51 protein-coding genes (1 of these 51 cut by a window edge) are annotated in these 57,454 nt (G+C 59.5%); 25 read left to right on the forward strand and 26 right to left on the reverse strand.

Annotated features, from left to right (window positions below):
- Positions 1-463: 463 nt before the first annotated feature.
- Positions 464-1,537: an acyltransferase family protein gene (locus tag B4056_RS14495; RefSeq protein ID WP_094110893.1), complete on the forward strand. Its 1,074-nt coding sequence runs from the start codon at positions 464-466 to the stop codon at positions 1,535-1,537.
- A 119-nt stretch (positions 1,538-1,656) separates the two neighbouring features.
- On the opposite strand, the gene B4056_RS14500 is transcribed toward B4056_RS14495, so the two are convergent.
- The 5 genes from B4056_RS14500 to B4056_RS14520 form a co-directional block, all read right to left on the reverse strand.
- Positions 1,657-2,517 carry a DeoR/GlpR family DNA-binding transcription regulator gene (locus B4056_RS14500; RefSeq protein ID WP_094110894.1) on the reverse strand — a complete coding sequence of 287 codons (861 nt, stop codon included), beginning with the start codon at positions 2,515-2,517 and terminating at the stop codon, positions 1,657-1,659.
- A 120-nt stretch (positions 2,518-2,637) separates the two neighbouring features.
- Positions 2,638-3,582 carry a D-ribose ABC transporter substrate-binding protein gene (locus B4056_RS14505; RefSeq protein ID WP_071668919.1) on the reverse strand — a complete coding sequence of 315 codons (945 nt, stop codon included), beginning with the start codon at positions 3,580-3,582 and terminating at the stop codon, positions 2,638-2,640.
- 70 nt (positions 3,583-3,652) lie between these two features.
- Positions 3,653-4,708 (reverse strand): ABC transporter permease, encoded by a 1,056-nt coding sequence (locus tag B4056_RS14510; RefSeq protein WP_071668920.1) that lies wholly within the window; start codon positions 4,706-4,708, stop codon positions 3,653-3,655.
- A gap of 22 nt (positions 4,709-4,730) precedes the next feature.
- Positions 4,731-6,269, reverse strand: coding sequence for a sugar ABC transporter ATP-binding protein (locus tag B4056_RS14515; protein WP_094110895.1), 1,539 nt, complete (start codon positions 6,267-6,269; stop codon positions 4,731-4,733).
- Positions 6,266-6,916: a DUF2291 family protein gene (locus B4056_RS14520; protein WP_288655111.1), complete on the reverse strand. Its 651-nt coding sequence runs from the start codon at positions 6,914-6,916 to the stop codon at positions 6,266-6,268. The genes B4056_RS14515 and B4056_RS14520 overlap by 4 nt, the downstream gene beginning before the upstream one ends.
- A gap of 422 nt (positions 6,917-7,338) precedes the next feature.
- Here B4056_RS14520 and B4056_RS14525 point away from each other — a divergent pair, with 422 nt between their 5' ends.
- From B4056_RS14525 to B4056_RS14540, 4 genes are read left to right on the forward strand one after another with little or no spacing between them, the layout of a single operon-like run.
- Positions 7,339-8,907, forward strand: a complete 1,569-nt coding sequence (locus tag B4056_RS14525) for an FGGY-family carbohydrate kinase (RefSeq protein WP_071668820.1) — start codon at positions 7,339-7,341, stop codon at positions 8,905-8,907.
- Positions 8,900-10,438: a glycerol-3-phosphate dehydrogenase gene (locus B4056_RS14530; RefSeq protein WP_113655207.1), complete on the forward strand. Its 1,539-nt coding sequence runs from the start codon at positions 8,900-8,902 to the stop codon at positions 10,436-10,438. The genes B4056_RS14525 and B4056_RS14530 overlap by 8 nt, the downstream gene beginning before the upstream one ends.
- A gap of 1 nt (position 10,439) precedes the next feature.
- Positions 10,440-11,402, forward strand: coding sequence for a sugar phosphate isomerase/epimerase family protein (locus B4056_RS14535; protein WP_039384364.1), 963 nt, complete (start codon positions 10,440-10,442; stop codon positions 11,400-11,402).
- 49 nt (positions 11,403-11,451) lie between these two features.
- Positions 11,452-12,402 carry a sugar-binding transcriptional regulator gene (locus tag B4056_RS14540; protein WP_104085349.1) on the forward strand — a complete coding sequence of 317 codons (951 nt, stop codon included), beginning with the start codon at positions 11,452-11,454 and terminating at the stop codon, positions 12,400-12,402.
- A gap of 39 nt (positions 12,403-12,441) precedes the next feature.
- Here the strand turns inward: B4056_RS14540 and B4056_RS14545 are convergent, their stop codons facing one another.
- From B4056_RS14545 to ampC, 4 genes are all read right to left on the reverse strand, one after another.
- Positions 12,442-13,182, reverse strand: a complete 741-nt coding sequence (locus B4056_RS14545; protein ID WP_094110899.1) for a DNA-binding transcriptional regulator YciT — start codon at positions 13,180-13,182, stop codon at positions 12,442-12,444.
- Positions 13,183-13,194: 12 nt separating this feature from the next.
- Complete coding sequence (locus tag B4056_RS14550; RefSeq protein WP_376780628.1) at positions 13,195-14,400, reverse strand: YbiU family protein; 1,206 nt, start codon at positions 14,398-14,400, stop codon at positions 13,195-13,197.
- A 315-nt stretch (positions 14,401-14,715) separates the two neighbouring features.
- Positions 14,716-15,162 carry a GNAT family N-acetyltransferase gene (locus B4056_RS14555; RefSeq protein WP_288655119.1) on the reverse strand — a complete coding sequence of 149 codons (447 nt, stop codon included), beginning with the start codon at positions 15,160-15,162 and terminating at the stop codon, positions 14,716-14,718.
- Positions 15,163-15,171: 9 nt separating this feature from the next.
- Complete coding sequence (gene ampC / locus B4056_RS14560; RefSeq protein WP_094110901.1) at positions 15,172-16,287, reverse strand: class C beta-lactamase; 1,116 nt, start codon at positions 16,285-16,287, stop codon at positions 15,172-15,174.
- 181 nt (positions 16,288-16,468) lie between these two features.
- On the opposite strand from ampC, the gene B4056_RS14565 reads away from it, so the two are divergent.
- The 3 genes from B4056_RS14565 to B4056_RS14575 are packed head-to-tail and all read left to right on the forward strand — an operon-like array spanning position 16,469 to position 20,585.
- Positions 16,469-18,220, forward strand: a complete 1,752-nt coding sequence (locus tag B4056_RS14565) for a glycerol-3-phosphate dehydrogenase/oxidase (protein ID WP_039384369.1) — start codon at positions 16,469-16,471, stop codon at positions 18,218-18,220.
- Positions 18,204-19,049, forward strand: coding sequence for a class I fructose-bisphosphate aldolase (locus tag B4056_RS14570; RefSeq protein ID WP_094110903.1), 846 nt, complete (start codon positions 18,204-18,206; stop codon positions 19,047-19,049). The genes B4056_RS14565 and B4056_RS14570 overlap by 17 nt, the downstream gene beginning before the upstream one ends.
- Positions 19,050-19,100: 51 nt before the next feature.
- Complete coding sequence (locus B4056_RS14575; protein ID WP_039384372.1) at positions 19,101-20,585, forward strand: FGGY-family carbohydrate kinase; 1,485 nt, start codon at positions 19,101-19,103, stop codon at positions 20,583-20,585.
- Positions 20,586-20,588: 3 nt separating this feature from the next.
- On the opposite strand, the gene B4056_RS14580 is transcribed toward B4056_RS14575, so the two are convergent.
- Positions 20,589-20,828, reverse strand: a complete 240-nt coding sequence (locus B4056_RS14580; RefSeq protein WP_039384375.1) for a hypothetical protein — start codon at positions 20,826-20,828, stop codon at positions 20,589-20,591.
- Positions 20,829-21,060: 232 nt separating this feature from the next.
- Here B4056_RS14580 and hpxO point away from each other — a divergent pair, with 232 nt between their 5' ends.
- A complete protein-coding gene (hpxO, locus tag B4056_RS14585) occupies positions 21,061-22,218 on the forward strand; it encodes an FAD-dependent urate hydroxylase HpxO (protein WP_094110904.1) in 1,158 nt (385 codons plus the stop codon).
- An 18-nt stretch (positions 22,219-22,236) separates the two neighbouring features.
- Here the strand turns inward: hpxO and dcp are convergent, their stop codons facing one another.
- Positions 22,237-24,288: a peptidyl-dipeptidase Dcp gene (gene dcp, locus B4056_RS14590; RefSeq protein WP_288655121.1), complete on the reverse strand. Its 2,052-nt coding sequence runs from the start codon at positions 24,286-24,288 to the stop codon at positions 22,237-22,239.
- 50 nt (positions 24,289-24,338) lie between these two features.
- Complete coding sequence (gene guaD, locus B4056_RS14595) at positions 24,339-25,697, reverse strand: guanine deaminase (RefSeq protein WP_113655203.1); 1,359 nt, start codon at positions 25,695-25,697, stop codon at positions 24,339-24,341.
- A 314-nt stretch (positions 25,698-26,011) separates the two neighbouring features.
- Between guaD and ydfG the strand changes: the two genes are divergently transcribed.
- Positions 26,012-26,761, forward strand: a complete 750-nt coding sequence (ydfG, locus tag B4056_RS14600; RefSeq protein WP_039384381.1) for a bifunctional NADP-dependent 3-hydroxy acid dehydrogenase/3-hydroxypropionate dehydrogenase YdfG — start codon at positions 26,012-26,014, stop codon at positions 26,759-26,761.
- Between the two features lie 41 nt (positions 26,762-26,802).
- Here the strand turns inward: ydfG and B4056_RS14605 are convergent, their stop codons facing one another.
- Positions 26,803-27,129 (reverse strand): YnfA family protein, encoded by a 327-nt coding sequence (locus tag B4056_RS14605; protein WP_039385939.1) that lies wholly within the window; start codon positions 27,127-27,129, stop codon positions 26,803-26,805.
- 130 nt (positions 27,130-27,259) lie between these two features.
- On the opposite strand from B4056_RS14605, the gene B4056_RS14610 reads away from it, so the two are divergent.
- Both B4056_RS14610 and B4056_RS14615 read left to right on the forward strand, forming a co-directional pair.
- The gene (locus B4056_RS14610) at positions 27,260-27,595 is read left to right on the forward strand and encodes a DUF1283 family protein (protein WP_039384383.1); all 336 of its coding nucleotides are present in this window, start codon (positions 27,260-27,262) and stop codon (positions 27,593-27,595) included.
- A gap of 51 nt (positions 27,596-27,646) precedes the next feature.
- Positions 27,647-27,943, forward strand: a complete 297-nt coding sequence (locus B4056_RS14615; RefSeq protein WP_150034391.1) for a DUF1161 domain-containing protein — start codon at positions 27,647-27,649, stop codon at positions 27,941-27,943.
- Positions 27,944-27,984: 41 nt separating this feature from the next.
- Here B4056_RS14615 and B4056_RS14620 read toward each other — a convergent pair whose 3' ends face one another.
- The gene (locus B4056_RS14620; RefSeq protein WP_104084981.1) at positions 27,985-29,445 is read right to left on the reverse strand and encodes an MDR family MFS transporter; all 1,461 of its coding nucleotides are present in this window, start codon (positions 29,443-29,445) and stop codon (positions 27,985-27,987) included.
- A gap of 358 nt (positions 29,446-29,803) precedes the next feature.
- Between B4056_RS14620 and B4056_RS14625 the strand changes: the two genes are divergently transcribed.
- The 4 genes from B4056_RS14625 to osmV are packed head-to-tail and all read left to right on the forward strand — an operon-like array spanning position 29,804 to position 33,258.
- Positions 29,804-30,520, forward strand: coding sequence for an ABC transporter permease (locus tag B4056_RS14625; protein ID WP_071668829.1), 717 nt, complete (start codon positions 29,804-29,806; stop codon positions 30,518-30,520).
- A gap of 18 nt (positions 30,521-30,538) precedes the next feature.
- Positions 30,539-31,465 (forward strand): glycine betaine ABC transporter substrate-binding protein, encoded by a 927-nt coding sequence (locus B4056_RS14630; RefSeq protein ID WP_094110908.1) that lies wholly within the window; start codon positions 30,539-30,541, stop codon positions 31,463-31,465.
- Positions 31,466-31,474: 9 nt separating this feature from the next.
- Positions 31,475-32,122: an osmoprotectant ABC transporter permease OsmW gene (osmW, locus tag B4056_RS14635; protein WP_039384394.1), complete on the forward strand. Its 648-nt coding sequence runs from the start codon at positions 31,475-31,477 to the stop codon at positions 32,120-32,122.
- Positions 32,122-33,258, forward strand: a complete 1,137-nt coding sequence (osmV, locus tag B4056_RS14640) for an osmoprotectant ABC transporter ATP-binding protein OsmV (protein ID WP_113655202.1) — start codon at positions 32,122-32,124, stop codon at positions 33,256-33,258. Before osmW ends, osmV begins: the two co-directional genes overlap by 1 nt.
- Positions 33,259-33,328: 70 nt before the next feature.
- Here osmV and bioD read toward each other — a convergent pair whose 3' ends face one another.
- From bioD to B4056_RS14655, 3 genes are all read right to left on the reverse strand, one after another.
- A complete protein-coding gene (gene bioD / locus B4056_RS14645; protein ID WP_288655128.1) occupies positions 33,329-34,033 on the reverse strand; it encodes a dethiobiotin synthase in 705 nt (234 codons plus the stop codon).
- 108 nt (positions 34,034-34,141) lie between these two features.
- Positions 34,142-35,359, reverse strand: a complete 1,218-nt coding sequence (gene mlc, locus B4056_RS14650; protein WP_094110910.1) for a sugar metabolism global transcriptional regulator Mlc — start codon at positions 35,357-35,359, stop codon at positions 34,142-34,144.
- 135 nt (positions 35,360-35,494) lie between these two features.
- Positions 35,495-36,391 (reverse strand): LysR family transcriptional regulator, encoded by an 897-nt coding sequence (locus B4056_RS14655; protein ID WP_039384400.1) that lies wholly within the window; start codon positions 36,389-36,391, stop codon positions 35,495-35,497.
- A gap of 128 nt (positions 36,392-36,519) precedes the next feature.
- On the opposite strand from B4056_RS14655, the gene B4056_RS14660 reads away from it, so the two are divergent.
- The 5 genes from B4056_RS14660 (at position 36,520) to B4056_RS14680 (ending at position 40,107) form a co-directional block, all read left to right on the forward strand.
- Positions 36,520-37,725, forward strand: coding sequence for an MFS transporter (locus B4056_RS14660; protein WP_223811754.1), 1,206 nt, complete (start codon positions 36,520-36,522; stop codon positions 37,723-37,725).
- A gap of 147 nt (positions 37,726-37,872) precedes the next feature.
- Positions 37,873-38,124 carry a hypothetical protein gene (locus B4056_RS14665; RefSeq protein ID WP_288655130.1) on the forward strand — a complete coding sequence of 84 codons (252 nt, stop codon included), beginning with the start codon at positions 37,873-37,875 and terminating at the stop codon, positions 38,122-38,124.
- A gap of 243 nt (positions 38,125-38,367) precedes the next feature.
- Positions 38,368-39,552, forward strand: coding sequence for a sugar transporter (locus B4056_RS14670; protein ID WP_288655132.1), 1,185 nt, complete (start codon positions 38,368-38,370; stop codon positions 39,550-39,552).
- Positions 39,553-39,673: 121 nt separating this feature from the next.
- Positions 39,674-39,997, forward strand: a complete 324-nt coding sequence (locus tag B4056_RS14675; protein ID WP_150034387.1) for a hypothetical protein — start codon at positions 39,674-39,676, stop codon at positions 39,995-39,997.
- Between the two features lie 11 nt (positions 39,998-40,008).
- Entirely contained in the window at positions 40,009-40,107 is a 99-nt protein-coding gene (locus B4056_RS14680; RefSeq protein WP_139239671.1) for a YoaK family small membrane protein, read from the forward strand.
- A 39-nt stretch (positions 40,108-40,146) separates the two neighbouring features.
- Here the strand turns inward: B4056_RS14680 and B4056_RS14685 are convergent, their stop codons facing one another.
- Positions 40,147-41,421, reverse strand: coding sequence for an MFS transporter (locus B4056_RS14685; protein WP_104084987.1), 1,275 nt, complete (start codon positions 41,419-41,421; stop codon positions 40,147-40,149).
- The gene (locus B4056_RS14690) at positions 41,418-42,839 is read right to left on the reverse strand and encodes a M20 family metallopeptidase (RefSeq protein WP_104084988.1); all 1,422 of its coding nucleotides are present in this window, start codon (positions 42,837-42,839) and stop codon (positions 41,418-41,420) included. Before B4056_RS14690 ends, B4056_RS14685 begins: the two co-directional genes overlap by 4 nt.
- Positions 42,840-42,984: 145 nt before the next feature.
- Between B4056_RS14690 and B4056_RS14695 the strand changes: the two genes are divergently transcribed.
- The gene (locus tag B4056_RS14695; protein WP_071668836.1) at positions 42,985-43,899 is read left to right on the forward strand and encodes a LysR family transcriptional regulator; all 915 of its coding nucleotides are present in this window, start codon (positions 42,985-42,987) and stop codon (positions 43,897-43,899) included.
- Here the strand turns inward: B4056_RS14695 and B4056_RS14700 are convergent.
- Positions 43,889-45,475 (reverse strand): ABC transporter substrate-binding protein, encoded by a 1,587-nt coding sequence (locus B4056_RS14700; protein WP_288655463.1) that lies wholly within the window; start codon positions 45,473-45,475, stop codon positions 43,889-43,891. The genes B4056_RS14695 and B4056_RS14700 overlap by 11 nt on opposite strands.
- Before the next feature lie 124 nt (positions 45,476-45,599).
- Here B4056_RS14700 and pepT point away from each other — a divergent pair, with 124 nt between their 5' ends.
- Positions 45,600-46,832, forward strand: coding sequence for a peptidase T (gene pepT / locus B4056_RS14705; protein ID WP_094110915.1), 1,233 nt, complete (start codon positions 45,600-45,602; stop codon positions 46,830-46,832).
- A gap of 32 nt (positions 46,833-46,864) precedes the next feature.
- Here the strand turns inward: pepT and B4056_RS14710 are convergent, their stop codons facing one another.
- Together B4056_RS14710 and B4056_RS14715 are read right to left on the reverse strand one after the other, a co-directional pair.
- Positions 46,865-47,650, reverse strand: a complete 786-nt coding sequence (locus B4056_RS14710; RefSeq protein ID WP_039384421.1) for a transporter substrate-binding domain-containing protein — start codon at positions 47,648-47,650, stop codon at positions 46,865-46,867.
- 13 nt (positions 47,651-47,663) lie between these two features.
- Positions 47,664-48,830 (reverse strand): methionine aminotransferase, encoded by a 1,167-nt coding sequence (locus B4056_RS14715; protein WP_094110916.1) that lies wholly within the window; start codon positions 48,828-48,830, stop codon positions 47,664-47,666.
- 128 nt (positions 48,831-48,958) lie between these two features.
- Between B4056_RS14715 and B4056_RS14720 the strand changes: the two genes are divergently transcribed.
- Positions 48,959-49,801: a LysR substrate-binding domain-containing protein gene (locus B4056_RS14720; protein WP_288655139.1), complete on the forward strand. Its 843-nt coding sequence runs from the start codon at positions 48,959-48,961 to the stop codon at positions 49,799-49,801.
- On the opposite strand, the gene B4056_RS14725 is transcribed toward B4056_RS14720, so the two are convergent.
- The 4 genes from B4056_RS14725 to B4056_RS14740 form a co-directional block, all read right to left on the reverse strand.
- On the reverse strand, positions 49,798-51,468 hold the full coding sequence (locus tag B4056_RS14725) for a methyl-accepting chemotaxis protein (protein ID WP_039384427.1): 1,671 nt from the start codon (positions 51,466-51,468) through the stop codon (positions 49,798-49,800). The genes B4056_RS14720 and B4056_RS14725 overlap by 4 nt on opposite strands.
- A gap of 158 nt (positions 51,469-51,626) precedes the next feature.
- Positions 51,627-53,150, reverse strand: a complete 1,524-nt coding sequence (locus B4056_RS14730; protein ID WP_288655142.1) for a carboxylesterase/lipase family protein — start codon at positions 53,148-53,150, stop codon at positions 51,627-51,629.
- 363 nt (positions 53,151-53,513) lie between these two features.
- Positions 53,514-54,857 carry a 2-oxoadipate dioxygenase/decarboxylase HglS gene (gene hglS / locus B4056_RS14735; protein ID WP_094110919.1) on the reverse strand — a complete coding sequence of 448 codons (1,344 nt, stop codon included), beginning with the start codon at positions 54,855-54,857 and terminating at the stop codon, positions 53,514-53,516.
- 88 nt (positions 54,858-54,945) lie between these two features.
- Entirely contained in the window at positions 54,946-56,280 is a 1,335-nt protein-coding gene (locus B4056_RS14740) for an MFS transporter (RefSeq protein WP_094110920.1), read from the reverse strand.
- Positions 56,281-56,600: 320 nt separating this feature from the next.
- Here B4056_RS14740 and B4056_RS14745 point away from each other — a divergent pair, with 320 nt between their 5' ends.
- Positions 56,601-57,454, forward strand: partial view of a LysR substrate-binding domain-containing protein gene (locus tag B4056_RS14745; RefSeq protein WP_071668841.1) — the 5' portion only. Its footprint extends 67 nt past the window's final position; the window shows 854 of its 921 coding nt (coding positions 1-854); it begins with the start codon at positions 56,601-56,603; the stop codon falls past the right edge of the window.

A 57,454-nucleotide genomic window follows, 5' to 3' on the forward strand; every position in this document is an offset into this window, starting at 1 on the left:
GCGATCCGGATCCGACAACCGGCGGGCCTGGGCGCCATTAATGGCGCCCCTACAAAACCGTATGCGTCCCGGATCCGACAACCGCGCGGGCCTGGGCGCCATTAATGGCGCCCCTACGGGATAACAATGCCAACCGTAGGGGACGCATTTATGCGTCCCTGGCGTATTTATGCGCCCGCGGTGATGTCCGGGCGCCATTAATGGCGCCCCTACGGGGTTTTATGGGCGTGCGTTGAATGATGACGTGTTATCCGGGCGCTCCGGCGAATTTTGTAGGGGGCGCATTAATGCGCTCCTGGTGAACATGCGCCCGCCCCCTGGTAAAAGAACATGCGCCCGACCCCGGCTCACGCATAAATCCGGCGACCGCCCGGCGGGATTCAATTAGCATGTATTCATGCGTCATCTTTTATCGTGGTACTTTCTGACAAAGTACCTCGGAATCGGCCACAGGATGTGTTAAATGAAGATCCTTTCTGTTCAGTATCTGCGCGGGCTGGCCGCGCTGCTGGTTGTTGTTGCGCATAACGCGTTACTGTTACCGGATGGTATGGCGGCGCATATTCCGGGCGCGCTGGGCGTCGATATCTTCTTTATCATCAGCGGCTTTATCATGACCTTTATTACGGTACACTCCGCTGAACGTCCGCTGCCTTTTCTGATTAAGCGTTTCTTTCGCATCTGGCCGGTGTTTTTTCTGGTCTGGCTGGCGGCCTGGACGCTGGTGTATAACGAACGCGGATTCCAGCAGATGGGCTGCGTGCTCTACTTTTGTCTGCAGGATTACAGCAGCACCGGACCGGTGTTTGGTTACAGCGCGCTGGGGCCGCCGTGGACGCTGACTTATGAAGTGCTGTTCTATACGCTGTTCACGCTGGCGATGTGTATCAGCTATCGTCAGCGCAGTCTGGTTTGCAGCCTGATGTTTATCGTTGCCTCCGTCGGCTTTCAGCTGGCCTATAACGGCAGCGTCACCCTCTCCTCTCAGGCGTCTCCGGACCTGGTGGTAAACGCCTGGTGGCAGGCGTGGATCAAACTCAGCAGCAATACCATCGTATTTGAGTTTATTACCGGCATGCTGCTGGCCGAACTGGTCGTCAGCGGCAACATGCCGGCGCTGCGCACCCGCGGACAACGCATTGTCTGGTTAGCGCTCGCCGCCGCCGCGGGTATCGCATTATTGACAGGCCCGCAGCCATTTGGCCTGCACGGCGGCTACTGGCTGGCCGCCATTATCATGGCCTGCGTCATTCTGCTTAGTGACGAACGACAGTCAGCGCCGCAGCCGGTGCTGAATTTCCTCGGCAACATCTCTTACTCCCTCTATCTGGTGCACTATCCGCTGCGCCGCGTGCTGCTCAACCAGCTGCCGGCTGACGCCAGCGCAGGCACAAAGCTGCTGGTCTTTGCGCTGTCGGTAAGCGGCAGTATCGCGCTGGCTGCGCTGCTGTTTCGCTATGTCGAACGCTACGCTATCCGCGCGGGGAAAAAGCTGGCCGATAGCTGTTATAGCTGGTTCTCCGTGCAAAAAAGCTGACCGAACAGCCGTGCCAGGCAGCTGAGGATACCTCCCCGCCGGGTGCTGTCCTGCTGATTGCGTCTGGCTGGAGGCGCTGGCCGATGAGGTAGGTCTGTTATTATGTTAAATAGCCCGGTTTACTCCGGGCTGCCAGCGGCGCGCTTGATCGGTGCAACCACCACGTTGACCCCGTTATCCTGCATGCGACGCAGCAGCGGCAGCGGCGTGCCCTGATTCACAATCACCACATCAAACTCGCGCAAATCGGCAAAGCGATGCAGCGCGCGCCGGCCAAACTTGGTGTGATCCATCAGCAGAATACGCTTCTGTGCCGACTCAAACATGGCGCGCTTGGTCTCTACCGTCTCTGCTGACTGATGAAACACCGCGTCATCCACAATGGCGGACATGCTGACAAAAAAGATATCCGCGCGCAGCGAGGCGATCTCTTCGCGCGTCATGCGCCCCATAAACGCGTTACACCAGGGGTGATACTGCCCGCCCAGCCCCATCAGGGTAATATCCCGCCCGTTACGCAGCTCGTTCATCAGGGTCAGCGAGTTGGTGATCACCGTCAGCGGCGCTTTCGCGTAAAGCTGCCGCACCAGCTGAAATACCGTGGTGGAATCATCCAGAAACAGCGCCTGCCCTGGCTCCAGATAGCTGGCTGCAACTTCGGCAATCGCCTGCTTCTCCTCCAGCTGGCGCGTAGCGCGATAGATATCGCTCGATTCCACCAGGCTGGTTGAGGTAGCCGATACGACCCCGCGCGACTTATGCAGCAGGCCGCGCTCGACCATTTCATCAATATCACGGTGTGCGGTCATCAGACTGATACCAAACCGCGCGGTCAGATCTTCGATTCGTACGGCGCCCTCGGCCATGACCGCTTCCGCGAGCAGCTGGCGGCGCGCCTGCTGGCGTGCCTGGCGACTGTCGCCGGGCAGCGTATCCGCCGTGAAAACACCAGGCAGCGTGTCGTGTGGGTTATGCGCCATATAGATTCCGGAGAGGAGTAAAATGCAGGATTAGTTTTAATTACAGCGCGTTATACCCATTAATGCAAATAACCGATCGCCTGCACCCCGGCCAGCTGCGGCCAGCCGGGGATGCTGCGGTTACTGTTTAAGCACAAACGGTGAAATGAAGTTGCCGGCGTTCTCTTTGGTGATCAGCACGCAGTCAAACAGCTGTTTTTCAGCCGGTGCGCCGGTTTTTCCGGTTTTCAGGAAAGTATCTGCCTGCTCAATCGCTTTCTGTGCAAACAGCGCTACCGGCTGCATAACGGTATAGGCCAGCGTGCCGGCTTTCACCGCATCGACCGCGTCCGGCGTGCCGTCAAAGCCCCCGACCTTGATCTGCCCCAGTTTGCCGGCCTGTTTCAGAGCCGCAATAGCGCCCAGCGCCATCTCATCGTTACCGCTGATCACGCCTTTGATATCCGGATTCGCCTGAAGCAGCGACTGCATCTTGTTAAAGCCCTGCGTGCGATCCCAGTTCGCCACTTCCTGACCCGCCTTTTTCAGATCGGGATATTGCGACAGCACGGTATCAAAGCCGTTGGCGCGGGTTGCCGCATTATTATCCGAGGGCGGTCCTACCAGCTCAACATAGTTACCGCTGTCGCCCACCTGCTTCACCCACTCCATGGCACCAGCGGCGGCGCCCTGCGCGTTGTTTGAAACCAGCTGCGCTTTCGCCAGCCCGCTCTGATTCAGCTCTGCGTTAATGACAAACACCGGAATATTGGCGGCAATCGCTTTTTTCACCGAGCCGATGGAGCCGTCAGCGTTGGCCGGATCGAGGATGATCGCTTTAGACTTATTGGTGATGGCGGTATCGATCAGCTGGCTTTCCGCGTTGGTATCGCCTTTATGGGCACTGACTTTGGCGCTGTAGCCAAGTTTTTCAGCCGCCTTCTGCGCGACCTGGCCCTCCGTCAGCCAGTAAGGGTTAGAGGGATCGTTGACGATAATAGTCATCAGACCTTTATCGGCCCAGCCTGGTGCAGCAAAGGTGCTGATGGCGACGGTAGCGGCAAGCATAAGACGTTTGGTAAACATAGTGACTCCGTTATTATCAGGGTACAGGTTTTTTTTACGGATAAACGCGCACCGCAGCGGCGCGCGCAATTCAGCGGCTGCGTCGCCCGTACTGCAGCGTATTCAGTAACACGGCCAGTACAATCACGGCCCCGGTAAACACCGTCTGCCAGTAGGCAGAAACGCCGATAATCACCAGACCATCAGAGAGAAAGCCAATCACGAATGCTCCCAGTAGCGTGCCGCGCACGTTACCGCGCCCGCCGGTCAGCGCCGCCCCGCCAATGACCACGGCCGCAATCGCCGTCAGCTCGTAGGTGGTACCCGCCGTCGGGCCGGCAGAGGTGAGCTGCGAAGAGAGCACCAGCCCCGCCATCGCGGCACAGATACCTGACAGCACATATACGCTAATCTTCACGCGTTTCACCGGCACGCCGGAGAGATCGGCGGCACGCTCATTGCCGCCTGACGCATAGAGCCAGCGGCCAAACGCGGTACGGCTCAGCAGAAAACCGCACGCCAGCGCCACCGCGCCGAGTACCAGCACGCCAACCGGAATGTTGAACAGCCGGTTAAACCCAAGCCAGTCAAAGCCGGTGTTGCCCAGGGATTCACTGCCGGAAAGCTTGTTATAGGTCAGACCGTTAGTCATCAGGAGCGCAATGCCGCGCGCCACATACATAGTGCCAAGCGTGGCCACGAAGGCGGGTACGCGGCAGATGGCAATCAGTACGCCGTTCACCAGCCCTACCAGCGCGCCCACGACCAGCGTCAGGATCGCCACGGCCCACACCGGCAGATAGAGCACTACGCCGAGCGCCTCAAGGCTGATGCCCTGCATCATAAAGCCCGCCATTACGCCAGCCAGTCCCAGCGTGGAGCCGACGGAGAGATCGATGCCGCCATTCAGGATCACCAGCAGCATACCGATAGCGGGCAGGCCGAATATCGCCACGTGTGACGCCATCGTCAGGAAGTTAGCTCCGCTAAAATAGTTAGGCGACAGAAACGAAAACGTCGCGATAATTACCAGCAGCGCAATAAAGGCGCGTCCCTCCAGCAGCAGGCGAGCCAGGTTAAGCTGTTTTGTAGTGCGGGAGGCATTCGCCGCGGGCGAGGTGGCCAGCGTTTGCGTTTGATCGGTCATACTTTTCACTCCGTTTTTCATGTTATGCCACCAGTGCTTCACCCGACGCCGCCATGATGCGCTCTTTACTCACGCTGGCGTCGAAAATGGCGGAGATACGTCCTTTGCTCATCACCACGATGCGGTGAGCGATGCTAAGACATTCACCAACCTCGGAGGTGGTATAAACCACCGCCAGCCCCTGCTTCGCACTCTCTGCCAGCAGGCGAAACACTTCTGCTTTGGCACCGATATCGATGCCGCGGCTTGGCTCATCGAGCAGCAGCACGTTGGGCCGCGTCGCCAGCATCTTGCCAATCACAACTTTCTGCTGATTACCGCCCGAGAGCGAGCCGATTGCCGCGTCACCGCCTGCGGTTTTCACCGTGACGTTGCGAATGGTATCGCTTACCAGCTGCTTCTCACGGCGGGCGGAGAGCATCAGTCCCCGGACAAACTCACCGATGCTGGCCAGCGACAGGTTCTCCCCTACGCTCATGGTCTGTACCAGTCCGTCGCGCTGCCGATCTTCCGGCACCAGCGCCAGCCCGATAGCGATACGCTGCGCCAGAGATAAGCGGCTAATCTCCGTCTCCTGCAGCCGGATATCGCCGCTGCTCTGCGCGATACGTCCGGCAATGCACTCCAGCAGCTCCGTGCGCCCTGCTCCCATCAGGCCATAAATACAGACTATCTCGCCCGCCTTTATGGTCAGCGACAGGTTGTCTACCAGCCGGATGCCGGTTTTACTCTTCACCGTCAGGTTCTCAACCGTCAGCGCGGGCGGGCCAAAGGCGTAACCCTGCGGCGGCGAGCCGAGATCGAAATGCTCCCCCACCATGTTGCGCACGATCCACTCAAGATCGATATCGCTGCGCTGCGCCCAGGCGGTCATCACGCCGTCGCGCAGCACAACGGCGCGGTCGGTGATCTCCAGCGCCTCCTCCAGATGATGGGAGATATAAACGATGGCGACGCCCTGGCTGGTGAGATCGCGGATCACCTGAAACAGCACCCGGACTTCGGCGGCGCTCAGAGCCGAGGTCGGTTCATCCATGATCAGGATCTGCGAATTTACCGACAGCGCCCGGGCAATCTCCACAATCTGCTGCTGGCCGAGACGCAGGTTCTCGACCGGCGTCAGCGGATCGATATCCTCTTCGAGCGCCGCCATCAGGTGCCGGGTCAGCCGTGCCTCTTCGTCGTAGTCAACGCCGGTAGCCCCCATGATTTCGCGTCCCATGAAGATGTTGTCACGGACATTCATATTGGGCGCGAGATTCAGCTCCTGATGAATAATGGAGATACCGCAGCCGCGCGCCTCGGTGGCGGAGTGAAATAGCTTACTTTCGCCATTGAGCAAAATTTCCCCGGATGTTGGCGTAATCACGCCGGATAAAATCTTCATTAAGGTCGACTTGCCGGCGCCGTTTTCACCAAACAGCGTGGTGACTTCGCCGCGGCGTATCTCAAAGTTCACGCCTTTTAGCGCATGCGTTGAGCCATACACCTTGCTGACGTTACGCGCCTGCAGCACCACTTCACCTTTTAACAGCGCCGGATTAACAGGAAAGGGTTTCATTTAACCTCCACGCTGACCGGTGTGATCAGCCAGTTACCGGCATTAAGGAGGCGAAACACCCCGATGACCTCCACGGTCTTGCCCGGCAGCGCGTTGCGGTCAAGCTTCTCCAGAACGCTTTTTTTCATGGCGCGGTTCAGCGCTGCCCCGGCGTTCTGATACTCAATCTGGTTGGTAAAATCGCCGAACTGAATAGTGCCGCTGGCGTCGCGCAGATCGGTACCGCTCAGGGCCGGCCCGGTCTGCAGGCGTACTTTCAGGCTCTCCGGCACGCCGGCGACCTGCAGCGGAAAAATCCCCTTCTCGCCCGGCTGCACTACGCCCTCCAGCCTGACCGGGATCACCGGCAGCGGCGAGCCGACACCATACTGCGTGGCGGCGGCCTGCTGGTTCGCCTGCAGCGCTGCGGCCAGCGTTTGCGCCGCAACGGCGCGAAGCTCCACGCTCTGCTTCACCTCAGGAAAGTGCTGTTCCGCCCAGCTGTCTGGTGAAAAGCCCTGCTGCGTCTGCCCGGCGGCGTCGGTTCTGACAACGTGGGTATCCAGGGCAATGCCGGCTATGACGGCACAGCTCAGCACGGCGGTCAGCAGCAGGCGACGCCTGCGCTGCCGGTCAAGCTGGTGTGCGAGCACTGAAACATCAGACATAACGACACCTCATCGGGTTAACAGCCCGGAATTAACGCAGGCTGTGTTATATATGTGATAACTAATGTGATGAGAATTGTGCTGATGTGACTAAAATGTCAACAGCCCGGCGGCGATTTTTTCAGGAGAGCGATCTGGATCGCTGTTTGAACCGCAACCGCTGATAAAGGTTTAAATTCCCTTATGTCAGGGATGCTGGCGAGGATAAGTTGTCTGGAGGTGACTCAGTCGGGCGGTGATTTCGTGATCCTGCTCGCTAAGTGAGATGAAATATTTTACCTGTATTGAAATTTAATACGAAAGATATGTTATCTAAGTGAGAAAAGAAGTATCACTAGCAGCAGCATAATAATCACACGCCGTTAACACGGCATACGGCGGGATCGCAGGCAGCCCGCAGCACATACCAGGTGGAGGTGTCGGTGGAGAGTGGCGATATCATTGTGGGCCTGGATTCAGGTACCTCGGTGGTCAAGGCGGTAGCCTTTGATTTGACCGGCAAACAGCTGGCCTGCGCGTCGGTACGTAACCGCTATTATCGCGCAGCAGGTGGCGCAGCGCAGCAGTCGATGTCACAAACCTGGCAGGATGCGGCCAGCGCCCTGCGTCAGCTCGGCGACCATATCGACAACCTGGCCGCCCGCGTAGTGGCGTTAGCCGTGACGGCTCAGGGGGACGGCAGCTGGCTGGTGGATGCGGAAGATCGGCCAGTGGGTGACGCCTGGATCTGGCTTGATGCCCGGGCGGCCCCCACGGTGGCCACGCTGAATCAGCACCCGCTGGCGCAGGCGCGCTTTAGCGCAACCGGCACCGGACTCAATACCTGCCAGCAGGGGGCGCAGCTGGCACACATGGACAGGCACTTTCCTGAACTGCTGGCAAAGGCTGACGTCGCGCTGCACTGCAAAGACTGGCTCTATCTTAACCTGACCGGCGTACGCGCCACCGACCCGTCTGAGGCGAGTTTTACCTTTGGCAACTTTCGTCACGCCGGCTATGACGACACCGTGATTGACGCGCTGGGGCTGACGCACCGGCGTCATCTGCTGCCGGAGATTGTCGAGGGCACAGAGACCACGCATCCCCTGACCCGCGAGGCGGCAGCGCTGACGGGCCTGCGGGCCGGGACCCCGGTAGTGCTGGGCTATGTGGATATGGCGATGACGGCGCTGGGCGCGGGCGTCCACACCGGCGAGGCCAATACCGCCTGTTCGATTGTGGGTTCAACCGGCGTCCATCTGCGCAGCGTTACTGTTGATGATGTCTGGCTCAATCCGGCGCAGACCGGCTACGTGATCCCGCTGCCGTGGCCCGGTTATGTCACGCAGGTTCAGACCAATATGGCCTCGACGCTGAATCTGGACTGGCTGCTGAATGTCGCCGGAGACCTGCTGCAGAGCTTTGGCTGCGAAACCGATCACGCCCGGCTGGTGGCGCAGATTGATAGCTGGCTGACGCACACCACACCCGGCACGCTGCTGTTTCATCCCTATATTTCACTGGCGGGCGAACGCGGTCCCTTCGTGAATGCCAGCGCGCGTGCCGGTTTTACCGGCCTGCACTATCAGCACACTTTTGGAGACCTGGTGCGCGGCGTGGTAGAGGGAATTGGTATGGCGGCGCGCGACTGCTACCAGGCGATGGGTCAGGATCGGCCCGGCGAGATCCGTCTGACCGGCGGTGCGGTGCGTTCAGCACCGCTGCGGCAGATCCTCGCGGCGGCTATCGGTGCCCCGGTGCGTATCAGTCAGCGTGAAGAAGCGGGCGCGGCCGGCGCGGCAATGATGGCCGCGGTTGCAGTGGGCGCGTTCTCTTCTATGGCCGCGTGTGCCGAAACCTGGGTCCGCCCGCTGCTTGACGCGCCGGAAACGCCGCAGCCCGATCTGATGCAGCGCTACGACGCGCTGTTTCCTCATTATCAGCAGATCCGCAGCGATCTGCCGGCCTGCTGGCAGGCGCTGAATACCTGTAACGGAGTCAATCATGAGTGACACTATGCTGGATCTGTTTGTTATTGGCGGCGGCATTAACGGCGCCGGTATCGCCCGCGATGCCGCCGGTCGCGGCCTGTCGGTGGCGATGTGTGAAAAAGACGATCTGGCGCAGGGCACCTCCTCCCGCTCCGGGAAGCTGGTGCACGGCGGCCTGCGCTACCTGGAGTATTATGAGTTCCGGCTGGTGCGCGAAGCGCTGATTGAGCGGGAAGTGCTGCTGAATGCCGCCCCGCATATTATCTGGCCGATGCGCTTTGTGCTGCCGCACAGCCCCTCCGATCGCCCTGCCTGGCTGGTACGGCTCGGCCTCTTCTTCTATGACCATCTGGGCGGCCGTAAGAAACTGCCCGGCACCCGCACACTGGATCTGACGCGCGATCCCGAAGGCGCCCCGCTGCTCGACAGCTATAAAAAAGGGTTTGAGTACTCCGACTGCTGGGTCGATGACGCGCGGCTGGTGGTGCTGAACGCGCTGGATGCCGCTGAGCGTGGCGCAACCATTCTGCCGCGCACACGCTGCGTTGCCGCACAGCGCCTGGCCGGCAAGTGGCAGATAACCCTTGAAGATGTCAGCAGCGGCGAGCGCCGCACGCTGTTTGCGCGGGCAATCGTCAATGCGGCGGGGCCCTGGGTGCTGGACATTGTCAGCGACGTGACGCAGAGCCACAGCCAGCGCCGGGTGCGTCTGGTGAAAGGCTCACACCTTATCGTGCCTAAATTCTGGGAGGGTCAGCAGGCGTATCTGGTGCAGAACACCGATAAGCGCGTGATTTTTATCAATCCTTATGAAGGCGATAAAGCGCTGATTGGCACGACGGATATTCCGTGGGAAGGCAAAGCGGAAGCGGTGACCGCCGACGATACGGAACAACAGTATCTGTTAGACGTCGTTAACCGCTACTTCAAAGTTAAGCTGCGCCCGGCTGACGTTATTACCCGCTTCTCCGGCGTGCGTCCGCTGTTTGACGACGGCAAAGGCAATCCCTCCGCGGTGACGCGCGACTATGTGTTTGACCTCGATAACCAGCAGGATGCGCCGCTGCTGCACGTCTTCGGCGGGAAAATCACTACATTCCGCAAGCTGGCAGAGCACGCCCTGCAGAAGCTAGCCCCCTTCTTTCCGCAGATGGGCGCTGACTGGACGCGCGCGGCCACCCTGCCGGGAGGCGATATGGCTGACGCCGACTTTGAAACCTTCCTTGAGCAGTGCAAAGCGCGCTGGCCGTGGCTGCCGCAGCCGCTGCGTAAACACTACGCCCGCCTGTATGGGACGCGCATCGCGCAGCTGCTGGCAGACGCAACGGCGCTGAGCGATCTGGGGCGTCATTTTGGCGGGCTGCTGTATGAGGCCGAAGCACGCTATCTGGCTGACCACGAGTGGGCGCAGCAGGCGGAGGATATTTTGTGGCGGCGCACCAAGCATCAGCTGCACCTTACCCCGGCGCAGCGCGACGCGTTCATCACCTGGTTTGAAGCGGCTTCCGCGCGCGTGATCCCGCTGCGAGCCCGTGCAGGACAGGAGAACTGATATGGCCCTTACCCTTTCGCTTAATACGAATCCGCTGGTCAACCGCTTTGCCGATCCGCACGACTTAATTATCACGGTGGCGGAACAGATCCGCATTCGCGACCTGCAGCTGACCCATGAATTTATCAATCCGGGCTGGCCTGCCGCGACAATCACCGCCATGACGCGTCGTATGCAGCAGGCGCTGAACGCCACCGGCGTGCGCGTCACCTCCGGTATGACCGGCCCCTACGGGCGACTGAACCACTTTGGTCATCCCGATGCTGCGGTGCGCCGCTACTATATTGACTGGTTTAAAACCTTTGCGGATATCACCGCTGAACTGGGCGGTGTGGCTATCGGCTCGCAATTTGCCATTTTTACGCAGCGCGACTTCCGGGACGCAGAGCGCCGCGAAACGCTTATCGATATCGCCACTGACTGCTGGCAGGAGGTCGCTGAACATGCGCGCGCGGCGGGGCTGAAATATCTTTTCTGGGAGCCGATGAGTGTGGCGCGCGAGTTTGGCGAAACCATTCCCGCCGCGCTGGCCCTGCAGCAGCGCCTGAGCCAGCGCGATTTTGCCCTGCCGATGTGGATGATGGCGGATATTGATCACGGTGATGTGACCTCGGCCGATCCGCAGGATTACGATCCTTACGCCTGGGCCGAAGCGGTGCCGCGCTGCTCACCGATCATTCATATCAAGCAGAGCATGATGGATAAAGGCGGGCATCGTCCGTTTACAATGCAGTACAATGACGGCGGCCGTATTCAGCCGCAGCCGCTGCTGGAGGCGCTGGCGCGTGGTGGCGCGCAGGATAATGAAATCTGCCTGGAGCTGAGTTTCAAAGAGCGCGAGCCCACCGACAGTCGCGCCGTGGCGGAGATCGCAGAGAGCGTCGCTTTCTGGGCCAGCCATATTGAAACCGGCGTGGCGGACCTGCATCTGGCGACGCACCGGCCCGCCGGAGCGCACAGCTAAACACGCGGGCCGGAGCCCGCGTCGTCTTCTACTCTGAATGGACAAAGACATGAAATCCGCACCTGCTTCTGCCGATCGTGATGACTCTCTGGCGCTGCGTGCGGCCTGGCTGCACTATGTAGGCGGTCTGACTCAGGCTGAAGTCGCTAAACGACTGGGGTTGCCTTCGGTAAAAACGCACCGCCTGATTGCGCGCATGGTGGCGGAAGGCGCAGTAAAAATCACCATTGATGGCGATATTCTCGACTGCGTGGCGCTGGAGGATAAGCTGCGTCAGCACTTTGGCCTGCGGTTTTGTCAGGTTGCGCCCGATCTGGGTGAGACCGGGCTGCCGGTGCGGGCGCTGGGGATGGCTGGCGCGGACTATCTGCGCCAGCTGCTGCTCGGCGCGCCCGCGATTACGCTCGGGCTGGGGCATGGCCGTACCCTCTCCGCGGCGATCCATCAGCTGGCGCGCCTTGAGGCTCCCCAGGCGCGCTTTGTGTCGCTGCTGGGCTGCCTGACGCGCAACTATGCGCTCAACCCGCATGATGTTATGCACCGCATCGCCGCCAAAACCGGCGCGCAGGCTTACATGATGCCGGTGCCGTTCTTTGCGAACACTGAAGAAGATCGCGATGTTCTGCTGGCGCAGCGCGGCGTCAGCGAGATTTTTGATATGGCCGCGCGCAGTGAGGTCAAGCTGGTCGGTATCGGGACGGTAGAGCCGGCGGCTCAGCTGGTTGAAGCCGGCATGCTCGAAGAGGCGGAGATCAACGCTCTCTCTGCAGCCGGCGCGGTGGGAGAATTGCTGGGCCACTTTTTTGCCGCCGACGGCACGCTGATCCACAACTCACTGACGGCGCGGACACTTTCCGTGCCGCTCAGCCAGAACCGCAGTGAGATTGTGGCGCTGACGGGTGGCCTGAGTAAAGTGGCGGCTATTCGTGCCGTGCTGAGCAGCGGTCAGCTCTCCGGGCTGATCACCGATGAGGTCACGGCGCAGGCGCTGCTGATATAACGCTGACCGGTCAGTAAAATAGCGCTCTGCACCGGCAGGTTAAATCTGCGTGACCTCCGTTCCCTGCGCCGTCAGCAGCGCCTGAGCGGCCGGATCAAGCTCGCTGTCGGTAATCAGCTGCCTGAACGGCTGATGCGGCGCCAGCGCATAAGGGTGGATCTGACCAAATTTAGAGGAGTCGGTCAGCGCAATAGTGTGCGCAGGCTTTTCCAGCAGCGCATGAACCACATCGCAGCGCAGCATGTTGCGCCCGGTAAAGCCGGTGGCGCGATCCCAGCCATCAATGCCGATAAAGACTTTATGAAAGCTGAGCTGCTGAATACAGAGCCGGGTCAGCGGACCGACCACCGACTCACTGCTTTTCTGAAACAGACCGCCGAGAATAATGACGTCGCCGCCCTTTTCACGCAGCAGGCCGGCAATATAGTGGCTTACTGTGACCAGCGTAACGTCATGCCGCTCGCTCAGCGTCTGTGCCAGCAGCGCATTGGTGCTGCCCCCCTCAATAAATACGGTTTCCCCTGCATTCACCAGAGAGGCGGCATAATCGGCCAGCCGTTTTTTTACGGCAAGGCGGGTTTGCATCCGGGCGCTGACGTCGTCACCGCCCGCAGCAACGGCGGAGCCATGCACCCGACGCAACAGCCCCTCTTTTTCCAGCTGGTTAAGATCCTGGCGCATCGTGACTTCAGAGACGCCGGTGGTCAGCGCCAGCTCGCTGACGCTGACGCTGCCGCGCGCGCTGAGCAGCTCGATAATTGACTGATGACGTGCGTTCATAGTGTCCTGCAGTTAGTCAGTAAGGCCCAGCGCCTGACGGCCGCGGGCGTTCAGATGCTGGGGCGTAAAGCGATCCTGCCAGTTAACCTCATAATCTTCACGCGGGAAATCACCGGGTGAAACACCCTCTGTCAGCGCCTGCGCCACCTGATGCGCGTAAGCGCGATTTTTGTCGCACATCGGCGCGGCCGGAATATACATCACATTACCCCAGCCCTGCTGATCTTCTACCGGCGCGACAGAATGTATCACATCGCAATGCCACCATACGGAATCGCCCGCTTCCAGCGCCGGAATGGAGCAGAGTCCGGCAATCAGTTCAGGATGCCAGCGCTCCGATACCGGCAGGACTTTACCCGGCTCAACCCCGCATAGCTCCTCTTCCGGTACATCGCTGAGCAGAGGACGCAGCAGCAGTAACGCCATTGCCTGCGGCACCGGCACAACGTGCAGCAAACCCTGATCCGGCTGCATATCAGAGAGCGCCGTCCAGCCCTGAAACGTACGGAATACCGAACATTTTGTGGTAGTACCGGACTGGTATTCATTTACCTCTGTGCGGTATGCCGCATCCCACGGGTCGTACTGTGCAAAGCGGTTATTAAAGATATGTCTGAATACCTGCTGATAAGCCGGCAGCAGCCAGCGCTCCAGCGCACCGGAATCGGTATGCGCACCGAGCCCTTTAGAGGTTGTGCCGGGCAGCCGCCGGCGGATGCGGTCGGGATAGATAATGCTGACATCAGGGTCAAACCAGCGTTTACCCTGAGAATCAAACCGCCACAGGTGATTGAGGAATCGCTGGGTGGCAGCCATCGCCTCACTCTGCCGCGCGGCCATTTGCGCCTGACTCCAGTAAATCGGATAGATTTCCGGCCGCGACGCCGCAAGATTGCCAAAGAAATCATCTCCCGGTCCCCGGTAGCCGGTCATAAAATCGTTATCGTCCAGATAACGCATCATCGATGCATCCCATCCCAGCGCGCATTCGCGGCTGAAATTACCTTTTACCACAACACAGCCGCGCCGCCGGATATGTGCTTTCTGCGCCTCACTGATTTCACCTGCGGCTATCGCCTGCCAGCTCAGCTGGGGCCAGGCGGAACCAGACTGCGCCTCTTCATTTCTGGCCGCGGCAAGCTCCGTCACCACGCTCTCCCGCACCTGCTTATACAGCGCCTCCACATCTCCGATCTGCTGGCGCAGCTGCTGCTTCATCTGACGAATGCTTTTTCTGAAATCGTCGGGCTGCTGCTCTGAAGAGAATAAAGTGGTCACAGAAATCACCTCTCGCTCTGGTTTCAAATGAAAGTTAACTGAATTTCATTCATAACACGCAGCTGGCGTATGGCAAGCCGGCTGTGGCGGAAAGCCGGACGCGGTCACAGCTGGCAGGAGGTTTCATTTGAAAGTGTGAGGTAACAAAAAGCTTAGTTCCTGCGGGCTGCCCTGCCCGCGGCTTATTTCTTCTGGCAAGCGCGTTTCGCAGAGGAGGTTAACCATGTTAATAAAAAACAATAATGTTTGTTGTAACTACTGAGGTGCTACCAGATAACGATACTGAATAAATTCCGTTTTCGTTGCCAGCCGGTCGTACAGCGCCCGTGCTGCGACGTTGCCCTCCTGCGTGTTCCAGTAGACCCGTGAACAGCCGCGCGCTCTGGCCTGCTCATAGACGGCCAGTATCAGCGCCTCACCCGCACCGTTACCGCGCGCCGCTTCTGCGACAAACAGGTCCTGCAGATAACAGTAGTCACCGCGCGTCCAGGTGGAGCGATGCGTCAGAAAATGCACCAGCCCCACCATGCTGCCACCCTGCTCCAGCACCAGACAATACATCGGTTCCGCACGGGAGAGCATGCGCCGGAACGTTTCGCCGGTCGTCACCTCATCAATCTCTGTCTGATAAAACTGCTGGTAGCCCTGCCATAACCGCAGCCAGGCCACATAATCCTCAGCCCGCAATGCCCGTATATTCATCGTCTCTCCTCACTTTGCCAGCGCACGGATAATCTCATCTGCAGCAATAACGCGATCGTCATTGGGTATCCATTTGTTGGCCAGCATAATCAGCCCCACCCTTTGGGAAGGGATAAACACCGCATAGGCAGAAAAGCCATTGGTTGAGCCGGTTTTGTTATACCAGGCGCGCAGCGGCACCGGCGCAGAAGGAGAAACCGGCGTGGCCCGCATACCGTTAAGTATGATTTTGCTGCTGTTCCCCGCCACCAGCTGCTGCTGAGTAACAGGCAGCGGGTAGTACTCCCACATCATCGCCTGCGTAAATGCCGCCGTGCGAAAATAGCCCTGATGGGTGGCAGCCACCGCCTGCCGCCAGGCAGGTACCACGTTAACCTCTCCCATCTGAATGCCGATCCAGCGAATCAGATCTTCTGACGTTGATTTCAGCCCATACGCTTCTGCATCCAGCGGCCCGGGCGTCACGCGTACCGGCCGGTTCTGTTTATCGTAGCCCTGCGCGTAATACGGCATGGCGCGCGGCGGCACCTGAAGAAAAGTACGATGCATTCCCATCGCCGGCAGCAGCATCGACTCCATTGCGCGCATAAATGACATATTCAGGCTCTTCGCCGCGATCATGCCGAGCATACCAATACCGAGGTTTGAATAGACGCGCTCTGTTCCCGGCTCTGCCTCAGGCTGCCACGCCTTATACCATTGCATCAGCTGCGCGCTATCCGTGACCTCCTCCGGCACAAACAGCGGCATGCCGCTGGTATGCGTCGCCAGGTTCAGCAGCGTAACGCGATCGAGCGCGCTGCCCTGCAGTGCAGGCAGCCACTGGCTGGCGCTGTCGCGAAGCTGCATTTTATGCTGCTGTACGGCGTAGCTGGCGAGCGTGGCGGTGAAGGTTTTGCTCAGCGAGCCGATCTCAAACAGCGTGCGGGAGGTGACCGGTTCTCCGCGATCGGTTGAAGTGACACCGTAACTATAAAAGGTCGTCTGGCCCTTGTTCAGCACGGCAACCGCCATGCCGGGGATCGCAAAGCGCGCCATCAGCGGCTCAATAATCTCATCCGGTGCCCGGGCAGCAGCAGAACTGGCGATAAACAGCAAAAATGTAGCCATAACGCGGCGTCGCATGAATAATCCTTATTCCTCAGAACCAAAAGCGGTGCGCATAGTATATCCGCCCCCGGCCCACCCCACATGCCCATTCGTGGTGTAAGTGAACAGAGTCACATCCTGAGTAAGCGGGTTTGCCGTTTTGGCTGCGCACTCCTATACCTTTGACGGATAAGCCTTCACCGTCAGGGAGCGTGCTATGGCTACTGTGTTAACCCGTAATGAGCGTCTCGACAGGCTGCGCCAGCGTCAGATTACACCGGTCCTGATTGCCGGAGGCGGCATAAACGGCATCAGTACCTTTCGCGAACTGGCCCTTCAGGGCATCCCGGCTATTCTGGTGGAGCGCGATGACTGGTGTCAGGCGGCAAGTGGTGCCCTGTCGCGCATGATCCATGGCGGCCTGCGCTATCTTGAAACCGGTGAGTTTGGTCTGGTTAAAGAGTCTGTGATCGAGCGCGACCGGCTGCTGAAAAACGCGTCGCACTATGTTTTCCCGCTGCGGACGACAGTGCCGGTGGAAACCTTCGGCGGCGGCATGGTCAACGCCACGCGACGGTTTCTGCGCCTCAGTGACAAACCTGCCCGGCGCGGTGCGCTGCTGATCAAAACCGGCCTCAGCCTGTATGACCTCTATACGCGCCAGTATGGCTCCATGCCTAAACATCAGGTACGAAGCGAGGCGGCAACCCGCGATCGCTGGCCGGGCTTTGCGCCGTGGGTGAAATATAGCGCCAGCTACTATGATGCGTGGATCAGCGCCCCTGAACGGCTGGGGCTTGAGCTGGTGGAGGATGCGGAGCGCGCCTGCAGCGACGCGCTGGCGCTGAATTATATGCAGTTAATCAGCAGCGACGGTGAGAGCGTCACGCTGAAAGATACGCTGAGCGGAGAGCAGTTTCGCCTGCAGCCACACGTGCTGGTCAATGCCGGCGGCGCGTGGATTGATCGGCTTAACCAGCAGATCGCGCCCAAAAGCGCCCGGCAGAAGCTGATTGGCGGGACCAAAGGGTCACATCTGATCCTCGATCATCCGGAGCTGCTGCGCATGCTCGATGGTGAAATGGTCTACTTCGAGAATCAGGAGGGGCGCGTCTGCATCCTCTATCCGTGGGGAGGTAAAGTCCTGGCCGGCTCAACGGATATCCGCGTTGACGATCCCGATAACGTGGTCTGCGAGGCAGCCGAGAAAGCGTATATTCTTGAGTCACTGCGCTTTGTCTTTCCTGAGGTGGTGGTGCCGGAGTCCGCCGTGGTCTACACCTTTTGCGGCGTACGTCCGCTGCCTGCCAGTGATGCAAAGCTGAGCGGTCAGATATCACGTAACCACTCGCTGGTGATGTTGCCGCCCGATCCCACCCGCGCCTGGAGCACGCTCTGTCTGGTAGGTGGTAAGTGGACCACTTTTCGCCGCTTCGGTGAAGAGGCGGCCGATCGCGTTCTGCGGCTGCTGGGCGAAAAGCGCCATGTTTCCACCACTGATTTAGCGATTGGCGGCGGGCGCGACTTCCCTGCTCCGGCGGCCCAGCCCGCCTGGATCGCCCAGCTGGCGCAGCAGCATGCGCTGCCGCTGCCGCGCGTCACGCAGCTGGTAAAACGTTACGGCAGCCGCGCCTTACCGCTGCTGTCGCTGCTGCGCGATGACGACCGTCCGCTGCATCACCACGCCGATTACAGCGCCACGGAACTGCGCTATCTGACAGAGCATGAGCAGGTGTGCCAGCTGGAAGATCTGCTGGTGCGCCGCACGTCGCTGGCGATCGGCGGCGAGCTGACCCCGCCGCTCATTCAGGAGATCTCGCTGCTGATGGCGCAGACGCTGGGCTGGAGCGAGCGGCAGCGGGTACAGCAGCTGCAGCGCTGCTGCGCGTCGCTGGCGCGTTTTCACGGCCTGCATGGCCTCTACCCTACGGTGATGCAGCAGGAGGCACAGCATGTCAGCGAGCAGTAAGGCACGCATGAAGCGGTTATTCCGTCACGGCCGCTGTCTGGACGTAGCGGTCGATCACGGTATTGCCAATGAACCCGATTTTCTGCAGGGGCTTGAGAATATTGACGCGGTGATGCAGAACCTGATTGCCGCGCAGCCCGATGCGATTCAGCTCAATTACGGACAGGCAGATCTGCTGCAGTGCGCGGAAGGAGTGAAACCCGCTCTGGTGCTGCGCACCGACGTCGGCAACGCCTATAACGCCGTGCGCCATCGCGAGATGTGGGCAGTGCTGCATAATCCCGATGAGCCGATTCTGGCGGCGCTGCAGCTGGATGCGGCCGCCGTGGTGGTGAATCTTTATCTTATCCCCGATGAACCCGCGATTTTTCGCATGTGCATCGAAAATATTGGCCGGCTGCGCCATGCGTGCGACCGCTACGGCATGCCGCTGATGATTGAGCCGCTGGTGATGGCACCCGCCGGTCAGGGGGCCGCCTACGGTTCACTGGGCGATGCAGAGCAGATTGTTCCGCTGGTGCGGCTGGCGCGCGAACTGGGCGCCGATATTATCAAAGCGGATCCAACCGACAACCCGGCTGATTTTCATCGCGTGGTAGAGGCGGCGCGCTGTCCGACGCTGGTGCGCGGTGGGGGTAAAGGCGAGATCGGTGCGGTACTGCACAAAAGCGCGCTGCTGATGGCGCAGGGCGCCAGCGGCATGGTGTATGGGCGCAATGTTTATCAGCACGCCTCTCCAGCACGGGTCGTCGCCGCCCTGATGGCCATTATTCATCAGGGTGTTAGCGGCGAGGATGCGCTGGCCCTTTATCAGCAGGCTGACGCCTGACCTGGCGCACGTTCTGTGCGCGCTCTCCTCTGCGGTTTTACGGAGCCGGATATGAAAATCCTGGGTATTGATGCCGGTAATACGATGATCAAGGCGGTGCTGTTTGATCTCAGCGGGACGATACTGGCCGTAGCTGAGCATAGCGGCGAAACGCTGCAGCCGCAGGAGGGCTACGCCGAGCGTTCGATAGCCGCCATCCGGCACGGTACTGAACAGGCGATCCGTCACTGCCTGCTGCAGGCGGGCACGGACGCACAGGATATCATTGCAGTGGGCGCCGCCGGACACGGCAATGGCCTCTATACGCTGGACCGGGCGCTGCAGCCGCAGCTTGGCATTCAGTCGATCGATCGGCGGGCGGACGATATTGTCGCTGCGCTGGAGCAGGCTGAAAAACAGCACGCCATTTATACCCTCTCCCGCCAGACGCCGTGGGCAGCCTCCACGCCGGTGCTGCTGAGCTGGGTTAAACAGCACCAGCCTCAGATATGGCAGCAGATCGGTGCGGTACTGAGCGCTAAAGATGTTATCGTCCATTTTCTCAGCGACGCGCTCAGCAGCGACTATTCAGATGCGGCGGGTGCCGGGCTGATTGACTATCGCGTTCGCGATTACAGCAGTGAACTTCTGGCACTCTATGACATTGAGGAGGCAGCAGCCTGGCTGCCGCCGCTGCGTGAATCGAGCGCTGTCAGCGGTTATGTTACCGCGCTGGCGGCGGCACGCACCGGTTTGCCGGCGGGTATACCGGTGGTGGCGGGTCTGTTTGATGTGGTGGCCAGCGCAGCGGGATCGGGGGTCGTCAGCTGCGGTGACGCCTCAATCGTAGCAGGTACGTGGAGTATCAATCAGGTTGTGGTGGATAAACCTGACTATCTTCGCCCGGTTTCCATGAGTTCAATGATAGAGCGGGATCGCTTTATGGCGATTGAGGCCAGCGCAACCTCGGCGGCCAACCTCAACTGGTTTCTGCGGGAATTTGACGACCGGCGCGGAGGAAAAGGCGCGGTGCAGAGCAGTGAGTGCGTGGCGCAGATCCGTCAGGATCCGCATCTGCCGTTTTATCACCCCTACCTCTACTCCGGCCGCAAACCGGAACCGGCCCGCGCCGGCTTTTACGGGCTGGGCGGCTGGCATACCCGTGCAGATATGCTGTTTGCCCTGTTTGAGGGCGTGACCTTTGCTCACCGGGCGCATATTGACCGGCTGCACGCTGCCGGCCTCCCTTTTACCCGCGCAACGCTCTCAGGCGGCGCCGCGCGCAGCGTCATCTGGCCGCAGATGTTTGCCGACGTTCTGAATATCCCGGTGCGGGTGGCAGAGTGTACGGAAACCGGCGCGCTGGGCGCCGCGCTCTGTGCAGGCGTTGGCGTGGGCGTGTGGCGGGATCTGACGGATGCGGTGCAGCATGCGGTGCGTCTGCAGCCGGAAGAGCGGCAGCCACGGCCGGAGTGGGTCAGCTTCCACGACGCGCGCTATCACCAGTTTAAAAAACTGGAGCTGGCGATGCGCGACATCTGGCGCGAGACCCGCTGATACTCAGCGACACTGGCTGGTGCAGTTCTGTACACAGATTTGCGCCAGCGAGCCACATCCGCCGCCGCTATCATTTTTGCACTGTGACTGCTGTACGTAGCAGTTTTGCTGACAGGCCGACAGATCGCATTTTGACGCGATCGGGGTAAACATAGCAGACGGCGATTTGGGCGACGGCTGCCAGCTGCTCTGCGCCATCGCGTTTACGCTGCACGCCATCATTAACGCAATTATCCACTTCATGATTAATCCTCCGCTCTGAAGCTTTAAGTATGCGCAAAATCTGGTCAGAATGCCGCATGAAACAAAAGATTCATGCGCATAGATTTGCACTATAAAAGTGCGAACGCACTGCAACAATCGTTTCATCATTATGTCTCTTTTATAAAAAACCATAGTTATCAACACGCTGTCTGTTGGCGCGCATCTGGTACAGAAGTTGCAGTATCCCCCTGTCTGAGCACAGGAGAGCATGATGAAAGTGATTGTTATTGGCGCCGGTATCGGCGGAATGAGTGCTGCTATCGCCCTGGAACGGGCGGGCTTTGAGACGGAAGTCTATGAGGCTGTTGCGGAGATGAAGCCGGTTGGCGCAGCCATTTCCGTCTGGCCTAACGGCGTGAAATGCCTGAATGCCCTCGGTCTGAAACAGCCGCTGCGCGCGCTGAGCGGCAATATGGCCTGGATGGCTTATCACGATGCGCGAAGCGGTGCCCCCCTGACCCGCTTCAGCCTGGATCCGCTGGTGCAGCGCACCGGTGAATATCCTGCGCCGGTATCACGCGCCGGGCTGCAGGCGATGCTGCTTGATACATATGACCGGACGCGCGTTCGTTTTGGCAGGCGCGTCACGCATGCTGAACAAACCTCGCAGGGCGTTACCGCTTTCTTTGCCGACGGCAGCGAAGCCACAGGCGACCTGCTGATCGCTGCGGACGGCACGCACTCTGTACTGCGCGAGGCGGTTCTGGGCGAGCGCGTGGCGCGTCGCTATGCGGGCTATGTAAACTGGAACGGGCTGATTAACGTGGACGAAGCGATAGCACCCGCCGATCAGTGGACCACTTTTGTCGGCGACGGCAAACGCGTGTCGCTGATGCCGGTTGCCGGCAACCGCTTCTACTTCTTCTTTGATGTGCCGCTACCTGCCGGCCTCGCTCAGGATCGCACCACGCTGCGCGCCGATCTCAGCGGCTATTTCGCCGGCTGGGCCGAACCGGTGCAGCGGCTGATAGCGCAGCTCGATCCGCTCACCACTAACCGGGTCGAAATACACGATACCGAACCCCTTACCCGCTTTGTGCGCGGACGCGTGGCGCTGCTGGGCGATGCAGCCCATAGCACCACCCCCGATATTGGTCAGGGCGGCTGCGCGGCAATGGAAGATGCCGTGGTGCTGGCACAAACGCTGGCGACACATTCGCTGGGGGTGGAAGATGCGCTGCTGCGCTATCAGGCGCGCCGGCTGGACCGTACCCGCGACCTGGTGCTGAAGGCACGCAAGCGCTGCGACGTGACGCACGGTAAAGAGCCCGCGCTGACGGCAGCCTGGTATGAAGAGCTAAAAACCGAAAACGGCGAGCGGGTGCTAGCTGGCATGTGCGACACAATCTGCGGTGGCCCGATGGGATAGCGCGCCACCGCTTCTGCCCTACTCTGCGCTTAATCCGCGATGGCGCAGCATCGGCTCTGGCGCTGGCGCTTTACCGCGCCAGCTCAGCCAGACGTGCTGCAGATCGCTGCTGTTTCCGCGTGACAAGACCAGATCCCGGAAGCGCTGCCCGTTCTCCCGCGTCAGGCCACCCTGTTCAGTGAACGCCTGATAACCATCGTCAGCCAGCATCTGCGTCCAGATATAGGCGTAGTAGCCTGCCGCATATCCTCCTCCCCAGATGTGACGAAAATAGCTGGAGCGATAGCGCGGCGGCACCGCTGCCAGCGCAATGTTTTCTGCCTGCAGCGCCTGCCGTTCAAAATGTTCCACATCCTGTGGCTTATCGTGCGCGGAGAGGGAGTGCCACTGCAGATCCAGCAGCGCCGCGGCCAGCAGTTCGGTCATGTCATAACCTTTATTAAAGGTAGCGGCCTGTACCATTTTTTCGCGCAGCGCAGCGGGCATCGGCTCCCCGGTTTCCCAGTGGCGCGCATAGCTGGCGAACACCGCCTCATGACTGGCCCAGTGTTCGTTAATCTGCGACGGAAACTCCACAAAATCGCGCGGCGTGGCCGTACCGGAGAGGCTGGCGTAGCGCTGGCTGGCAAACAGGCCGTGCAGCGCATGACCAAATTCGTGGAACAGCGTGATAACATCATCCCAGCTCAGCAGCGCCGGCTGGCCAGGCTGCGGTTTGGTATAGTTGCAGACGTTGTAGATCACCGGTTTCTGATCCAGCAGCGCAGACTGGTCAACAAAGTTGCCCATCCATGCCCCGCCGCTTTTATTATCACGAGCGAAAAAGTCGGTATAAAACAGCGCCAGCGGCGTCTCATCGGCGTCGAAAATCTCATAGACGCACACATCCGGATGATAGACCGGCAGATCGTGGCGCTGGCTGAACCGAATACCGTAAAGCTGCGTGGCGGCCCAGAACGCGCCGCGCTCCAGCACGCTATCCAGCGCGAACCAGGGGCGAATAGCGTCTTCATCAAAGTCATATTTCGCCTGGCGCACCTGCTCTGCGTAAAAATTCCAGTCCCAGGCGCGCAGGTCAAATCTCTGCTGCTGCTCAGCCATCAGCTGTTCTATTTCTGCGGCCTCGCGCCCGGCGCGCTGGCAGGCTGCCGGCACAATATTGCGCATAAAGTCCAGCGCGGCCTCCGGCGTTTTCGCCATCTGATCCTGCAGGTTCCACGCCGCATAGCTGCTATAGCCCAGCAGCGCCGCCTGCTCCGCCCGCAGCTGCGCCATACGCGAAACCAGCGGCCGCGTATCGTTAACATCGTTACGCTCACAGCGCTTCAGCGCCTGCTCAAACAGCGCTTCCCGCGTGGCGCGGATGGTTAACCGGCTCAGCGCTGGCTGCTGCGTGGTGTTTTGCAGCGGGATCAGCCACTGATTATCCAGACCACGTGCGGCCGCAGCGGCACGCGCCTGCTCCAGCGCTGCATCGTCGAGTCCCGCCAGCGCCTCCGGGCTGCTGACGGTATAAGCGGCTGACTGCGTCGCCGCCAGCAGACGGTTACCAAAGCGGGTGCTGAGGCCTGCCAGCTCCTGATTGATGTCGCGCAGCCGCTGTTTTTCATCATCACTCAGGCTGGCTCCGGCCAGCTGAAACGCCTGCCGGGTAACCTCCGTCAGCCGCACCGCCTCTGCGTCCGGGCAGGCGATGCTGCGCTGCTGCCAGACCGCCTCCAGCCGGGCGAAGAGCGCGCTATTGAGGTAGATCTCATCGTGCAGCGCCGCCAGGGCGGGCGTAATGATCTCTTCCACCTCCTGCAGGCGTGGCGACGTATTCGCTGCCGTCATGGCTGAAAAGACCTGCCACACCCGGCTCAGTAAGAGGCCGCTGCGCTCCAGCGCTTCAAACGTATTAGCAAAGTCCGGTGGCGCAGGGTTTGCGATAATCGCGGCGACTTCGCGGCGCTTCTCTTCGATGCCTGCTTCCAGCGCCGGCAGAAAATCGTCTTCGCTTATCTGATCGAACGGCGGCGCCTGATACGGCAGCGTGCTGGCGCTAAAAAAGGGATTGGCGGCTCGGTTCATTATCGCTCCTGATAATCAGCAACGCCGCAATAGCCTGCGGCAGAGAGCCTTTATCCTGGCACGCCGGTGTGCGGGCAACAACCCGGCGTGCTGCCCGCCCTCTCTTTTTGCCACACCGGCTGGCCATTTACCCAGGTCTGCGCAATGTTGCGATCGTCACCCAGCGTCATCAGAACAAACAGCTGCTCGAAGATATCTTTACTGTTGCCATGACGCAGCTGCTGCAGCGGCGATACGGCCGGATCCAGCACCACAAAATCCGCCTCTTTGCCGGGCGTAAAGCTGCCAATTTTATCGTCGAGATCCAGCGCCTGCGCCCCGCCCAGCGTGGCGCGATAAAGCGCTTCGCAGGCGGTCAGCTTATAGTGCTGCAGTTGCCCGACTTTATACGCCTCGCCCAGCGTCTGCAGCAGGTTGAAGGTGGTACCAGCGCCAACGTCGGTGCCGATCCCCATGCGCACGTTCTCCTGCCAGCAGCGTTTGAGATCAAACAGCCCGCTGCCAAGAAACAGATTTGAAGTAGGGCAAAATGCGATGGCTGAACCGGTGTCGTGCAGGCACTGCCACTCATGGTCCTGCAGATGCAGGCAGTGGGCAAATACGCTGCGTGCGCCGGTGAGCTGATAGTGGTGATAGACATCGAGATAGCCGTTGCGCTCGGGAAAAAGCTCTCTGACCCACGCCACCTCCTGCGGATTTTCACTCAGGTGCGTGTGCAGCCAGGTATCGGGAAACTCTCTCCGCAGCTGACGCACCCGTTCCAGCAGCTGTGGCGAAGAGGTCGGCGCAAAGCGTGGCGTCAGCGCATAGCCAATACGGCCGCGCCGGTGCCAGCGTTCTATCAGCGCCCGCGTCTGCTGATAGCTCGTTTCGGGGGTTTCAGTCAGGTAGTCCGGCGCGTTGCGGTCCATCATCACTTTACCGGCAATGAGCCGCATGCTGAGCCGCTCCGCCGCGCTGAAGAGCGCGTCAACCGACTGCGGATGCACCGTGCCAAACACCAGCGCGGTAGTGGTACCGTTAGCCAGCAGCTGCTGCAGGAAAAAATCGGACATCTTTGCCGCATGGGTTGCACAGTGATACTGCTGCTCAACCGGAAAGGTATAGTTATTCAGCCAGGTCAGCAGCTGTTCGCCAAACGCGCCCATCATTTCCGTCTGCGGATAGTGAATATGGGTATCGATAAACCCCGGCACAATCAGCTTGCCGCGCAGGTCCGTGACCCGCCGGCTATCCACCCGTGGCGCCGCGCTGCTCCAGCTCTCCAGGCTGACAATTTTTCCTGCACGCAGCGTGAGCAGACCATCAGCGAGATAGCGTGCGGCGTCACTCAGCGCCTCAGGCTGATCTACCGTGCGGGTAAAATCAAAAAAACTGGCGCGCAGCAGCGTCTCGTTGTCAGCATTCATAACTCATCCTCTCAGTAAGATAAAATGAGAGTGCAAAAGTCGTGCCAGTTCAGGGTTATTTACCTGCTAAATCATAAGGTTAGACTAAAAGAGAGGCAACCGGATGCGCAAACGATTACGTGCATCTGCACCGGCGTTAAGATCTGCTGGCGACCGCTCACGCTGCACCATGATGCATCAGCGCGGTGCACGCCTGCACCCTGTTAACGCATGCCGGCGACAGAGAGTTTGCCAGCCGCTTTTTTTCAGCAGGCGAAGAATGATGGTGATATGGTTAAACGCGGACTACCTGAAAACAGTTAAGGAACAGTGAGATGATTATTTTTGTTACCGGTGCTACTGCGGGGTTTGGTGAAAGTATTACCCGTCGCTTCATTGCCACAGGCCATAAAGTGATCGCCAGCGGGCGGCGCGCCGAACGGCTGCAGGCGCTGAAGGATGAGCTGGGTGAAAACCTCTATACCGTTCAGCTCGATGTGCGTAATCGTGCCGTTATCGAGGAGGTCATCGCTGCGCTGCCGGCAGAGTGGCGCAACATTGATGTACTGGTCAACAACGCCGGCCTGGCGCTGGGCACTGAGCCAGCCCATAAAGCCAGCGTCGATGACTGGGAGAATATGATCGACACCAATACCAAAGGCCTGGTTTTCATGACCCGGGCGCTGCTGCCTGCCATGGTAGAGCGCAACGTCGGGCATATCGTCAATATCGGTTCCATTGCCGGCAGCTGGCCCTATGCGGGCGGCAACGTCTATGGCGCAACCAAAGCGTTTGTGCGCCAGTTCAGCCTGAATCTGCGTACCGATCTCCACGGCACCGCGCTGCGCGTGACCGATATCGAGCCGGGTCTGGTAGGCGGAACGGAATTTTCCAACGTGCGCTTTAAAGGCGATGACGATCGCGCCGGCGCGGTGTATGAAGGTACAACGGCGCTGACGGCAGAGGATGTTACCGAGGCCGTTTACTGGGTAACCACGCTGCCAGCGCACGTCAATATCAACACGCTGGAGATTATGCCGGTCAGCCAGACCACCGCCGGTCTGAAAGTGCATAAAGACGCGTAATCGTGTGTGACAACGTCACCTGATAGCACCGGGTGACGCTGTTACGCTTTTCCCCAGCCGGTGACAATAATCAGCATCCCGCACAGCGCTATCAGCGCGCCCGCCCAGTCCCATGCGCTCAGCCGTACCCCATCCACCACGCGCAGCCAGATCAGCGCCGTAAACACATAGACACCACCATACGCCGCGTAAACCCGCCCGCTCGCCGCCGGATGCAGCGTGAGCAGCCAGACAAATAGCGCCAGACTCGCCGCAGCCGGCAACAGCAGCCAGGCGCTCATCCCTTTACGCAGCCAGAGCCAGGGCAAGAAACAGCCCGCAATCTCTGCGACAGCCGTAATGAAAAATAATAGTGCGGTCTTGATCAGCATAACTCTGCTCTCTGTTCCCTCAACGCGCTGCACACCGCTGGTGAGCAGCAAAAGCAGGATGATATACTAGCCGCTGTTACGGCAACAGCCTCGCACGGCTGACCGGGTCTGACTAAAGGACAACATCATGAAAAACTATGCTTCCGTTCTGTTTACGGCGCTGCTGACGGCCAGCGTGCTGCTGAGCGCTCCCTTTGCCGCTGCCCGTACCGATCGCCTGATCGTGGAAGATGGCAATAGCGCGGCCAGCAATGAAGCCGCCCGCCAGAGTAAAGAGCAGTGGAACGATACGCGTAATCTGCGCAGCAAGATTAATACCCGGACAGAGAAAGAGTTCGACAAAGCGGACCGCGCGTTTGATACCCGCGACGCCTGCGACAAGAGCTATAACGTCAACGCTTACTGGGAAGAGAATACCCTGCGCTGCCTCGATCGCCGCACCGGTCGTCCGGTCGCGCCGTAACGCGGCGCTGCTGCTATAGTGTTCAGAGAGACAGTCAACAAGGAGTTTGCGATGAAAAAGGGTTCTCTGGTACTGCTGCTGGGTGTGATGACGCTGCCGCTGATGGCTCAGGCCTCCTGCGACAGCGTTCGCGCCGATATCAGTAAAAAAATTGTCAGTAATGGCGTGGCGGAGTCAGATTTTACGCTGGATATCGTGCCAAACGATCAGGCCGATCAGGCGGACGGTCAGGTGGTCGGCCACTGTGAAAATGATACGCAAAAAATTGTTTATAAAAAGAATATGCGGGACGCAGAGGGCAGCGCCCCCGACAGCGCCGGCAGCTCTCAGGATATGTCAGCGCAGTAACCTGCAACCGGGGCAGCCGCCGCTGCCCCGCTTCTTATCTTCTATTCCATCTCCGGTCGCTGACGCGGCATCAGCCAGGCGATCCACACCGTCAGCAGCGCGATCAGCAAGGCCACGATAAATACCCAGTGCAGCGATGCGGCAATCTGGGTCGTCCAGAGCTGCAGTTCTGCAACCGGCAGCGCCTCCCGGCTTTCCGGCGACATGATTTTTTGCATCGGATCCTCCGCCTGCGGCAGTCGCTGCGCCAGATTGATGTTTAAAACCGCCCCCATTAGTGCGGTGCCCAGCGCTGAACCCAGCATCCGGCTGAACATAATAGAGGCGGTACAGATACCGCGGATCTCATACTGCGCATGGTTCTGCACGGAAACCAGAAACGTGGTGCTGGTCATGCCCATGCCGGTGCCGATAACAAAGGCCGTAAAGCCCGCCTGCAGCACGGAACTTTCCGCGTGGAGCAGCAGCAGCAGCGCGCTGCCGGCGATCAGTAACAGTGCGCCAAGCTGAGCGGTGAAGCGATAAGAGGTCACGAGCATCAGGCGACCGCTGAGCGTACTGGCAATCGGCCAGCCAATTGACATCATCGCCAGCGCGCTGCCCGCCTGCAGCGGCGTACCGCCGGTGATCCCCTGGATCCAGGTGGGCAGAAACGCGCTGATGCCCATCATGGTGGCGCCGATAATCAGATTACCGGCGTTGCCTGCCACAATCAGACGGCTGCGCCACAGCGCAAGCGGGAAAAGCGGTGCCGCCGTCTGCTGTTCGTGCCGTTTGAGACGCCAGCCTGCCACGCCTGCCAGCAGCAGAAACGGCAGCAGCCAGTAGCCGAGCGCTTCCGCCTGCAGCAGCGCCACCAGCAGCGCAGTGACGCTGATCATCAGCCAGCAGCTGCCGGTAATATTCAGCGCACCCGCTGCGGAGACCGGGCGGGCGGGCAGGAAACGCGCCAGCAGCAGCATAGAGATCAGCCCTATCGGCACGTTGACCCAAAAGATCACCGCCCAGCTAAAGTGCTGCACCAGCCACGCACCGCTAAGCGGTCCGATAATTGCCGCCACGCCCCAGACGCTGGAGAGCCAGCCCTGAACGGTGGCGCGTTCACGCGGGGAGTAGATATCCGCCACAATGGTAGTGGTCAGCGGCATAATGGCACCCGCTCCCAGCCCCTGAAAGGCGCGAAACAGAATGAGCCATGTCATGGTATGAGCAAAGCCGCACAGCACTGAGCCAAACAAAAACAGCGATACCCCGACAAAAAAGAGCCGCTTACGTCCCCATATATCGGCTAAACGGCCATAAAGCGGCACGCTCACCGCCTGCGTCAGGAGATAAATAGAAAATACCCAGCCAAACTGCGCGAAGCCGCCCAGATCGGCAATGATCGTAGGCATCGCCGTCGCCACAATCGTCACCTCAATTGCGGCCATAAACATAGCCAGCATACAGGCAAACAAAATCCATGGACGATGGCTGCGCAAAACTTCAGCGTGCTCTGACATAACGCTCCTTATCCCGTTTTACTCTCTCTTATCCCGCCACACAGCCCGTGCTTATGTGACAGGGTAACCTTTTTCGATGAATTTTTTTTATTGTCATACCATCCCGCACCCGGTGCGGGCTGCAGGCGGTTTTGACCCCTCACTGTCAGCTGTTTTTTGCGTTAAATGCTGGCGTTGCCGATCAGAGATTGCTATAGACTTTTAGCCGTCAGGTTAATTATCTGTGAATTTATGCCGAATTAACGCAGGCAACCCGCACCTTAACCATAAAATTTTGCTATCGAACGCGGCCTCTTATCCTGCCGCTCAGCAGAGCAATCATAGCTGATAGTTCTGTTTATTCAGGGAGAAAACGGTTATGCCTCACGCATCGCTGATCCGGCGCACCGGATTGGCTCTTCTCACTCTTACGCTACTCGTTGCGCTTCTGATCTGGGGCATTGGTCCGGATACGCTGCGCGCCCGCCAGACCGATCTGATCTATCTTGGCCAGCAGCATCTCTGGCTGGTTTTCTGGTCCATGCTCTGCGCCCTGCTGGTGGGGATCCCTGCCGGGATTGTGCTGAGCCGTCCTTTTGCGCGACGTCAGGCTGAATATGTTATGCAGATCTTCAACGTCGGCAATACCCTCCCGCCTCTGGCCGTGCTGGCGCTGGCTATGGTCGTGGTGGGCATCGGTGAGCGACCGGCGCTGATTGCGCTGTTTCTTGCTTCGCTGCTGCCCATTGTGCGCAATACCTATGCCGGCCTGTGCGCGGTTCCACCTGCGCTGACCGAGGCGGCTAAAGGCATTGGCATGACCCGCCTGCAGCGGCTGCGCCAGGTTGAGCTGCCGGACGCGCTGCCGGTGATATTAGCTGGCGTGCGCATCGCCACCGCAATTAACGTCGGCACCGCGCCGCTGGCCTTTTTGATAGGCGCCAGCAGCTATGGCGAGCTGATTTTCCCCGGGATCTATCTGAACGATTTCCCGACGCTGATTCTGGGTGCGGCCGCTACCGCGCTGATTGCCCTGATCCTGGACATGCTGCTGGCCGCGCTGGGCCGCATTCTTTCGCCACACGCTGCAACTTAACTCATGGAGCACGTTTTGATGACCCCCACCAGGCTGTTTTTCAACCGGCTGCGCGGCGCTGTGCTGGCCCTGAGCGCTGCGCTACTGCTTAATCAGTCAGCGCTGGCGGCTGCGCCCATTACGCTCTCAACCAAAAGCTTTACTGAACAGCATATTTTGTCTGCCCTGTCCGTTTTATGGCTGCAGAAAAACGGGTTTACGATCGTCCCTAAGACCAATATTGCAACCACCATCAGCCGTAATGCCATGATCAACAAACAGATCGATATGACATGGGAATATACCGGCACCTCGCTCATTATTTTTAACCACATCAGTAAGCCTATGTCTCCTGAACAGGCGTGGGAAACAGTAAAAAAGCTGGATGCGAAACTGGGCCTGGTCTGGCTTGAACCGGCACCGATGAACAACACTTACGCTTTCGCCATGCAGCGACGTCGCGCAGAGCAGGAGGGTATCACCACCCTGTCGCAGCTGGTCAGCAAAATGGAGCAGGTGCGCGCCAGCGATCCGGAGCATAACTGGCGGCTGGGACTCGACCTGGAGTTTGCTGGTCGCTCCGATGGCCTGAAGCCGCTGCAAAAAGTTTATCAACTACCGCTCGATCGCCCGCAAATCCGTCAGATGGATCCCGGCCTGGTCTATAACGCGGTCCGTGACGGGTTTGTGGACGCCGGCCTGATCTATACCACCGATGGCCGTGTCAAAGGCTTTGACCTGCTGGTATTGAAAGATGATAAGCACTTCTTCCCCAGTTACAACGTCACGCCAGTGGTACGTAAAGAGGTGCTCGCTGCACATCCGGGCCTGGAGAAAGCGCTGAATCAGCTGTCAGCATTGATTACTGATGACGCTATTTCAGAAATGAACAAGCGGGTGGATATCGATCATCAGTCACCCGCTCAGGTTGCACGCGATTTCCTCCAGACCCGCAACATGCTGTAAGGAGACACCATGGATACCCTCTATTACATCACTGATAACTGGCAGATGCTGCTCGGCCTGACCTGGCAGCACACCTGGCTGGTGCTGGTGGCGGTTGGTTTTGCCATCCTGGCTGGCGTACCGCTGGGCATTTTAATTGTCCGCTTTAAGTGGCTGGCGACACCGGTGCTGGGCGTCGCCACTATTGTACTGACTATCCCCACCATTGCGCTGTTCGGGCTGATGATCCCGTTGTTTTCGCAGATCGGCCAGGGCATCGGCGCCCTGCCCGCCATCACGGCAGTGTTTCTCTATTCGCTGCTGCCTATTGTGCGGAACACCCATACGGCGCTGGAAAACCTGCCCTCCGGACTGCGCGAAGCGGGACGCGGCATCGGTATGACTTTCTGGCAGCGGCTGCGCTGGGTAGAGATCCCGATGGCGCTGCCGGTGATTTTCGGCGGCATCCGCACGGCGGTGGTGATGAACGTCGGCGTTATGGCGATCGCCGCCGTTATCGGTGCAGGCGGTCTCGGACTGCAGCTGCTGGATGGCATCGGCGGTAGCGATGTACGCATGCTTATTGCCGGCGCGCTGATGATATGTCTGCTGGCTATCTTTCTTGACTGGCTGCTGCACCGGCTGCAGCTGGCACTGACCCCGAGGGGGATTCGCTAATGATTAAACTGGAAAACCTGACGAAAACCTTTACCCAGAAGAGCGGCGCAGCCTTCAATGCGGTTGATAACGTCAGCCTGGAGGTACCGGCAGGCGAAATGTGCGTGCTGCTCGGCCCTTCCGGCTGCGGCAAAACCACCACGCTGAAGATGATTAACCGGCTGATACCGGCCAGCGGCGGCCGGATTTATATCAACGGAGAGGATACCAGCGGCCAGGATACGGTAACGCTGCGCCGCAATATCGGCTATGTGATCCAGCAGATTGGCCTGTTTCCGAACATGACGATTGAGGAGAATATTACGGTGGTGCCGCGTATGCTGGGCTGGGATAAAAAGCGCTGCCGCGAACGGGCTACGGAGCTGATGAGCATGGTGGCGCTGGACCCGACTAAATTTTTGCATCGCTATCCGCGTGAAATGTCCGGTGGTCAGCAGCAGCGTATTGGCGTTATCCGCGCCCTGGCCGCCGATCCACCGGTATTGCTGATGGATGAGCCGTTTGGCGCCGTCGATCCGATAAACCGCGAAGTAATCCAGAACGAGTTTCTGGAGATGCAGCGACAGCTGAAAAAAACGGTCATGCTGGTCAGCCACGATATTGATGAAGCGCTGAAGCTCGGCGATCGCATTGCGGTGTTTGGTCAGGGAAAAATTGTGCAGTGCGCCAGCCCGGATGAGCTGCTGGCAAAACCTGCTAATGACTTTGTCGGATCCTTCGTTGGTCAGGATCGCACCCTTAAGCGCCTGCTGCTGGTACAGGCGGGCGACGTCACTGACCAGCAGCCCACCATTACCGTACGCCGCAGCACGCCGCTTACAGAGGCCTTTGCCACCATGGATGACAACGATATGCGTTCCGTTACGGTTGTCGATGAGGATGGCAGGCCGCTCGGATTTGTGAAGCGGCGCGAAGCGCGCGGCGCTGCCGGCCAGTGCGGAGAGCTGCTGCACCACTTTCGCGTCACCGGTAAAGCTGAAGAGAACCTGCGCGTGGTGCTGTCAAAGCTGTATGAGCACAATACCGTCTGGATGCCGATTGTCGATGAAGATGGGCGCTACAGCGGCGAAATTTCGCAGGATTACATTGCGGATTATCTCAGTTCTGGCCGGACCCGCCGCCGTCTGAACCCCTGAACGCTGCGTGCGCCGGAAGCGGCGCACGCGTGGCTCGTTAATCGTGTTCTGACAGGCTGACAGCTGCGGGTCAGCCGGCTGCGGGTTGTGCCCTGGTAAAGGAAAACGCCGGCCCGGTTAACGCCTCCGGATCGATATAGCGCGTGAGATCGCGCTGCTCAGCGCGCGGCAGATAAGGCAGCTCTCCCAGCAGCGGCGCGGCAAGCCGGTCGCGCAGCACGCTGACAATATCCGCATAGTGAGCCAGGCCCGGATTGATGCGGTTTGCGACCCAGCCTGCCAGCGTCAGGCCATCGTGCGCAATCGCCTCCGCTGTCAGCAGCGCATGATTAATACACCCCGTTTTTATCCCCACGACCAGCACGATCGGCAGCTGCTGCTGCTGTACCCAGCTGGCGAGCGGCTGCCGATCGTTTATCAGGCTGCGCCAGCCGCCTGTGCCCTCCACGATCACATATCCCGCCTGCGCCTGCAGATCGGCCAGATGACGATCCAGCAGCGCGTAATCGATATGCTGCCGTGCCCCCGGTCCGGACGCGTCATCGGTCAGAATAACCGGATTAACCGCCGGATAGCTGAGCGTCAGCCCTGACGCCTGCTGCAGCAGTTCTGCATCGCGGTTGCGTAATCCTTCCGGCGTGGCGCGCGCCTCTTTTGCCACAGGTTTAAAACCTGCGGCGCAGATGTTTGCCTGTGCCAGCAATTGCAGCAGCGCGCATGCAACCACTGTTTTTCCTGCTCCGGTATCGGTACCTGTGACAAATAGCGTTTTCACCTGTTCCACTCCTTCCAGTAAGCAGCATGGATAGCCTGCGAAGAAGGCAGTGTAGGTAATTGACGCCGCCGGATGCTTGCGTTAGCGCAAACTTAAGGTGGGCTGTAGTTATCCCTGCAGCAGTTTAATCAGCAGATGACCGTTATAGAGGGCATCTTTGATCAGCGCTGCCGCCCCCAGCGTACCGGGATCGCTCATTAACGCAGGCACCAGCTCCAGATCGCGGCTGTAAGCGGGCAGCGCCTGCTGCCGGATAGTGCTGTTTATGGCGGGGAAAAGTACGTCTGCCGCCTGATTGAGTGGCGAACCGATAAGAATTTTTTGCGGGTTGAAAATATTCACCATCATCGCCAGCATACGCCCGACGTGATGCCCCACGCCGGCAATCGCATCGTGCGCCAGCCGGTCACCCTGCTGCGCAGCGCGGCAGAGGTTTTCCAGCGTCAGCGGCTGCTGATGCAGCGGGCTGTCAGGCTGTAGCGCCAGCCGCTGCTGCGCCAGCTGCAGCAGACTGGAAGTGCTGGCCACGGTCTCCAGGCAGCCGTGATTACCGCAATAGCACTGCTGGCCCCAGGGATCGATCTGGGTATGCCCTATCTCCACCAGCGCACGGCCGCTTTTATGCAGCAGCTGACCGCCACTGATGACCCCTGCGCCTACGGTCTCATCAATAACAATCTGAATAACATCCTGCGCGCCGCGCGATGCGCCAGACTGCGCCTCTGCCAGCGTCCACGCTGAGATGTCATGCTGCACAAACACCGGCAGGCCGGAACGCTGCGCCAGCGTTTCGCCCAGCGGCATATCCTCTACATCATAGCCCGGCATGCGATGAACCACGCCGGAGGCGGCGTTGATAAGCCCCGGGGTGGTGATAGCGATAGCTGTCAGACGCTCCAGCCGCTGCTGATGCCGGATAAAGAACGCATCCACCAGCGTCTGCAGCGTCTGCAGCAGCGGCACGTCAGACGTCACGGGCAGCGGCAGTCGATCCTCTTCCAGTGCGCGGCTGCTTAAATCGCGCAGCGTCAGCGTGATTGCGCCGGGCTGAATACGTATCGCCAGATAGTGCCACGCCAGGGTATCGAGCACGAGACCAATCGCCGGACGACCGCGGCTGCCCGGCTCCTGAAACTCCGTTTCCTGCACCAGATGCGCATCCAGCATTTCGCGTACAATTTTAGTAATGCTGGCGGGTGCCAGCTGCGCCCGCCTGGAGAGTTCAATACGTGATATCGGCCCATGCTGGTCAATCAGACGGTAGACTACGCCTGCGTTAGTCTGTTTGATGTGGTCAATATGACCAGGCTGACTCTCCCGATTCACACCCTGCTCCCGGATATTTTCGCGCTTCTAAATAAACATTCGCTATGGTGAGGCACTTTGCCGGAGAGCGTTAACTATTTGGCTGGAAATGTGACTGGTCGCACAGATTGTTCGGCTCCGTCTGCCCTGATTGCGTCAGATTTCAGCGTTTTCCAGCATCAGCGCCTGCATGTTGCGCATCTGGGCGGTGGGTTCCCGCAGCGCTGACCAGACCAGCCACACTTCCGAGCGCGCATCGCTCTCCTCCAGCGGGATCCAGATCAGATCGGCGAGCCGCGCCCGGGCAAACGCAGCGGGCAATACCGAGATCCCCAGCCCGGTCGCTACCAGTCCCAGAATCGTCATCGCCTCACCCGCCTCCTGCGTGATAACCGGGCTGACGTGATAGCGATGCAGCAGGGCCAGAATGTCACCGTAGAGCGCCGTACCGCTCTGCGCGTCAAAGAAGATAAACGGCTCCCCGGTCAGGGCGCGAACGGAGAGGCTGCGGTGCTGCGCCAGCGGATGATCGCGGTGCATCACCGCATATAACGGCTCCCGCAGCAGCAGCTGGTAATGCAGATCTGCCGGCAGCGGCGTATTGCGCATCACACCCAGATCGAGCTGGCCATCAAGCAGCGGCGTCAGCTGCTGGCGGGTGTTGTGCTCCTGCATATGAATATGCACTTCCGGCCAGCGCTGGCGAAAACGAAACAGCGCATCGGAAACCAGTCCGGTAAACGGGGCTGATGAGGTAAAACCGATGCGCAGTTCGCCCTGCTGCCCCTGATGAATGCGTGCCGCCCGGTCAGCGCTCTGGTTTACCTGCAGCAGAATAGCGCGCGCATCCTGCAGAAAAGCGGCACCGGCCGGCGTCAGCTGTACGCTGCGATTGGTGCGCACCAGCAGTCGGGCCTGAATGCTCTGCTCCAGCTGCTGGATCTGCTGGCTGAGCGGCGGCTGAGAAATATTGAGGCGCCGCGCCGCGCGGCCAAAATGCAGCTCCTCAGCGACAGCAATGAAATAGCGCAGGTGACGCAGCTCGATAGCCATATTTTTAACATATCAGTTGAGAGGATTAATATATTGTACATCTCATTAACGCCTTTCTACAGTAAATCACTCTCTCTCAATAAGGATATCCTGTGAGCCGCCTTACCTCGCTGATATGGCGTAACCCTATCGACGTCACTGCTGACGCCACCCCGTCCCGCATCGGGCGCGACTCACCGCAGTTCCTGCCGGTGACGCTGGCGCTGTTTTCTGCCGGCCTTGCCACTTTTGCTCTGCTCTACTGCGTCCAGCCTATTCTGCCGGTGCTGTCGCAGCAGTTTGGCATTACGCCGGCGCAAAGCAGCATCTCGCTCTCGCTCTCTACCGGATTGATGGCGCTGGGGCTGCTGTTTACCGGTCCGCTTTCAGACGCTATTGGCCGTAAGCCGGTGATGGTAACGGCGCTGATGCTGGGGGCGCTGTGTACGCTGCTGTCGGCGATGATGCAGAGCTGGCACGCCATTCTGCTGATGCGGGCGCTGATCGGCCTGTCGCTCAGCGGCGTGGCCGCCGTTGGCATGACCTATCTGAGCGAAGAGATGCATCCCCGGGTGGTGGCTTTTTCGATGGGACTCTATATCAGCGGTAACTCCATTGGCGGCATGAGCGGCCGTCTGCTCACCGGGGTGATCACCGATCTCTTTTCCTGGCGAATCGCCATTGGCGTCACCGGCTGCTGCTCGCTGGCGGCGGCGCTGATGTTCTGGAAAATCCTGCCCGCATCGCGTCACTTCCGCCCCGCCTCGCTCCGCCCGCGCCATCTGCTGATCAACTTCCGCCTGCACTGGCGCGACGGCGGGCTGCCGCTGCTGTTTGCCGAAGCCTTTCTGCTGATGGGCGCGTTTGTCACCCTGTTTAACTATATTGGTTACCGGCTGATGAGTGCGCCGTGGACTCTCAGCCAGGCGGTAGTAGGATTACTGTCGCTGGTCTATCTCACCGGCTCATGGAGTTCGCCAAAAGCAGGAGCCCTGACCGGCCGCTTTGGGCGCGCGCCGGTGATGCTGAGCGCTATCGCTATTATGCTGGCAGGACTGCTGCTGACGCTGGCACCCACCCTGTGGCTGATCGTTCCCGGCATGCTGCTCTTTACCGCCGGTTTTTTTGCCGCTCACGCCGTTGCCAGCGGTTGGGTGGGAACCCGCGCCCGGCGCGCCCGAGGCCAGGCCTCTTCACTCTATCTGTTCAGCTACTATGCCGGATCCAGCCTGGCCGGTACGGCGGGCGGCCTGTTCTGGCATAGTTACGGCTGGCCGGGCGTCACGTTATTTATTACGCTGCTGCTGCTGCTGGCACTGCTCACCGGTTTTCTGCTGCTGCGCCGCCGCCTCTGACCCGCGCTTATGGCCAGGCGGAGCGCCCCGGCTCCGCTTCTGCCACCTTTCTCCAGGTCCACCTGAAACAAAACTGCAATTCATCGTTATAATCTTTTCTATTCCAATAATAGTCAGACGTTTTTTTTTACAGCAATGAGGTGGTTAATGGCGCTTTTTTACTATGTTGATAAACATGCCGGGTATAACAATAATCATGTGGTGCACGCAAAAGGCTGCCCGTTCCTGCCTGCCGACCCTGCGCGGCGCTTTCTTGGCACTTTTTATGCGCCGAACGCGGCGATCCAGCAGGCGCGTAAATTCTATCCGGGCGCCATGGGCTGTGAGCACTGCTGCCCGGTGGGTGTAAAAAAAAAACTGACCCCCTGCAATAGCGTGGCCCTGAAACATATGGTGTGACTCTGATAATTCTGGTCTGAAGTCACACTGTTATAAATAAGGGTTACGTCGCCACTCTGTCAGCCCTGAATTCCGCGCTTTTCCCCGCCAGCGGCTGATGCCGGTAATAAACAGAGGAATAAAAAAGCCTTAGCAGGTTTCCATCTGCCGGTTCATCAGCCACAATAGAGATAATTTGTGACGCAGATCACCTTTGAGGCGTCTCTGCTCCCGTTAACCTGCTGTCTGACTAATTTGAACTTCATGCAAACATCTACCGTTTCCCGTAAAACAGCCTGGCTACGCGTTGTCCTGCTGGCCATTGCGGCGTTTGTCTTTAATACCACTGAATTTGTGCCGGTCGGCCTGCTTTCTGATATTGCAGCAAGCTTTACGATGAAAACGGCAGATGTGGGGATCATGCTCACCATTTATGCCTGGGTGGTGGCGCTGCTGTCGCTGCCGCTGATGCTGCTGACGCGCAACGTTGAGCGGCGTCTGCTGCTGGCGGTGCTGTTTATTCTCTTTACCGGCAGCCACGTGCTCTCAGCGTTTGCCTGGGACTTCCGCTCTCTGGTGGTGTCCCGTGTCGGGATTGCGCTGTCACACGCCGTGTTCTGGTCGATTACTGCCTCGCTGGCTATTCGCGTGGCACCGGCAGGTAAAAAAACGCAGGCGCTGAGTATGCTTGCCACCGGAACCGCACTGGCAATGGTTCTGGGGGTGCCTATCGGGCGCGTAATCGGGCAGTATCTCGGCTGGCGCACCACGTTTGGCATGATTGGCCTCTCGGCGCTGGTGCTGATGATCCTGCTGGTGCGTGTGTTACCGCGTCTGCCCAGCGAGCATACCGGCTCACTCAGCAGCGTGCCGATGCTGTTCCGCCGTCCGGCGCTGGTGACGATGTATCTGCTGGTGACGCTGGTGGTCACGGCGCACTACACCGCTTATAGCTATATTGAACCCTTTATGCAGGTGGTAGCGAACGCGGATGCCAATTTTACCACCCTGCTGCTGCTGCTGTTCGGCTCTGCGGGCATTCTCGGCAGTATTCTGTTCAGTACGCTGGGTAACCGCTTCCCGTCTGCGATGTTAATCGCTGCTATTGCGCTGATCACGCTCTGTATGGGACTGCTGATTTTTGCAGCGGTGCGCCCGAGCGCCATTATCACCCTCTGTATTATCTGGGGCATGGCGATGATGATGATCGGACTGGCGATGCAGGTTCGCGTGCTGTCACTGGCCCCGGATGCCACCGATGTGGCGATGTCGCTCTTCTCCGGTATTTATAATATCGGTATCGGAGCCGGCGCACTGCTCGGCAGCCAGGTCAGCCAGCATCTGCAGCTCTCAGACGTGGGTAACGTCGGGGCGCTGATAGGGCTTTTCTCGCTGTTCTGGTGCGTGGCGATTTTCCGCCGCTATCCGCAGTTACGCTCTAATGGCTGACTGACTGACCGACCGGCAGCTGCAGGGATGCACGCTGCCGGAGCCCGCTTTTTGTATTACGCCTCGCATCCTGTCCGTTTTGCCTTTTATAATCCCACTGACTCTCTCCGCAGGGACCGTTATGAACAGTAAACGAGTAACGCTGATTCTGTCGCGCGCCGTCAGCCACGTCATGCTTGAGGATATCCGGGCGATTGTGCCAGCCGCTGCGCTGAGCGTTTTTATCAATACCCTGGATGAAACCCGCTACGCCACGGTTGAGTGCCTGCAGAGCGAAGAGAGCTGTGCGCTGCTCGCCTCCGCTATTGTGGTCTGGCGTCAGCTCGGGCAGATTCAGCACATTGACTACCATAAAGGCGATCGCCTGCGGCAGATCGCGGATGCCACGCAGTTTGAACTGTTCAGCATGATGAAAACGCATCGCGCGCTGCTCCGGCTCGCTTAATAAGGATTGCTATGAAGATTGGTTTGCTGTTTCCCATTGCCATTATTGTTGCCGGCGTAACGTTTCTGGCCTGGTTTATCGCCAGCGGTGCAGCGGTGCCGGGGTCGTAAAGCGGCACCGCTGCGGCGGCAGCAGCCGACGTCTGCGCCTTAACGGATATGCTTCTGGCTAAAGAGCAACGCCGCGCCGCTCAGCAGCGACATCGCCATCAGATAATAGCCCGGTGCCAGGCTACTTCCCGTCCAGCTAATCAGCAGCGTGCAAATCAGGGGCGCAAAGCCGCCAAAGAGGGTAACGGCGACGTTATAGCTGATCGCCATGCCGCTGGCGCGCGTGCCCATCGGAAAGAGATCGGCCATCACTGAAGGCACCACGGAGAAGTAGACCGACTTCAGCAGCGCCATCCAGCAGACCAGCAAAATCAGCGTCACCGGCGTGGTATGGTTCGCTAACAGCCGGAACGCCGGCCAGATGGTAACCATTAGCAGTATCAGCGATCCCCACATCAGCGGTGCGCGGCCAACGCGCTCCGCCCACAGGCCCATCAGCGGCGTCACCAGCGTCAGGATCACCCCGCCCAGCAGCGTAGCGGTAAAGGCCGCGCTGCCTGAAAGGTGCAGATTTTTGGTCGCCCAGGTCGGCACATAGTTCAGCATGTAGTTAACCGCCGTCGAGATCACCATCAGGCCAATCGCCAGCAGCATCAGCTGCTTCTGGCGCCCGAACAGGCGCTTCAGCGGCGCGGGCTCTGGCGGGCGGTCGGCAAAGCTTGCGGGCTCATGCACATGGCGGCGGATATAGAGACCCAGCGGACCAATCAGCAGCCCAAAGGCAAACGGAATGCGCCAGCCCCACGCCTGCATTTCACTTTCGCTCAGCAGCTGCGTCAGCCCCAGCCCAAACGCAGAGGCCATCAGCGTACTGGCTCCCTGGGTCGCGAACTGCCAGCTGGCAATAAAGGCTTTGCGCTCGGGATAGTGCTCCACCAGAAAGGCCGTCGAGCTGCCAAACTCGCCGCCAGCTGAAAATCCCTGAATCAGCCGCGCTACCAGAATCAGCAGCGGCGCCAGCAGCCCGATGTGCGCATAGCCCGGCATAAAAGTGATGATCGCCCCGCCCAGCATCATCAGATTGATTGAGAGCAGCAGCGCCCGCTTGCGTCCGTGGCGATCGGCGTAGTTACCCAGCACGATTGCCCCCAGCGGGCGGATCAGAAATGAGACGCCAAAACTGCCAAAGGTCAGCAGCAGCGAGACCGCCGGATCGCTGACCGGGAAAAACGCGTGGGCAATATAGCTGGCAAAAAATCCATATACCGCAATATCAAACCACTCCAGGGCGTTGCCGATGCAGGTGGCAAACAGCGTTTTATGCAGCGCAGGTTTACTCCCCGCGAGCGTGGCGGCCGGGTTCAGGCTGCTCATTGTGCACCTCCTGCTCTGGCACGATGCTGTGCAATAAGCGCGTCACCCCGCTCGCCCAGATCCCACAGCAGCGCGGTCATGATCTGCAGCCCTTCGCGCGCCACCGGCGTCAGCAGATGCTCATTGACGCCATGCTGCCCGCAGGCCGGATAGGAGTGCGGCACCCAGAGCGTCGGTAATCCCAGAATGTCCGCAAACACATCGTTCGGCAGCGATCCGCCCAGATTCGGCAGCAGCGCCGGAGGCTGCTCACACAGCGCCGTCATGGTATGCATGACCCACTCCACCAGCGGATCGGTCGGATCAAAACGCGTTGCCGGCGATCCGTGCAGCACCTCAACCTCAACGTCAGTAAAGCCTGCGGCGGCAAGGTGAGCCGTAACGTGCTCGCCCAGCCGCTGCCAGTCGGTTCCCACCACGAAGCGCAGCTGGCATACCGCCGTGGCGCTGGCGGGGATAGCATTCATCGGGCGTGCCGGATTGCCGGTGATAAAGGTCAGCACTTCCAGCGTGTTCCAGCCATAAAGGCGTTCGGCAGGCGTCAGCCCCGGCTCCCCCCAGTTGCAGGCAAGCGCAGGATCGCCCGGCATGCCGCCCACGCGGATGCTGCTCAGGATCGCACGCACCGCGGGCGTCAGAGAGTCAGGTTTCAGCGCGGCGACCTGCAGCTCACCGCGGGCGCTTATCAGTGCTGCGATCGCATGGGCCAGCCGGGTACCGGGGTTACTCAGCAGGCCGCCCCAGTTGCCGGAGTGACAGGCGTTGTCGCGCGCGTTGATGGTGAGACGAAAATTCACCGCGCCGCGTGAGCCGAGAAACAGGGTCGGACGGGGTGCGCTGACGCGCGGTCCGTCTGACGCGATAAAGAGATCCGCCTTCAGCAACGCAGCATGTTCCCGGCAGAGTTCCGCCAGGCCCGGCGAGCTAATCTCCTCACCCATTTCAAACAGCAGTTTGCAGTTAAAGCCGAGCCGGCCGCCCCGCGCGTGCCAGACCTGCTCCAGCGCCGCCAGATTTATGCAGTGCTGGCCTTTATTATCCGCGCTGCCGCGCGCATACCAGCGATCGCCCTCTGCCGTCAGCTGCCAGGGATCCAGATCGGCGCGCCAGTTTTCATCGTCACCAAAGACCACATCGCCGTGACCATAGCTCAGCAGCGTGGGCAGCGTCGCCGCTTCCATACGGATGGCAACCAGGAACGGCGGCTTATCCGCCAGCGGGTTGGCGATAAAGTGCAGCTCAAAACCGAGCGCGCTCAGCTGCGGGCCGATCTCCTCGCGCAGGTAATGCGCCAGCTGCGGCGCACGATCTGGTCGCTGACTCTCCGTGCGCAGCGCCACGCGTCTCGCCAGCAGCTGCTGAAACTCACCGCTGTCGAAGTAGCGCAGCGCGGCTGATATCGCCCGATCTCGTGTCATGTTTGCATCTCTGTTTGCGTTATTGTGCTGACATAGTTACGAAATCACTGCTTTGCCACAATTATCAATTTATCGAGTATGCTTTGCTTTTACAGCAAAGCTTCCCTGCCCGTTTCTGAGGCATGCACTATCATGAGGCACGTCGATGTTAAGCACTGAACTTCGCTATTTTCTGGTGGTTGCCCGGGAAGGATCGCTCAGCGCGGCCAGCGCGCAGCTCTACGTGGCCGTTTCCGCTATCAGTCGTCAGATACAGCGGCTGGAGACGCAGGTTGGCACGCCGCTGTTTCAGCGCCACGCGCGCGGGATGGTGCTGACGGAGGCGGGGGAAATCTTTGCGCATCACGTGCGAAAAACGCAGCTCGATATGGAGTATGCCCTGGCGGAAATCAACGGATTACGTGCGATGCGGCGCACGCTGATCCGCGTGGCCTGTACCGATGGTCTGGCGTTCAGCCTGCTGCCGGCGCTGATCGCCGCGTTTCGCGCTGACCACCCGGCCACGCTGTTTGAGGTACAGGTGGCAGACGCACAGGGTGTGGCAGAGCAGCTGCGTCAGGGCGCGTGCGATATTGCGCTGCAGTTCAGCCTGCGTGCTGAACAGGGAGTGGAGGTTATCGGCTCCTGGCCTGCGCCGGTGTTGCTCCTGATGCAGCAGCAGCACCCGCTGGCCGCAGCGTCCGCTATTACGCTGGCGCAGCTCAGCCACTATCCGCTGGCGCTGCCGCAGCAAAATACGACCGTACGCCAGCTGTTTGAACTGGCGAGCCACATGAGCGGCCAGCTGATTGAGCCGGTGTTAACCTGCGACAACTTCTCGGCGCTGTTTAACTTTCTGCTGCAGACGCCGCAGGCGGTGACAATCTGCAGCGCCTTTACCGTACGCGGCCAGACCGGACGGCATCAGCTCGCCCTGCGGAGCATTAATATCGAACAGCTCAGTCAGCGTACACTCCAGCTGCAGGCGCAGTCAGGGCGGCCCCGCAGCGCCGCCCTGACGCTGTTCCTCGCGTTCCTGCAGCAGCAGCTGAGCGCAGAAGATCCAGCGCTTACTGCTTAATATCGACCGGATAGAAGTTGTGCTTGCCAAACGGATCAACCTGATAGCCGCTGACCGACTTGCGCACCGGTTCAAAAATAGTGGAGTGTGCGATCATGACCGCCGGCATCTGGTCATGCATCATCTGCTGCGCTTCCTGATAGAGCGCAACGCGCCGCTCGTGATCCTGCTCGGCGCGCGCGGCGGTAATGATTTTCTCAAACGGCTGATAGCACCACTTTGACGAGTTGGAGCCGCCATTCGCTGACGTGCAGCTGTAGAGCGGACCAAAAAAGTTATCCGGATCGCCGGTGGCGGTGGTCCAGCCCATCAGCGCCGCCTGATGCTCGCCGCCCTTGACCCGCTTAAGATATTCGCCCCACTCATAGCTGACGATGCTGGCTTTGATGCCCACCTGCGCCCAGTCCGCCTGAATCATCTCAGCCATCCGGCGCGCGTTGGGATTATAGGGGCGCTGCACTGGCATCGCCCAGAGCGCGATTTCGGTACCGGGTTTGATGCCCGCCTCCTGCAGCAGCGCTTTGGCCTGTTGCAGATCGTAGGCGTAATCTTTCAGCTGCCGATCCGCGCTCCAGACGCCCGGCGGCAGAATGTTTTTCGCTACCGTGCCGGTGCCTTTGAAGATTGCGTCGATAATCGCCTGTTTATTGATGGCCATTGCCAGCGCCTGGCGCACCTTCACATTATCCAGCGGCGCTTTGGTGGTGTTAAACGAGAGAAAACCGGTGTTCAGGCCCGACTTCTGCTCCAGCGTCAGATCGGGATTGTTGCGCATCTTATCGAGATCGGCCGGATTCGGGAACGGCATAACCTGGCACTCATTTTTCTCCAGCTTCGCCAGTCGCACCGAGGCGTCCGGCGTGATTGAAAATATCAGCCGATCCAGTTTTGCTTTGCCCTGCCAGTAAGCCGGGAACGCCTTATACAGAATGCGTGAATCTTTCTGATACTGCACCAGCTCAAACGGGCCGGTGCCAATCGGCTGCATATCAACCTTTTCCGGCGTGCCCGCCTTCAGCATTTTGTCCGCATACTCGGCGGAATGAATGGAGGCGAAATACCACGCCAGATCGGCAAGAAAAGGCGCTTCCGGGTGCGCCAGCGTGATACGCACGGTGTGATCATCTACGCGGTCAATGGCGGTGATGAGTTTTGCCAGCTCCAGGCTCTCAAAGTTCGCGTAGTTGCCGCCGGATACGGTGTGATAGGGATTTTTTGCATCCATCTGCCGCATAAAAGAAAAAATCACGTCGTCCGCATTGAAGTCGCGTCCCGGCGTGAAAAGTTTATTGCTGTGGAATTTTACGCCTTTGCGCAGATGGAAGGTGTAAACCCTGCCATCGGGGCTGATCTCCCAGCGTTCTGCCAGCGCAGGCTGTAAATCGGTCGTGCCGGGACGGAAGTCCACCAGCCGGTCAAACAGCGGTACGGCGCTGGCATCCACGCTGGTGCCTGAGGTATAAAGCTGCGGGTTAAAGTTTTCCGGGGAGCCTTCAGAACAGTAAACCAGCGTCTTCGCTGACACACCGCCCGCCACAGCCACGCCCAGCAGGCTTAGCGCCAGTTTGCTCATCATCATTTTCATACTGTTTCTCGCTTTTTATTGACTTATGTTGGTCTGCATCGCTATTTATTTCATTGATAACATGTTTTCACCGCCAGGCGTATCACCTGCGGACCCTTACTGATAAGGAATTGTGATGACAGACCAGCTTGCCCGGGAACTGACCCGGCGGTTTTATCGTTATCTGGCGGTCTCCAGCCAGAGTGATGCAAAGTCCACCACCCTGCCCAGTACGCCCTCTCAGCATGAGATGGCTGCGCTGCTGGCACAGGAGCTGCGAGACCTGGGGCTGCAGCAGGTCGAGATTGACCAGCACGCCACCGTAACCGCCGTTAAGCCCGGCAACACGCCTGGCGCACCCCGTATCGGTTTTATTACCCATATCGATACCGTGGACGTTGGCCTCTCGCCCGATATCCATCCGCAGACGCTGACCTTTACCGGCGACGACCTCTGTCTTAATGCTGAGCAGCAAATCTGGCTGCGCGTGGCGGAACATCCGGAGATCCTGCCTTACCGCGGTCAGGAGATTATTTTCAGCGACGGCACCAGCGTGCTGGGTGCCGATAACAAAGCTGCGGTAAGCGTGGTGATGACGCTCATGGCGAATCTGCAGGGCGCGCACGGCGATGTCGTGGTCGCGTTTGTGCCGGACGAAGAGATTGGGCTGCGCGGTGCCAAAGCGCTGGATCTTGAGCGGCGTTTTAACGTCGATTTCGCCTGGACCATCGACTGCTGTGAGCTGGGAGAGGTGGTCTATGAATGCTTCAACGGCGCCAGCGCTGAGCTGGTGTTTAGCGGCGTGCCGGCGCATCCGATGTCAGGGAAAGGGGTGCTGGTCAATCCGCTGCTGATGGCGCATGATTTTATCAGCTGTTTTGATCGCCAGGCGACGCCGGAACAGACCGAGGGCCGCGAAGGCTATATCTGGTTTAATGAGATGCAGGCGAACGCCAGCCAGGCGGTGCTGAAAGCCTCCATTCGTGATTTCGATCTGCAGGGTTTTGCCGCGAAGAAACAGCAGCTGGCAACGGTTGCCGAACAGATTGCCGCCCGCTATCCCACCGGCAAGGTGGCGCTGACGATAGGCGACGTTTACAGCAATATCAGCAATGCGATTGGTGAAGATCGCCGCGCCATCGATCTGCTGTTTGCCGCGCTGGCGCAGGCTGGCGTGACGCCGAAAGTGATCCCGATGCGCGGTGGCACCGATGGCTCTGCGCTGTCAGCGAAAGGTCTGCTGACGCCTAACTTTTTCACCGGCGCGCACAATTTTCATTCGCGCTTTGAGTTTCTGCCGATCCCCTCGTTTGTGAAGTCGTATCAGGTGGCGGAGGCGCTCTGCGCGCTGGCTGCCAGGCCAGCCTGACAGAGGGCAGGCGTTGCGCCTGCCCCTCTTTATCAGGGCTGTTTGCTGGCAGTCACGTCAATGCCCGGAAAATATTTGGCTGCCAGCCGGGTCACGGTGCCGTCCGCCTGAACCTTGCTGATAGCTTCATCCAGCGCCGTTTTCAGCTGGCTGTCGCCTTTGCGCAGTCCATAACCGATGCCGGTGCCCAGGATAGCGTCATCCTCAACCGGTCCGCCGGCAAAGGCAAAACCTTTCCCCTGCGGCTTATCCAGGAAGCCGGACTGCCCGGCCGCCGACATCACCAGCGTGCCGTCCAGACGACCGGCGACCATATCGTTATAGACCTGGTTCTGATCCTGATAGGACGTTACCGTCACGCCCTGAGGCTCCCAGTGTTTCTTCGCATAGGTCTCCTGAATAGAGCCCTGCAGCACGCCGACCGATTTGCCTTTCAGCGCATCTGCTGAAGGCTGCAGCTTCTCGCCCGCTTTCACAATCAGCATGCTGGGAATACGGTAAATCGGTTTGGTGAAATCGATGCTTTTTGCCCGCGCCTCGGTGATGTTCATCGCGGAGTTAATCGCATCAAACTTTTTCGCCTGCAGCGCCGGGATCAGCGCATCAAAGCTGCTCTCCACCCAGCTGCAATTGAAGTTGCCGGTTTTACAGATGGCGTTACCCAGCTCAATATCAAAGCCTTCCAGCTCGCCGTGCGCGTTGCGGCTCTCAAACGGCGGGTATTGTGACTCCACGCCATAGCGCAGGCTGGTCTGCGCCAGCGTCTGTGCCGATGCGATCATGCCCAGTGCAATAAACAGCGCGTTTAGTTTTTTCATTATATGTCCTCTTTTACCCTGTAACCCGGCAGAGCGCAGCTGCGCCCGCCTCAAGTGTGGCGTCATCTTTAGCAAACGAAAGACGGATTAATCGGTTATCGGTGCCATCTGAATAAAACGCTGAGAGCGGAATGGTCGCCACGCCGTAATCAACGATAAGACGTTTTACCATTTCGCTGTCGCTCTCGTCACTGAAATCGCGAAAGCTCGCCAGCATAAAAAAGGATCCGCTGGCGGGCAGCAGCCTGAACGGTGACGCCTGCAGCAGCGTGGCCAGCCGGTCGCGCTTTGCCTGATAGAGCGCAGCGAGCTGCAGATAGTGCTCCGGCTGCGCGAGATAGCAGGCAAACCCCGCCTGCATCGGCGTGTCTGCCGCGTACATCATGAACTGATGGATCTTGACGATTTCTGCCATGATCGCAGCCGGTGCCAGCGCGTAGCCAACCCGCCAGCCGGTGACGTGAAAGGTTTTGCCAAATGACGAGACGATAACGCTGCGCTGCGCCAGTTCCGGATGGGTCGCCATACCGCAATGCTGACGGCCATCAAACAGAATATGCTCATACACCTCATCTGACAGCACAATAATATCGGTGTTGCGCGTCAGCTGCGCCAGCGCGCTCAGGTCTGCCGGCGTCAGCACCTGTCCGGTCGGATTATGCGGCGTATTAATAATGATCATGCGGGTACGCGGTGAGAGACGGGCGCGTACCTCATCCCAGTTAATGGCAAAATCGGGCTGCTGCAGCTTGATCCCTACCGGCGTGGCGCCCTGCAGGCGCACCACCGGCGCATAGCTGTCGAAGGCTGGCTCAAAAAAAATCACTTCATCGCCTGCGTGCACCAGGGCTGAAATCGCCATATAGAGCCCCTGGCTGGCGCTGCCGGTGATCAGCACTTCGCTGTCAGCATCATAATGCTGGCCATAAAGCGTGCGCACTTTTTCCGCCAGCGCGTTTTTCAGCGCCGGCAGGCCGGTCATCGGCGCGTACTGATTCTGGCCGTCGCGCATCGCCTGCGCCACCAGCTCCACCAGCAGCGGATCGCAGGGAAAATTGGGGGCGCCCTGCGACAGGTTAATCGCCTGATGGCGGGCCGAGAGCTGACCGATCACGCTAAAGATCGTGGTGCCCACATCGGGCTGTTTTGAACAGAGAGAAACTGGCGTGGTGATGCTCATTGCTGCGGCCTCGCTGACTGACAGAGTAAGATTGAAAGATCAGATCGTTATTCAATGCATAGCGCCTTGAGACGACAAGCGAATTGTCGTCATAATAGCCATGAGAAAATTGCATAGCTGAGGATGTTATGGCCTGTTCTGCTCCTCCCCTGACAGCGATTAACGCGTTTCTGGTGACGGCGCGCTGTCTCAATCTGACGCATGCGGCGCGCGAGCTGTACCTGACGCAGAGTGCGGTAAGCCGCAAAATTGCCACGCTGGAAAACTGGCTGGGCTTTGCGCTGTTTCAGCGCCATGCGCGTGGCCTGCGGCTGACTGAACGCGGCGCGGCGCTGGTGCCGGAGCTGCAGCAGAGCTATCAGCAGCTGCTGGCGGTAACGGAACGGGCGCGCCAGCCGTCGCAGACGCTGCGGCTGAAAGCGCCCAGCTGCATTATGCGCTGGCTGCTCCCGCGCCTGATTGCGTTTGAACAGCGCTACCCGGCAACGCATGTCGCGCTGACCACGACCCAGGAGCATCTCTCTCAGCTGGAGGAGTTCGATGCGGCGATTGTTTATGGTCTGCCGCCACCCGATGCGCTGCGGCTGTTTGATGAGCGTCTGACGCCGGTGCTGGCCGCCGGGATGGCGATCCCGCAGCGAATTGAAGAGATGAGCGCGCTGACGTTTCTGCATCCGACGCCAGACCGGCGTGACTGGCAGCACTGGCTGCAGCAGCAGCGGATTGAGCTGGTGATGCAGCGTAATCAGCATTTTGCCACGATGGATCTCGCTATCAGTGCGGCAATACAGGGGTTTGGTATTACGGTGGCGGATATCACGCTGATTGAAAACGATCTGCTGGCGCAGCGCCTGGTGACGCCGTTCCCCGGCAGCGTGGCAACCGGGGCGGCGTACAGTTTACTGCAGCGTCAGGATAAGCGCGTCCCGCCGCTGCTCGCTGAGCTGGTGTCGTGGCTCAGCCGTGCCTAAAAAGCGACCCACTCCTCACTGGCTGCGGGTTTCGCCGCCGGCGTAGCGCCAGCCAGCGCCGGACGACGCAGCGGAGCAGCGGAAACCGGCGGCGCATGATGAACCGGCGCGGCGGCAGAGAGGCGGAAACGCGCGACGGAGAGCTGCAGCGCTTCCGTCTGCCGCTCCAGCGCGCTCGCCGCCGCAGAGACCTGCTCAACCAGCGAGGCGTTCTGCTGCGTCACGCTGTCCATCTCCGTGACTGCGGTGCCAACCTGCGAGATCCCTTTACTCTGCTCTTCGGAGGCCGCAGCGATCTGTTTCATAATTTCGCTGACATCCTGCACGGACGTCAGGATCTGATCCATCGTGGTGCCGGCGCTGCTTACCAGCACGGAGCCTTTGTCCACCCGCTCCACCGAGTCGGCAATCAGGCTGGCAATCTCTTTTGCGGCTCCGGCGCTGCGCTGTGCCAGATTGCGCACCTCGCTGGCCACTACGGCAAAGCCGCGCCCCTGCTCACCGGCACGCGCCGCTTCAACTGCCGCATTGAGCGCCAGGATATTGGTCTGGAAAGCGATGCTGTTGATGACGCTGGTAATTTCAGCAATTTTCTTCGAGCTGCCGGAAATGCCCTGCATCGTGGCAACCACTTCGCCTACCAGCTGACCACCCTGCTGCGCGGTGCCGGTCGCGGTATCAGCCAGCGCGCTGGCCTGACGGGCGTTATCGGCGTTGAGTTTCACCGTCGCGGTGAGTTGCTCCATGCTGGCCGCGGTCTGTTCCAGCGCGGCCGCCTGCTCTTCGGTGCGTGAAGAGAGGTCATTGTTGCCGGCGGAGATTTCCGACGCGCCGCGGTAGATATTATCTGTCCCGCTGCGGATAGCGCTGACGGCATCGCGCAGGCTCTCCTGCATGGCGCGCAGCAGCGGTATCAGTTTGCCCACGCAGTTGCGGCCTGCATCCTCCATTGGCTGGCTGAGATCGCCCTGCGCGATCAGCGTAAAGTGCTCGCGGATCCGCGCCAGCGGCCTGACCAGCATGCTCACCAGATACCTGTCCGTAAACAGCAGGATCAGCAGACCTGCGGCCACCGCCATCACGATGATGACTTTGGTCATGCCTGTCAGCCGGTCTACCGTGACCCGTGTTGCATCCAGTTTGCTGCCCGCGGACTGATTAAAGGTTTCGGCAGTGGCGCCAAACGCGCGGCTCAGCGCCGGCGTCACGCCGGTCGCCTGCGCTTTGTACGCTTCAGGCGTGCCCTGGCGCGCCAGCGCGACCTGCGGCGCAATGCCCTCATCCAGCAGTTTCTGCCAGCTGTTGATTACGCTCTGCGCTGTTGCCGGATCCATCGGACCGGGTGCCATCGCTTTAAACTGATCCAGCTGCGCTTTCATGCTGCTGAGCGCCTGCTCAACGGGGGCAAAGGCTTCTGTGCTGATTGCCGCGCCGGCGGTACGGCTCTCCATGACGCGCGACAGACGCGTTACTACCCGAAAATATTGATCGTTGCCTTTGCTCAGCACCGTCATCTGATTCACCAGCTGGCGATCGACCTCATTGCCTTTCCCCAGCGCATTCAGCGCATAAACGCTGAACAAACCGACGCCGCACCACAGCAGGCAAAACAGCCCGAGCAGCGCCAGTAAAACCGCGCGAATCGTAAAATTTTTAAAGATACCCATACCTGTTCCCCTGGATTGATACGCGTTATCGCCCGATAAAATCGGGCATATTGCGGTTATCGGCAGCAGGCAGGGAAAATGTAACCGTTTTGTAAGCTAAATAAGCGCCAGCGCAGCGGGGGGGAACAGCGCAATCGTGCGCCGGTCTGCTACCGGCATTACAGCTGCACGTGGCTGCGCATCATCAGCCGGAACAGGCGCAAACGGCGACGCATAAAGCGCTTTTTTAAAGTGGTAACCGCACGGCCCTGTTCACCAAACGCGAGCGTGACATCCTCTCCGGTGCGCCAGACGGGCCACTCCGTTTCATTGCGACCGCGCAGGCGATAGCTGAATTCAGTGGCATCCCTGGCAAACGCCACCCAGTATGCGCTTACCTCTGCCGCCAAAGTTTTGTCCGCGGCAGTATAAGGCCGGTTATCGGGCGGCGGCAGCGTCTCCAGCGCGTTAAACACATAGGGGATTTCATTACCGTGCCAGGCGCCGTGCGGGTAGAGATCGCGCGCATTTTCAGAAACATAGTTAAACCAGTAGCGCCAGACGGGCATGCCGGTACCGGACTGCGACTGCGCGATCAGCAGCGGCATGACGGTAAACGCCATGTCGCGTGCCACCGCGCGTCCCAGCAGCGCATCATCATGAATGTCATATAACCATTTCAGCAGGCGATAGGTGAAGCGGTTCTTTTCGCGCATCTGCAGCAGCACGCCGCGCGCGTCGACACCAAAATAGTTGAGTACGCTGGCTTCATCGCTGTTGCTGCCAATCATCAGCGGCACGCGATGCTGCCGGCCGGCGATAAAGGTGTCGAGCATCGGCTTTGGCAGCACGGCATCCCCGCTGATCGCTACCGGTCCCGGTGCCAGCGGCTGCGCCAGCGACCAGAATGCATCGCCGGGCAGCGCGCGCAGCTGTTCTGCCGTTGCGTTCTCCGGCAGTCCGAAATGGGCGGCGACCTCTATTCCCTTCTGCCGCGCCTGCGGCTGCGTCAGATCGGGCAGACTGTAGCTGCTCTGGACGATGCCTTTGTGAAACAGCCCTTCTGCCAGCGGTGAACAGCAGAGAGAGAGTACGCTGCGGGCGCCAGACGATTCACCAAATAGCGTGATATTGCGACGGTTGCCGCCAAAGGCGGGAATATTGCGCTGGATCCACTGCAGTGCCGCTATCTGGTCGAGCAGCGCAAAGTTATTGACGGTTGCGCCCGCCTTATACTGCGCATCCAGCGCCGGATGTGAGAAAAAACCAAGATGGCCCAGCCGGTAGTTAAGTGTGACCACCACCACGCCCTGGGCGGCCAGCGCTTTACCCTGATAGGGATCCAGGCTGCCGGCACCGAGGGTGAAACCACCACCGTGCAGCCAGACCATCACCGGCAGCGGTGCGCCAGGCTCAGGATCGGGGGTCCAGATATTGAGATATAAGCAATCTTCACTGAATGTGCCCGGATCGCCACCACCGATGCCGATACAGTATTCGCGATTTTGCCAGCTCGCCGCTCCCCACGCGGTCGCGTCGCGTGCGGTTTGCCAGGGGGTAACCGGCTGAGGCGGCCGCCAGCGTAGCGCGCCCGTCGGCGGCGCAGCATAAGGTATCCCTTTGAAAACATAGATGTCATCATCCATCAGGCCGCTGAGCTCGCCTTCTGCTGTCTTGATCCTCAGACGCGGTTCATTTTTCATATCGGGTTCCCTGATAAAGCGTGGCTCATTATTTGCAGCGACCTGATAAATGTCTATGTTCTTAAAGCATTTGCAGATTATGCCGAAACATGACCCGGATCGCTGAATGAGATCATCAAATATTTTGGCTTACTGTCGGCAGGCTGTTTAGTCTATTGTGGCGGGGCTGAATCCGGCAGGTCAGATGAGTTTCATCCTGAACGGGCGGATCTGATCGAATACCATGCTTACATCGGGGAAAAAGCGTAACCGTTCTGAACGGTGCCGCTGAGCAGAAGCGTATTTACATATGCGTCTGCCATTATAATGATAAAAAATCGCCGGCTGCTGAAATCATCGCTGATTTCGCTGACCGGCTCTCTGTTATCCCTCGTGAATTCCGCAGCGAATCAGACTGCGCTGCTGCATCTGCGCATAGAGCGCCATCTCATCCTGTACTGACGCGCCCAGCGCCGCTTCAAACGCTGCCTGACTGGCGTGACCCGCCTCGCGCGTTATTACCGCATTACCCAGATTAGACTGAAATATGCCCGCCGCGCTGACCGGCAAAAAATCTTCATACACGATAGGTTCTGCCTGCAGCCGGCCAGCCTGCAGCAGGGCTGACACGCTCTCTCCGGCGCGCGGAGGCTGCTGTTCACCGCGCTCCGTCAGACGATAGCGGAACCAGGCGAGCTGCTGCTCGCGCAGCGTCTCTTCATCATCAGGGAAATCACGAAATACCTCACTGAGGCGCTGCTGATGCTGCGCATTATCGCTGCCGGAGCCGGCGGCAGCCAGCAGCCGGTCATACAGAGCCCGGCCGGCCGGGGTCAGCGCTGCACCACGCTGCTCTATCTCGCCGAAGCGCGCCGTGTGCGTGCCCGGCGTACCGTCACTGAAATGCACCGCCTCTTCCAGCGCTTTAAAGCTGGTCTGCCGCAGCAGGATCGGAACCTGGCGCCGCGGCGGGCCTTCAATCAGCACTTTTGGCTCGATACCGCGCGACGGCATCAGCGCCTGCACGCGATCGATATCCAGCGTACGCGGCGTCAGATGGTTGATATGGCAGCCGCGGAAGCAGACAACGTCAGCGATCAGCCGGTGCTGCTGGCTCAGCGCATGATAGGTTTTGCTGTCCACCGTGGTCTGCGCGTGCCAGCGAAACGTTTCCAGCGCCTCGCTGACAAACGCGGCTGCGTCTCTGGCATTGAGGCCGCCCTGCTCCTGATGACGCCGGATAAGCCTGCGGCAGCCGGGCGTAAAGATGTCACGCGCGCCGAGTATCGCCATCGCTCGGGCGTGCAGCGCCGGATCGTCAATCAGCTCAGGACGCAGCAGCGACGTGAAAACGCGAAACGGATTGCGGCGCAGCGCGGTCTCGCTCACGGGCCGGAAAGCCGTGGAGTGAACCGGTACGCCCGCCTGGGACAGGTCGTAATAGCCCACCGGCTCCATGCCCATCACGGCAAACATCTCCCGCAGCAGAGAAAGCTCGGCGGCCGTCCCGACCCGGATAGCGCCATGGCGTTCAACGCTCAGCCGCGCCAGCTCATCCGCCGCTGCCAGCCGATCTTTCAGCGCGGGGTTCGCTTCCAGCGTGCGTTCATTAACCGCGCTGACCAGCTGCGTCAGCGCGCCATACTGCGGCACTTCCTGCTGATACATGGCCGACATGGCCTGTGAAAATAGCGTGCGGATCGCATCAGAGCTGAGAAAATTTTCCATAACAGGGGTCCTGAGCCGGAACAGTGCTGTTACTCTAAATCAAGGCACGCAGCGCAGGTAAAATTTTCCCTGAAGTGTGATCGCCCTGTCACTCCACGCCCGGTTTTGGATCGGCAAAGCGGTACTTGAGCACCAGCATCAGGGTTGTCAGCACGGCCGGTATCGCCAGCAGCAGGAAAATCTGGCTAAACGCCCAGCCCAGCGTCAGCAACTCTGCGCCGGCAAACGCGCTGAGAATCGCACCGATACGGCCTACGCCGTGCATCCAGCTTGAGCCGGTGGCGCGGGCGTGTGTGGGATAGAAGTGAGCGGAGAGCGCATTCATGCCGGTATTGGCGCCGTTAAAACAGAAGCCGCTGCAGAACGCGATTGCGCTCATCAATCCGACCTGCGCCGGAGAGAAGCCAAGCGCAACTATCGCAATGCCGCCGCAGAAGTAGATGGTCGCCAGCGCAAGACTGGCGTTCATGCGGTCCATCAGCCAGCCGGCAAACAGCGAGCCCAGCGTGCCGCCCGCCTGATACATGGCCGTGACAATCGCGGCCCCGGTGAGCGACATCCCCAGCGTGTTGATAAGCGACGGCAGCCAGCTGCCAATAAGGTAGACCAGAAACAGCCCCATAAAATAGCCGCCCCAGAGCATCAGGCTGCCAAACAGATAGGATTCTGATACCACGGTAGCTATCGCGCCGCGCCGCACGTTCAGAGTTTCACTGGCGTGATAGCGGCTGCCTGGCGCCACCTCTCCTGGCAGCATACGCTCAAGGATCGCGTGTATACGCGCCGCCGGCGCGCGCTGGTGAATCAGAAAACGCACCGACTCCGGCAGGCCATACATCAGCCAGGGCAGCACCAGCAACGGCAAAATGCCGCCCATGAGTAACACCGCGTGCCAGCTGTAGCGCGGTAGCAGCCAGGATGCTGCGAATCCGCCAGCCGCTGCGCCAAAGGTGAAGCCGCAAAAGACTACGGTGATAATAAAAGATCGGCGACGTTCAGGAGCATATTCCGCCACCAGCGTGCCCACGTTGGGCATGGCGGCGCCCAGCCCCAGTCCGGTCAGAAAGCGAAACAGCATCATCTGCTCGATGTTCTGCGCCAGCGCGGTGGCCAGCGTCCAGAGCCCAAAAAAGAGCACGCTGAGCAGGATCATGATGCGGCGCCCATAGCGGTCGGCCAGCGGCCCGGCCACCATCGCCCCCAGCGCCAGACCAATCAGCGCGGCGCTGATCACCATGCCCAGCTGATGGTTTGTTACGCCCCAGCCTGCTTTTAGCGCGGGCGCAATGAACCCCATCAGCGCGATATCCATACCGTCCAGTGCCACAATCACAAAGCAGAGCGCGATAAGCCGTTTCTGCCAGCGGCTCAGCGCATGACGGTTGATTAACTGGCGAACATCTACGGCTTCGGCGCTGGTCACGGTTTAACTCCTGCTGTTCAGCAAAAAGGTCATCAGTTTTGGTAAAAAAAACGGCGGATATGATAGCCCATCGTTAACCCTGCACTGCACAATTTTTTCACATGACGCCCATTTCACTCAAAAACAGAACGATTTAAGCCTCTGATAAAACATACTTTTGCAAAAACTGCTTTTCAGCCAGCCGGGACCAGGTTGCAAAAACAAGGGGTTAAGGGAGACCGTGTATGAAAAGACTTTTGTTAAATTCATTTTGCAATTAAGTTAACAGAACGCATTTTTGCTGGTTGCTCTCGCCAGCCCTTACGGATTACGTTGACCCTATGGATAAAAACACGGTTTTCAGCCAGCGCATTCGCCTGCGCCATCTGCACGCTTTCGTCGCCGTTGCGCAACAGGGAACGCTGGGGCGTGCAGCAGAGACGCTCAGCCTGAGCCAGCCTGCGCTCTCCAAGACCCTGAATGAGCTTGAAGAGCTGGCAGGCGCGCGCCTGCTGGATCGCGGGCGTTCAGGCGCGCAGCTGACCACGGCGGGCGAACAGTTTCTGGTTTACGCAGTAAAAGTGCTGGACGCGCTGAATCATGCTGCGCAAAGCTTTAACGCGCCGGCACCGGGACGGCCGGTTATTATCCGGCTGGGGGCGCTGACCACGGCGGCAATGGGCATGTTACCGCAGATTCTGAACCGCTTTCATGAGCAGCAGCCAAACACCACGGTGCAGGTAGCCACGCTGCACAACAACGTGCTGCTGGCCGGGCTGCGCGCCGGTGAATTTGATGTCGGCATTGGCCGCATGGCCAGCAGTGAAATGATGGCGGGGTTAAGTTATGAGTTGCTGTTTCTGGAGTCGCTGAAGCTGGTCGTCAGGCCGGAACATCCGCTTTTAAGTGACAACGTCACACTGTCCCGCGCCATGCAGTGGCCGGTGGTGATCTCGCCGGAAGGCACCGCGCCGCGGCGCATCGCGCAGCATATGCTGGATGAGCAGAGCTGCAGTTTGCCTCCGGACTGCGTTGAAACCTCCTCTACCTCCCTTGCCCGCCAGCTGGCGCTGCGCTACGACTACGTCTGGTTTGTTCCTTCTGGCGCGGTCAAGGAGGATCTTGAACACCATGCCCTGCATGCACTGCCGCTCGCCTCACCCGGTCCGGGCGAACCGGTAGGGATCATCACCCG

It is taken from the genome of Pantoea sp. UBA7232, from assembly GCF_002473195.1.
GTDB classification, from domain to species: Bacteria; Pseudomonadota; Gammaproteobacteria; order Enterobacterales; family Enterobacteriaceae; genus Pantoea; species Pantoea eucrina.

Bases quoted from the DNA above. Each gene is read 5' to 3' on its own strand.
- B4056_RS14495 (WP_094110893.1), top strand. From the start codon at position 464: ATGAAGATCCTTTCTGTTCAGTATCTGCGCGGGCTGGCCGCGCTGCTG.
- B4056_RS14500 (WP_094110894.1), bottom strand. From the start codon at position 2,517: ATGGCGCATAACCCACACGACACGCTGCCTGGTGTTTTCACGGCGGAT.
- B4056_RS14505 (WP_071668919.1), bottom strand. From the start codon at position 3,582: ATGTTTACCAAACGTCTTATGCTTGCCGCTACCGTCGCCATCAGCACC.
- B4056_RS14510 (WP_071668920.1), bottom strand. From the start codon at position 4,708: ATGACCGATCAAACGCAAACGCTGGCCACCTCGCCCGCGGCGAATGCC.
- B4056_RS14515 (WP_094110895.1), bottom strand. From the start codon at position 6,269: ATGAAACCCTTTCCTGTTAATCCGGCGCTGTTAAAAGGTGAAGTGGTG.
- B4056_RS14520 (WP_288655111.1), bottom strand. From the start codon at position 6,916: ATGTCTGATGTTTCAGTGCTCGCACACCAGCTTGACCGGCAGCGCAGG.
- B4056_RS14530 (WP_113655207.1), top strand. From the start codon at position 8,900: ATGAGTGACACTATGCTGGATCTGTTTGTTATTGGCGGCGGCATTAAC.
- B4056_RS14535 (WP_039384364.1), top strand. From the start codon at position 10,440: ATGGCCCTTACCCTTTCGCTTAATACGAATCCGCTGGTCAACCGCTTT.
- B4056_RS14540 (WP_104085349.1), top strand. From the start codon at position 11,452: ATGAAATCCGCACCTGCTTCTGCCGATCGTGATGACTCTCTGGCGCTG.
- B4056_RS14545 (WP_094110899.1), bottom strand. From the start codon at position 13,182: ATGAACGCACGTCATCAGTCAATTATCGAGCTGCTCAGCGCGCGCGGC.
- B4056_RS14550 (WP_376780628.1), bottom strand. From the start codon at position 14,400: ATGAAGCAGCAGCTGCGCCAGCAGATCGGAGATGTGGAGGCGCTGTAT.
- B4056_RS14555 (WP_288655119.1), bottom strand. From the start codon at position 15,162: ATGAATATACGGGCATTGCGGGCTGAGGATTATGTGGCCTGGCTGCGG.
- ampC (WP_094110901.1), bottom strand. From the start codon at position 16,287: ATGCGACGCCGCGTTATGGCTACATTTTTGCTGTTTATCGCCAGTTCT.
- B4056_RS14565 (WP_039384369.1), top strand. From the start codon at position 16,469: ATGGCTACTGTGTTAACCCGTAATGAGCGTCTCGACAGGCTGCGCCAG.
- B4056_RS14570 (WP_094110903.1), top strand. From the start codon at position 18,204: ATGTCAGCGAGCAGTAAGGCACGCATGAAGCGGTTATTCCGTCACGGC.
- B4056_RS14575 (WP_039384372.1), top strand. From the start codon at position 19,101: ATGAAAATCCTGGGTATTGATGCCGGTAATACGATGATCAAGGCGGTG.
- B4056_RS14580 (WP_039384375.1), bottom strand. From the start codon at position 20,828: ATGAAGTGGATAATTGCGTTAATGATGGCGTGCAGCGTAAACGCGATG.
- hpxO (WP_094110904.1), top strand. From the start codon at position 21,061: ATGAAAGTGATTGTTATTGGCGCCGGTATCGGCGGAATGAGTGCTGCT.
- dcp (WP_288655121.1), bottom strand. From the start codon at position 24,288: ATGAACCGAGCCGCCAATCCCTTTTTTAGCGCCAGCACGCTGCCGTAT.
- guaD (WP_113655203.1), bottom strand. From the start codon at position 25,697: ATGAATGCTGACAACGAGACGCTGCTGCGCGCCAGTTTTTTTGATTTT.
- ydfG (WP_039384381.1), top strand. From the start codon at position 26,012: ATGATTATTTTTGTTACCGGTGCTACTGCGGGGTTTGGTGAAAGTATT.
- B4056_RS14610 (WP_039384383.1), top strand. From the start codon at position 27,260: ATGAAAAACTATGCTTCCGTTCTGTTTACGGCGCTGCTGACGGCCAGC.
- B4056_RS14615 (WP_150034391.1), top strand. From the start codon at position 27,647: ATGAAAAAGGGTTCTCTGGTACTGCTGCTGGGTGTGATGACGCTGCCG.
- B4056_RS14620 (WP_104084981.1), bottom strand. From the start codon at position 29,445: ATGTCAGAGCACGCTGAAGTTTTGCGCAGCCATCGTCCATGGATTTTG.
- B4056_RS14625 (WP_071668829.1), top strand. From the start codon at position 29,804: ATGCCTCACGCATCGCTGATCCGGCGCACCGGATTGGCTCTTCTCACT.
- B4056_RS14630 (WP_094110908.1), top strand. From the start codon at position 30,539: ATGACCCCCACCAGGCTGTTTTTCAACCGGCTGCGCGGCGCTGTGCTG.
- osmW (WP_039384394.1), top strand. From the start codon at position 31,475: ATGGATACCCTCTATTACATCACTGATAACTGGCAGATGCTGCTCGGC.
- osmV (WP_113655202.1), top strand. From the start codon at position 32,122: ATGATTAAACTGGAAAACCTGACGAAAACCTTTACCCAGAAGAGCGGC.
- B4056_RS14655 (WP_039384400.1), bottom strand. From the start codon at position 36,391: ATGGCTATCGAGCTGCGTCACCTGCGCTATTTCATTGCTGTCGCTGAG.
- B4056_RS14665 (WP_288655130.1), top strand. From the start codon at position 37,873: ATGGCGCTTTTTTACTATGTTGATAAACATGCCGGGTATAACAATAAT.
- B4056_RS14670 (WP_288655132.1), top strand. From the start codon at position 38,368: ATGCAAACATCTACCGTTTCCCGTAAAACAGCCTGGCTACGCGTTGTC.
- B4056_RS14675 (WP_150034387.1), top strand. From the start codon at position 39,674: ATGAACAGTAAACGAGTAACGCTGATTCTGTCGCGCGCCGTCAGCCAC.
- B4056_RS14680 (WP_139239671.1), top strand. From the start codon at position 40,009: ATGAAGATTGGTTTGCTGTTTCCCATTGCCATTATTGTTGCCGGCGTA.
- B4056_RS14685 (WP_104084987.1), bottom strand. From the start codon at position 41,421: ATGAGCAGCCTGAACCCGGCCGCCACGCTCGCGGGGAGTAAACCTGCG.
- B4056_RS14690 (WP_104084988.1), bottom strand. From the start codon at position 42,839: ATGACACGAGATCGGGCGATATCAGCCGCGCTGCGCTACTTCGACAGC.
- B4056_RS14695 (WP_071668836.1), top strand. From the start codon at position 42,985: ATGTTAAGCACTGAACTTCGCTATTTTCTGGTGGTTGCCCGGGAAGGA.
- B4056_RS14700 (WP_288655463.1), bottom strand. From the start codon at position 45,475: ATGATGAGCAAACTGGCGCTAAGCCTGCTGGGCGTGGCTGTGGCGGGC.
- pepT (WP_094110915.1), top strand. From the start codon at position 45,600: ATGACAGACCAGCTTGCCCGGGAACTGACCCGGCGGTTTTATCGTTAT.
- B4056_RS14710 (WP_039384421.1), bottom strand. From the start codon at position 47,650: ATGAAAAAACTAAACGCGCTGTTTATTGCACTGGGCATGATCGCATCG.
- B4056_RS14715 (WP_094110916.1), bottom strand. From the start codon at position 48,830: ATGAGCATCACCACGCCAGTTTCTCTCTGTTCAAAACAGCCCGATGTG.
- B4056_RS14720 (WP_288655139.1), top strand. From the start codon at position 48,959: ATGGCCTGTTCTGCTCCTCCCCTGACAGCGATTAACGCGTTTCTGGTG.
- B4056_RS14725 (WP_039384427.1), bottom strand. From the start codon at position 51,468: ATGGGTATCTTTAAAAATTTTACGATTCGCGCGGTTTTACTGGCGCTG.
- B4056_RS14730 (WP_288655142.1), bottom strand. From the start codon at position 53,150: ATGAAAAATGAACCGCGTCTGAGGATCAAGACAGCAGAAGGCGAGCTC.
- hglS (WP_094110919.1), bottom strand. From the start codon at position 54,857: ATGGAAAATTTTCTCAGCTCTGATGCGATCCGCACGCTATTTTCACAG.